Below are 57671 nucleotides of genomic sequence, written 5' to 3'. Positions count from 1 at the left end.
CTCGGCGCGACGCCGCTGGGCTTCGCCCTGCAGGCCCTCGGTTCCGAAGGGCGCCTTCGCGGCCTCCACGTCCGGATCGGCGGTGCTCACGCCTTCCGGGAGCAGGTCGCTGTCGACGATGGCATAGATCGGGCCCAGCTTCGGGTCGGCCCGCTTCGCTGCGGCGTCGAGATAGTGCGCGTCGGAGCGGATTTCTCCGATGCGCTCGACCGCGCCCATGAGGCTGACCACGTCGGAGCCGTCGTCGGTGCCGACCTCGGCTAGCCCCTGGAAGATCGCGATGCAGCGTTCGGCATGCGGGAAGAACCACACGGTGGTCAGCCGCAGCGGCACCTCCCGCACCTTGGGCTCGCCCACGGCCATCCTGTAGCCGACGAACACGCGCGCCCGCATGCCCGGCAGGCGGCCTTCGATCAGGCGCTTGTGCGGGTGCATGTTCTCGAATGAGAACGGCTCGTCGCCGGTGAGCGCCGCACCCATCCACTGGTCGGGCGGCGCCAGGTTGAAGTAGCGCCAGTCGGTGTCGGGCGCGAACCCCGCCGCATGCTGCTTCAGGTAGTCGGCGTCGTAGGTGCCGCGGTATTGCACGCGCTGCGGGTGCATCACGTCCAGCGCCCCCATGCCGGCCGGCGCGATGGCCTGGTCGGGGCGCAGCAGGCGGTCATGAGGCAGTTCGATGTTCGGCAGCCATGCCACGCCATCGATCTTCTGCCTGCCCCGCCCGCCTGGGTTGAGGGGAAAGTCCGCGCCGCCGTAGGCCCTGGACCAGTCCAGTGGCATCTCCGGGAAAGGCCGGGCCTTGCTCGGGTTAGAGCCATCCCAGTAGCGGTCCCCGAGCACCAGCAGGGTTTTCTCCTGCGTGCCGAACCGGGCCCGCACGGCGCAACCGTCAGTGCGGTCCGGCGGCGGGAAGGCCTTGCCATGCACCAGGAACTCCGGCGTGAGCTTGGCCACGCCCTCGTCGATAAGGGGTTGCGCCATTTCCTTCCCGAGGAAGGACCACATCGACTGCTCCGCCCACAGCGTTCCGCGCTCGCCCTGTGCGAACGGCAGGTGCAGGCAAGCGCTGATGCTGAGCCCGAAGCGCTTGCGGAATTCGATGGGGCGCGTCGACAGGCCGAGCGCCTGGGGTTTGAGGACTTGCATGGTCGCTTGGCGCCGATCCCTATTCCCAGTCGTCGTTCGGCGGCACCCCTCCGTCCAGCGGATCGGATGACGGCGGCGGCGGCGGCGGCGGCGGCGGCGGCGGTGGCGGCGGCGGCGGCGGCGGCGGTGGCGGCGGCGGTGGCGGCGGTGGTGGCGGCGGCCGCGGCGCAGGGGGCGGCGCCGGGGGCGTCGGGCTCCACTCCTGTGTCGGCTCCGCGGGCGCGCCCACCCCGGGCGCAGGCGGCGGCGCGGGTGGAGCCGGCGGAGGCGGGGGCGGTGCGGCGGAACCGTCCGCATTGACCGATTCGTCAGCCGCCAGGCGTTCGCCGCCTGTGCCGACACCGGCGGCGCCCAAGGCGCCGACGATCAGTTCGCCGCCAGCGATGGCGACAGCACCGACCACCGGAATGCTGCCGATCACACCTTCCATGCGACGGTTGCGCGTGATCGCACCGAGAGAGCGCAAGCGGCCAGCAAGCCCGGGCAGGTGCGCGGCATCGGCTTCATTGGCGGCGTTGTCCAGCGCATTGGCGGCGTCCGCGTACTGCTTCAGCGTCGCGGCAATATCCGCGTCCGCGCTGGCCAGGCCCGCGACTGCTCCCAGCGCACCGGCGATAGCCGCGCCGCCCGCGCCACCGGCACCCGCGCCCGGCGTGAAGGTATGCAGCGCAGCCTGCTCCACGTCGATCGGAAACGCCTGGATCTCCGGCGCAACACCAGACGACAGCTTGACACCCAGCGCGGTATCGATCGCCACGCCCCCGAAGTTGGAGATGGCAATGGCCAGCGCGTTGTCGATGCTCATGCCCATGAAGGTCGAGCGCGCTATGCCCAGGTTGGCTTCGCTGTTGGTGCCGATGTAGCCGCTGGTGTTCGGCCCCAGGATGGTCGTGTTGGAGCCGACCGAGGTCGCGTCGATGCTGCCCACCGCCATCATCTCGATGCCGGTGTTGCTCATCAGCTTGATCTTGTTGGCCATCAGGTGCAGCGGCCCGGTAGGCACCGTGATGTACTTCGAACTCGACCCCGTCACCATCCAGTCGATGTGCCCGGCCTCGAAGCTCATCTTCGCGGCCTTGTAGGTGACGTTGCCGCTGACGGTGATGGTCTGGTTGCCGATCACGTTGCGGGTCTCGCCCGCGCGCGAGGTGTCGGTGCGCGCACCGGTCACGTCGCTCAGGCTGGTGCCGGTCACCATGGTCTTGTCGTTGCTGTCGACAAAAGTGGTGCGGTCGCCCACCACCTGGTTGTTCTGCTTCCCCTTGACCGTGTTCTTCTGGTCGACCACCACCATGTTGGTGTCGTTGCGCGTCACCGTGCTCTTGCGGTCGCGGTCCACGTGGTTGGTCTGGTCGCGCTTGACGGTCACGCTCTGGTCGCGGTCGATGGTGGTGGAGTCGTCGCGCTCCACGCTGCGGCTCATGTCGAGTTCGGCGTGGATGTTGATCTTTTCCTCGCCCTTCTTGTCCTCGAACATGATCTCGTTGTAGTTCGAAGAGCCGCCGCCGGGCGTGGAGCGGGTCTTGAAGCCGCTCTGCGTCGGCGACTTGTAGGGAATGGGCTGGTCGTCGTTGTAGACGCGGCCCATGATGATGGGCCGGTCGGGGTCGCCGTTGAGGAAGTCGACGATCACCTCCTGGCCGATGCGCGGAATGAAGTAGCCGCCCCAGCCCTTGCCGCCCCAGGGCTGCGACACGCGGATCCAGCAGGTCGACTTCTCGTTGCTCTCGTCGTAGCGGTCCCAGTGGAAGTGCACCTTCACGCGGCCGTGGTCGTCCACGTGCAGCTCGTCGCCCTTGGGGCCGACGACGATGGCGGTCTGCGGGCCCGGCATGGTCACGCGTGGCGTGAGGCGGGGCGTGCGGAACAGGCGCTCGACCGGCATCACGGTGAGCAGGAAGATGCTGCTGCCGGTCTGCGCGGCCGAGAGCGCGGGCGTGGCCGCGATGATCTCTTCGAGCACCGGCAGCGTGTCGGCGTTCACCGCGTCGTCGCGCAGCACGTCGGCCAGCGCGGCATGCACGGGCTGCGCCAGGGTGTTGCCGCTGACGCCCTCGTAGCCGCGATGGCTCGCGACGAAGGTGCAGGCCGCGATCACGTAGTCGCCGTTGCGCGTGCCGTCGGTGTCGCCTTCGTACTTGAAGCCGCGCCCGGCCGTGACGTCGGGCCACGGCGTCACTGCCCAGTGGCGGTCGCGGCGCGCGTTGAGCTCGTCGCCGCGCAGCTTGGCGCGGGTCTCGGCGTCGTCGCCGCTGAAGTAGCCGCCAGGAAACTCGAAGAGCTCCAGGCTCGCGAGCTCGTGGTCGTCCGACGCATCGATGTCGGCGCCCAGTTTCTTCTTGATGGCCTTGAAGTCGCTGTCGCGCGAGGCGTGCTTGCCGGTGTCGAACTGGCGTCCGCTCACCCAGCGCGAGATCTCGTTGAAGCGCGGTTCGGCGGCGTTGACGGCCATGTGGCGCAGGGTGTCGGCCGCCGGCAGCTTCTCGTGCGCCATGTCGCTGGCGTCCGAAAGATGCATGGTGCCGGGCGCGTCGTGCGCGTCGAACCAGTAGTAGATGCCCTCGTCCTCCAGCAGGCGCGAGAGAAAGCTGTAGTCGCTTTCCTGGTGCTGCACGCAGTAGCGGCGCGGGTTGTGCGTGCCGACCACGTTGTCGGCCTTGGTCTTCTTGAAGCGCTTGATGGGGCTGTCCTCGAACACCGCGTCGAGCACTTCGAGCACCTTCTTCTCCTGCAGGATGCGGGAGTTGGCGCGCTTGGTGAGCAGCCAGAACCACGAGCGCAGGGTGATGCGGTATTCGTAGTGCCGCCCCATGTGGCCCGCGCGCACGAAGCGCACCGCATGGCCCTGGCAGTGGCGCTCGTGCGTTGCGCCATCGGCGTCCTTGAATCCGATCACCACGTCGAAGGCATGCCCGAGGATGTCCTTGGCGTCGATGGCCTTGTTCGTCGAGATCACCGTGAGCTCGTAGGCCGACGGGCGCGCCAGCGCCTCGTGCCCCACGATGCGCCAGAACATCAGGTCGTCCTTGGCGGGTGAATCGCTCTCGATGCGGAACTCGTTGTCGGCCATTTCTTGGTCTCTTGCGTCAATGCGGCGTCAGTCGTCGCGGCCCGTTCGCGAAACGCCGCGGAACCGGCTTTGCCGGGCCGCAGGCGTTGCCCCCTGCAAGGGGGTTGGCGAAGCGACACGAAGTGCGCGAAGACTGGGGGTGTGTGTCATGTCAATCGAAGGCGTAGGTGAAGTCCGCGTCCTTCACGTCGAGCGCGACCCGGCGGATCTCACCGCCCGAGGCCAGCCGCTGCAGGTACTCGACCGAGATCGTCGGCAGCACGGTGTTGGTCAGGATCGCGTCGATCACGCGCCCGCCCGACTCCGGGTCTTGGCAGCGCGCGACCACCTGGTCGACCACCGCGTCGCTGTACTCGAAAGGCACGCCGTGGTTGGTTTCCACGCGCTTCTTGATGCGGCCCAGCTGCAGCCGCACGATCTTCTTCATCATCTCGGGCGACAGCGGGTAGTAGGGAATGGTGACGATGCGGCCCAGCAGCGCGGGCGGGAACACCTTCATCAGCGGCGCCTTCAGCGCATCGGCCAGCGCGTTGGGGTCGGGCAGCAGCTCGGGGTCGCGGCACATGCTCATCACCAGCTCGCTGCCGGCGTTGGTGGTCAGCAGGATGATGGTGTTCTTGAAGTCGATCATCCGGCCCTCGCCGTCTTCCATCCAGCCCTTGTCGAAGACCTGGAAGAAGATCTCGTGCACGTCGGGGTGGGCCTTCTCCACCTCGTCGAGCAGCACCACGCTGTACGGGCGGCGACGCACCGCCTCGGTCAGGATGCCGCCCTCGCCGTAGCCCACGTAGCCCGGAGGCGCGCCCTTGAGCGTGGAGACGGTGTGCGCCTCCTGGAACTCGCTCATGTTGATGGTGATGATGTTCTGCTCGCCGCCGTACAGCGCCTCGGCCAGCGCGAGCGCGGTCTCGGTCTTGCCCACGCCGGAGGTGCCGCACAGCATGAACACGCCGATGGGCTTCTGCGGGTTGTCCAGACGCGCGCGCGAGGTCTGGATGCGCCGCGCGATCATCTCCAGGCCGTGCTTCTGTCCGATCACGCGCTGGTTGAGCGTGTCGGCGAGCTTGAGCACCGCCTCCACCTCGTTCTTGACCATGCGGCCGACGGGAATGCCGGTCCAGTCGGCGACCACCGAGGCCACGGCCTGCTCGTCGACCGAAGGCAGGATCAGCGGCGACTCGCCCTGCACCGCATGGATCTTCGCCTGCAGCTCGTGCAGTTCGGCCAGCAGCGCGGCACGGTCGGGTGCGGCTTCGGCGGCGGCAGCGGGTGCGGTCGCATCGGCATTGGCGGCAGCGGGCGTATCCACCGGCTTGTTGCCCGCGCGCAGCTTGCTTCGCAGCTCCAGCAGCCGGTCGACCAGCCCCTTCTCTTCCTGCCAGCGCGCGTTGAGCGCATCGAGCTGCACCTTCGATTCGGCCAGCAGCGCGGCCACCTGCGCGGCGCGCCTGGTCACGTCGATGCCGATGGCCTCTTCGCGCCCGATGATCTCCTGCTCCACCGTCAGCCCCTCGATGCGGCGCATGCAGTCTTCCACCTCGGGCGGCGTCGCGTGCTGCGACACGGCCACGCGCGCGCAGGCGGTGTCGAGCAGGCTCACGGCCTTGTCGGGCAGCTGACGCGCGGGAATGTAGCGATGGCTCAGCTTCACGGCCGCCTCGATGGCCTCGTCGAGCAACTGCACGCGGTGGTGCTTCTCGAGCACGCTGGCCACGCCGCGCAGCATGAGGATGGCCTTGGTCTCGTCGGGCTCCGGCACCTGCACCACCTGGAAGCGGCGGGTGAGCGCCGGGTCCTTCTCGATGTACTTCTTGTACTCGGCCCAGGTGGTGGCGCCGATGGTGCGCAGGTTGCCGCGCGCGAGTGCGGGCTTCAGCAGGTTGGCCGCGTCGCCGGTGCCGGCCGCGCCGCCCGCCCCCACCAGCGTGTGGATCTCGTCGATGAAAAGGATGATGGGCGTGGGCGAGCTCTGCACCTCGTCGATCACCTGGCGCAGGCGCTGCTCGAACTCGCCCTTCATGCTCGCGCCGGCCTGCAGCAGGCCGATGTCCAGCGTGAGCAGCTTCACGTCCTTCAGCTGCGGCGGCACGTCGCCGCGCGCCAGGCGCTGCGCGAAGCCCTCGACCACGGCCGTCTTGCCGACGCCCGCCTCCCCGGTGAGCAGCGGGTTGTTCTGGCGGCGGCGCATGAGGATGTCGACGATCTGGCGGATCTCCTCGTCGCGGCCCGTCACCGGGTCCATCTCGCCCTTCTTCGCCTTCTCGGTGAGGTCGACCGCGAACTTCTTGAGAGCGTCGCCCTTGCCCATGGCGGCCGGCGCCATCGCGCCGGAGTCCTCGCCGGGCGCGCCTTGCCCCAAGCCGGTGCCGTCCTGCGCGCGCATCTGCGCCTCGGGCGAGGCATCGCAGATCTTCGCGAAGTTGTCGGCCAGGTCCTCGACCTTCACTTTCTCGAACTGCTTCGACAGGCCGAACAGCGGGTTGCGCAGGCTCTGCGTCTTCAGCATGCCCACCAGCAGGTAGCCGGTACGCACCTGCGCCTCGCCGAACTGCAACGTGGCGTAGGTCCATGCGCGCTCGATGGCGTTCTCGATGTGCGGCGAGAAGTCGCTGATGGCGGTGGCGCCGCGCGGCAGGCGGTCGAGCGCGGCGGTCATGTCCTTGGCGATGACCGACACGTCGAGACCGTAGTGCTGGATCACGCGGTGCAGGTCGGAGTCCTGCGCCTGCAGCAGCTGCGCGAACCAGTGCTCCAGCTCCACGTACGGATTGCCCCGCATCTTGCAGAACACGGTGGCGCCTTCGATGGCCTTGTAGGCCAGCGAGTTGAGCTTGCCGAAAAGGGCGGTGCGGCTGATTTCACTCATGAGGGACTCCGTATCTCAGAACGAATGAAGGTGGGCTTGTTGAAAGACTGGCTGCCGATGCGCACGTCGGCCGCGTCGCGCGAGCGCGGGCGCTGGCCGAGCCACGACACCCAGCCGAGGCGGGGCGCGCTGCCCTTCGCGTCGCCAAGTCGCGTGAGCGGCACCTGCGCCTTCTCGAGCACGAGTTCTGCGTCCCACTCGAGCTCGTCGCCGAGCAGTTGCTGCATCCAGCGCTGCAGCACGGGGCGCGCATCGCCGATGGGCAGGAACATGCGGTACTGCTCGAGCGTGAGCGGGCCTAGATGCAGGCGCACGCGGTGCTGGCGGTCCCACGCCCGGGTGCCGAGCATGGCGCCCATGCCCATGGAACGCGAGCTCTCGCCCTGCCCCAGCCGCGTGACTTCGCCGGCGGGCAGGCTCATCCAGTGGCCGACCCAGCGCTCCAGCCTCACCGGCACGCCGAAGTAGCAGCACAGCACCGACTCCACGCTCTCCACGTTGTGCACGCGGCGCGCGAGCCAGCCCGAGAAGTGCAGCCGCGCGTCGTCATGGATCTCGTCGCGCTCCACGCGGCCCGGCGCGCCGATGCCCACCAGCGCGCCGATCTGCAGGCGGAAGCGGTCCTCGCCCGGCCGGTCCAGCGCCACGGCCGGACGCGACTGCGCCCACGCGCGGTAGAAGTGCAGCGAGAAGCGGTGCGAAAAACTGTCGAGAAAGGCCAGCCAGGTCGGGTCGCCGTGGTTCAGGCTGCGCTCGCGGATGAAGTCGCTCAGGTGCACCGGCAGCGGCCCGTTGGGTCCGATGTAGCCGAAGAACTGCTGGCGCAGGCGCGGCGGCGAATGCACGGTGGCGGGCTCGAAGCGGCTGAAGCTCGCGGGCGCGAACGAGAGCGAAGGCTCCTGCCCCACGCGCACCGGCTCGGCACCGGGCAGCAGCGCGCGGCCCCAGCGCGGCGTGGTCTTCGCGACCGACTCCAGCCGGCGCATCACCGCGAAGTAGTCGAAGGCCCAGGGCTGGGCCGACCAGCCGCGCAGCGCGGCATCGACGCGGGCCTGCGCGGTGCCCGCGCCCTGCTCGGGCGCGCGGGCAGCGCTGGCCAGGTTGCCGGTCACAGGATCTGCCGCGTCCCGCACAGCGGCCTCCAGCGCATGGTCTCGCCCTTGCCCGCGATGCGCAGCACGGTCTCGACGAAATGGTTCACCTCCACGTGGCGCGAGAGAAAGCGCGCCAGCACGGCACCGAAGAGGAAGCTGCTGTGGCCGTGGAAAGCATCCTTGTCGACTTCCAGCGTCACCTCCAGCCCGCGGCCGAAGGCGATGGGCCCCTTCAGCGGCAGGCGGCGCGCCACCGGCTTGCACTTCACCGAAAGCAGCCCGCGCACCTGGCCCTGGCGCATCTCGTCGGCATGCACCGCGTAGAGCATCAGCGTCTCGCGCAGCGCGGCCGCGCCCTGCTCCGGCGTGCTGTCGGACAACGACAGGTAGTTGAGCGCGAGATGGTCGACCACGCGCCAGCCCAGCCCCTGGCTCACCACCGGCGACACCGGCCGCGAAGGACCGCGCACCATGCGCACGCGCTGCACGGGGAATGAATCGACGCAGTCGAAGTCGTTCTCGCGGCCCAGCGGCATCAAGAGGGGCAGGTCGCGGTTGGTGCACAGCGCGGTCACCGCCAGCTGCCGCAGCGTGGCCGCGTACGGCGCCTGCTGCGGATCGACGATCTGCATGTAGACCTCGGAGCCGATGTGGCTGCTGCGGTTGCCCTCGGTGCGCTGGCGCACCGACAGCATGCGCGGCTCGCGCGTGACCGTGAAGTAGGCCGGATGGCTCATCCGGCTGCCGTGGAAGGCCGAGTAGAAGGGCCGGAACGGCTGCTCGGCCGCCGCCGCGTCGGCGCCCGGCGTGCCGTGGCCGATGACCTCGGTGACGGTGTGCACCTCGAAGTCCTGCGGCCGCGTGCGGTCGGGCACCAGGTGGAACTGGCTCACGCCCTCATTCAGCGGCACGCGGTCGAGCCGCTTGCTGAAGAGGTTCACCGCGGGCACGCAGTGCAGCAGCACGTTGTCGGCGCTCACGAGCTTTTCGAGGGCCGCGTCGCCGCGCGAGAACAGCAGCACGATCTCGACCTCGCCCACCGGCATCTGGGCCAGCAGCGCCTTCAGCCCGCCGATGCGCACGAACTGGAAGCGCTGGGGAAAGGCGAAGTACTCCTGCAGCAGCCTGAAGCCCGAGAAGCCGGTGGCGGTGACGGGCAGCAGCGCCTCGTCGTCCTCGAAGCCGACCGCACCGATGGCGCTCGGCGGCAGGCTGCGCGGCGAGCCCTGCAGGGCGCCGCCCGGCCCCAGCGGCCGCACCAGCACGCCGATGGGCTGGCCCAGCGCGCATTCGTGCAGCTGCCAGGCCACGTCTTCCGCGCCGCCGAAGTGCAGCACGAGGTCGTCGAGCGCGATCTGGCTGAAGTCCAGCCCGGCCGTGGTGCGCAGCACGATGCGCAGGCCGCCGCGGATCGCGCGCGACTGCGGATGCGTGTTCAGCGGGAGGTCGGGCGCGTAGGTGAAGTACTGCGCGCGTTGCACCTCGATGGGCCAGATGCGCAATGCGCTGGCTGTGCGGAACTCGCAGTGCGTGTTCTGCCCCACCGCCTGCCGCGCGCGCAGGCCGCTGCCGCGCGGCAGGCTCGGGCCGGTGGCGAGGTTGGCGTCGTCAGGATCCGGCGCGAACGAGACCACCACCATCGCCGGCGTCGGCGCGAGGAAGTGCGGGTAGACGATGTCCAGCAGGTGGCCGGTGAAGCGCGGGTATTCGGCGTCGAGCTTCAGGCCCACGCGCGCCGAGAGGAATGCGGTGGCCTCGATGAGCCGCTCCACGTACGGATCGGCGACCTCCTGGCCTTCGATGCCAAGTCGATGCGCAATCTTTGGAAATGCGCGCGCGAACTCTGAAGAGCTTTCGCGGAAGTAGCGCAGTTCCTGTTCGTACAGACTCAGCAGCCTGGGGTCCATGGCGGACTCATCTCGGGTTTTGCGCCATGTCCACTATCTCGATGCGGCCCTCTTCCAGGTCTACGCGGCTTCGCATCAGGAACTCCAGCGGCACGGGCTGCGCCCACAGCATGCCGCGGATCTGCAGGCCGATGCTGTTGTGCGAGTCAAGTGCCGGGCCCTCCATGATGAGTTCGACTTCGAGTGTTCGGGACAGGATGCGTGGCTCGAACTGCAGGATTGCGTTCTTCAAAGCCTGTTCCATGCTGACACGCTGCACCGACGAGGTGAACTGGCCAGACAGCATAGGCAATCCGTAGTTGATGACCGAACGCGCCGCGTTGGGGTACTGCCTGTCGTCCATCGAGAGGCCGTAGCCGGTGGCGTTGAAGAGCCAGCCCAGGTCGCGCAGCACGGCCTGGCGCAGCGCCTGCTTGGTCAGCGTGCGCTTGTCGTCGCTCTCGCGCTTCTCGTCGGGCGCGTTGTCGACGAGGCGGTCGAGCAGTGAGGGCTGCAGCCGCTCCTGCGCGGTGAGCTCAGCCATCGACGGCACCTTCGGCCGGCGCCTGCGCCTCGGCTTCGGCCTGCGTGAACAGGATCTCGCGCACGTCCATCAGCGCGTACTCATTGCCGTCGCTGCTGCTGAGCACGCGCTGGCCGAAGCCCGCCCAGACCTCCGGGCGCAGCTCGCGCCACTCGGTCTTGCGCGCCAGGCGCAGCTCGCCGTCTTCCTGCTTCTCGGTGCCTTCGTAGCGCGTGGGAATGAGCGCGAGCGTCTCGCCGCCGTTCTCGAACTGCAGGTGCGCGGGCATCCATACGCAGTCGCGCAGGTCCTCGGGCGGCTCGATCTTGATGTGCGCGAGGCGCGCGTACGGAATCCAGTAGTACTTGCCGTTGACGAAAGCCTCGAGCACAGGGCCCAGCCGCATGTCGGCGTCGGAGAGCCATTCGAAGGGCTTGCCGTCGACGGTGCCGCCCATGGCGGGGGCGCCGTCGAAGGCGCGCTGGCGCAGGTCTTCCGCCAGCTCGCTCTCGCCGCGGCCCTGGCGCAGCAGCGACTCGATGAGCAGCGCCAGCCATTCGTCGGGCTGGCCGAAGATCATCGGCGTGCGCGTGCCGGCGAACACTTCGGCGCGCAGGCCCTCGCAGCGCACGGCCTCGCCGTAGACCTGCTTCATGGGCACGGCCAGCGCGTCGAGCTCGGCGGCCACGGTGAGCTGGTTGAGCGCGCGCTCCCACTGCCCCAGCACGCACAGCAGCTGCGCCATGAACACGCGGTGCTTGCTGTCGGAAGGCCTGGCGCGCACGTCGTCGCTCAGGGCCTTGAGGGCTGCAGCGGGGTCGGCGGCCTTGAGGAATTCGGCGGCGGTGGTCATGGTGTGCGGCTCCTTGTGGCTGGACTGAGTGCGCGGCTCATGCGCGCGTGAACTGGCATTCGCGCACCGCGCCGCGCAGGCCGGTGGTCTTCTGCGGCGCCGAGCGCACCTTCACCGTGCGGTAGCTGATGGAGATCAGCTCCGAGGGCACGCCCCAGTGGCCGCCCGAGCTCAGCACCAGCCGGCAGATGCGCGCGTTCTCCAGCACCAGCTCGAAGGTCGACTGCGCATCGGGCGAGCGCTCGTCGCCGCCGGACTTGAAGGCGCTGATCATCACCTTCAGGTCTTTCTCCTGCGCGCGCAGCAGGCTGGCGATGGTGGCGGTGGCGGCGTCGCTGCGGCGCGCGACGATCAGGTTGTTGGGCACCACCTGGTTCTGGCTGGAAGACTCGGGCACCTGCACCGACCAGTAGTAGCCGCCGATGTTCAGCCGCGCCTTGCCGTCGTCGAAGCTGCGCTCCAGCTCGCCTTCGACCGGGGCGCCCTTGTTCTCGATCAGCATGACCAGGTCGGTCTCGGACGAGCCGGTGCCGATCAGTTCGTAGAACTGGCGGGCGTCTTCAGGGCTCCAGGAGCCGTCGTCTAGGAATGCCATTTCTCACCTCCGGAAATCGATGGAACAGGAACAAAAAAAAGAAAAAGGGAAACTGGAACCGTCATGGCCTGGCCCCCGCGTCCGCCGTGGCGCTCCTGCGCAGCAGAGCCGTGAACACCTGGCGCTCGGCGCTCTCGGCCGGCGGCTGTCCGCCGCGCACGCGCACTTCCGACACGTCGGCCTGCGCATAGCCCACGCCGAAGAGGCGCGGCGCGCTGTAGGGCGTGGCGGGCACGGCCATGACCAGCAGGCGCGCGTCGCCCGCCGCATCGAGCCAGGGCAGGTCGAAGCGCTTCACCGAGGGCTGCTCGGGCGTGCCCCGCTTGAAGCGGTTGGTTTCGCCGGACTCGTCGGGATAGACCGGCTGCAGGTTGCCTCGAGCATCGATGCCCGCGATGACGAGGTCGAGCGAACGGCCGCTGGTGTTGCGCACGTTCAGGCGCAGCCGCTCGCCGGCGCGCGTCGCGGGCAGCCCGCTGGCGGCCTGGGAAACGGGCACGCTGCGCAGCATGCGCTCGCCGCTCCACACCTCCAGCGCGGCGTCGAAGCCGTCGAGCTGGCCGTCCTTGCCGTAGCCCTGCAGTTGAGAGAGCCACTTCAGCTGCGCCAATGCCTGCAGGCGGCGGCGCAGCGCGGCGGTGTCGGGCAGCACCACGGTGGAGACGTTCGCGCCGAAGAGCGGCGCGAGCAGTTCGAGGCGCTGGCCCGAGGCGCCGAGGTCGGTCCAGCGCACGTCGGCCGTGGCCGTGTCGTCCGCCGCGCGGATCGCGGCCGGGTAGTCGAGGCTCAGGCCAATTGGCAGCGGCTTGTCGGCGCGCACGCGCAAGGCGGTGGCGGCCGGCTCGGCCATCGGCGTGACGCTCCAGAAGGCGCTGCCCGGCACGTCCTTCAGCGCTGCCGGCACGGCCAGCCATGCGTTGCCGAGCTTGATCTGCGACACGGCGGCCGGCGCGCCGCGCACGGTGCCGTCGTCCAGCGTGGCGAGCACGCGCAGCTCCTGCTGCTGCGCGAGTCCGTCGAGCAGGCCCGCCTTGATGGCCAGGCTGTCGCCACTGCGCTGCGCGCGCCACACGGGGCGCGTGGATGCGGGAGCGCCGCTGTTGGCGAACAGCGGCGCATCGAGGTTGCCTTCGGCCACCGGGGACGGCAGCTCGCGTGTCGGAAAACGCTGGGCAAGTTCGTCGATGACGGGCGGGTACAGCGCGAGCACGCCATCGAACAATTCCCGCCAGGTGGCGGGTTTTCGCGAAAGGGCTTCGACCATCGCCCATGTCAGCAGGCCCTGCGGCCTCGCGTTTCGCGCCTTGCGCGGCAGCCGCAGCTCGGGCGTGATCTGGTGGCTTTCCGATGCGAAGAAGGCGACGTAGCGGGCACGCGGAACGGCCTCGGCCGGCGCGGGTGGCGCCGGCTGCCGGGCGGGCGGCGCGCCGCCCGTGAGCTGCGCGGCGCGCAGTCCGCGCCAGCGCACCTCGTCGTCGGGCGGGCCCTCGGCGGTGGCGGGTGCGTCCGCCGTGCCGCGCGTCATGGAGTTGGCGGAGCAGGTGTCGAACACCGAGGCCACGAACACGTTCTTCGCGAGGAAGGACTGGATCCACGCATCGAAATCCACGTCGCGCAGGTCGCCCGCGAGCGCGTTGTCGCTGCCCAGCATGCCGCGCACGTCGCGCGCGAGGAAGTTCTCCGAGAGCCCGTCGGGCTCCTGGTAGCGCTTGGCGATGTCGCGCAGCCGCGTGCCGTGGCCCGAGAAATACAGCAGCACGAAGTCGCCGCTCCTCGACTGCGCGAGCAGCTTCGCCAGCGCCTCGTGGATGGCCTGCGACTCGGGCAGCGCCGCGCCGCTCACGCCGTCGGCGAGCACGGCGATGTCGGGCGCGGCAAAGCCCTGCCTGAGCAGCGCATCGCGCATCAGCATCACGTCGTTGCGCGGCGCCTGCAGCCACAGCGCCTGCGGCTGGTTGACGAGTTCGGATACGCCAACAAGCAGCGCGCGCTGCGTGGCGAGGGCGAGGCTGCAGCAGGCCAGCAGCCACAGCACCAGCAGCACCTGAAGAAAGCGCAGCTGCGTGAGGCCCCTGCCCTTGGGCCGCAGGTGCGGATACAGGCGGGCGGCATGCGCGGTCATGGCCGCCGCTCGCTGGCCGGCCCGGCCGATTCCACCAGCGGCGAGGCCGCGAGCACTGCCAGCGCCTCGACGGGCTCCGGCACGCGCAGGCGCCATGCGCCATCGCCGCCCGGCCCGCCCACCACGTCGGCCGAGATCGACTGCAGCAGCCTGTCGGCCTCCTCCATGCGCACGCCGGGCTTCCAGCGCACGACGAGGTCTGCGCGCGTGGGCGCCGGTGCGGTGGGCACGGCGCGGAAGCGCACTTCGTCGTCCTCCGGCGCGCCACGGCCGCCGATGAGCCCGACGTTCTGGACCACCACGACCAGCGCCAGCACGGCAAAGGCCGGGCGCGCCCAGCCTTCGGCGCCGAACCAGCGGCGGATGCTGCCCCACCAGCCGCCCTCGGGGCCGGGCTGCGGCCGCGCGCGCGATGGAGATGAAGAAAGAGAAGAAGAAGAAGAAGGGGCGGCCTCGTCGCTCTGCGGCCGCGTCAGCGCGGCGCCAAGTTCCAGGCCCACGTCGCGGTACAGATCCTGGTAGTCGGTGCGCGGGTCTTCCGGCCCGAGCGGCGTGCCCGACAGCACCGAGAAGACGCCGCCGCCCACGCCGCGCAGCGCGATGCGCCCGGGCTGCGGCGCGATGGCCAACGCGGTGCGCGCGGCCCACTCGTCGTGCACCGCGCGGATGGCCGCGAGCCGCGTGGCGGAGACTTCGCCCAGCACGCGCGCGCAGAGCTGCGGGCTGGGTTCGAGCGTGAGCACGTTCCACGTCTGGACGACACCGAACATCGGCTCGAAGGGCTCGTCCTCGGGTTCGAGCAGCACGTCGAATGCACCGGCCCAGTCGGCCTCGCCGACGGCCATCCACCCCTGCCAGAGGTCGTCGTGGATGCAGCGGTCGAGCAGCACGCCAAGCAGCCGCCCGCTGTAGACCACGCTGACGAGGCGGCCCGGCGCCCAGCGGGCCGGGAAGGCTCGCTGGGCGACAGCCTCGCGGCGCCGGGCCAATTCGGTGAGAGGCATCAACAGGTCGGACGCGGCAACGACGGGCGTGGCCGGCGTTCCTGGCGGTGATCCGGGCATGGCCACGGTGGCCGTGCCGGGCTCGCCTTCGGGCCCGGTGTCCGGCATCGCGGCCGCGCCGGTCGTTTCCAGCGCGTGGCGTATCACGCTGAGCGGGGGCCAGAGGTCGTGGGTCATGGCGTCTGTTCCTGAATGGCTATGTCTTCAGGCGTAAGACGCTTCAGCACCGAGGATTTTGAAAACCTGCAGGATCGCCGCCATGTTGTCGGGCTCGATGGCGATGCCCAGCGTCTGCTGGAGCCAGCCGCCGAGCCGGGTCCTGGCGTAGTCCGCCGTGAGCCCTTCGCGCTTGTGCACCAGGCCCAGCCGGCCCGCGCGGTAGTGATAGGAAGCGATGGCGTGGCGCGAGGCGATGCCCGAGAGCCCGCCTTCGGCCTCCTTGCCGAAGCCCTCGCACAGCAGCAGGCGCTCGGGCTCGGGCAGCCCCGCGATGAACTCGCGCGCGGCCTGCTGCACCGCCTGCATGCTCAGGCCGTGCTCGGCCAGGCAGCCTTCGAGGTCCTCGTCGGCGCCGATCTCGTCTTCCAGTTGGGCCTCGGTGATCTGGTCGCCGATGGAGAGCTTGCGGCGGAAGGAACTGGCGCGCGTGCAGTCGATGAGATAGCGGCGGAAATACGCGCACAGCGCGAAGGCGGTGGACGGTGCGCTGTGGCCCGCGCGTTCGTCGGCCTCGTCGGGGTCGGCGTCGAGCCGCAGCACCTTCACGTAGATGAACTGCGCCACCAGCTCCTGCCGGCCCTCGCCCAGCACCTGCAGCTCGGGCGGATTGCAGGCCACCAGCGCGTCGCCGACGATGCGGTACATGGCGCCCATCTCGCCCGGGGACAGCGTCTGGCGCCGCCGCCAAAGGCGAACGAGTTCACTGCTTTCCGCGGACGACAGCGTTTCGATCATTGGCTCACCCCCAGGCTGCGCGCACTTCGTGTCGCTTCGCCCACCCCCTTGCAGGGGGCAACACCTGCGGCCCGGCAAAGCCGGTTCCGCGGTGTTTCCCGAACGGGCCCCGCTTCGCGGGCCGGCGGGATGGCCATGGGCCCGGGGTCTCGCATCTCTCGATCCTTCAGTCGTCGACGCAGGTGCCCTCCGAAGGCACCAGGCACTGCGGCAGGTTCGCGCCCACCGGCCCGCCGCGCGTGCGGATGGCCGAGGACGTGGCCGCCTGCGCCACGGCGAGGCCGCGCGGCAGCAAGATCCAGAGCTGGCCGCGCTCCTTCATGCGGCGCGCGTTGGTCGCGGCCTGCTGGCCGTTGCCGAAGAAGTAGTCGGCCCGCACCGCGCCACGGATGGCGCCGCCGGTGTCCTGCGCGATGGTCAGGCGCTGCATCGGCGCGCCGCTGCCGGGCGTGCGCGTGGAAACGAACACCGGGTAGCCCAGCGGCGTGCTGCGCGGATCGACCGCAATGGAGCGCCCCGCCGACAGCGGCACGCCGAAGGCGCCCACCGGTCCGCCCACCGGCGATGGCGACTCCTTGAAGAACACGTAGCTCGGGTCCTTGATGCCCGAGCCCGTCACCGCGCCACCCGTCGGCCGCCGACCCGGCACCACCACCGGGCCGCTGGCCACCGGTCGTGCCAGCGTGAAGCCACGCGTGCGGATGGTGCCGTTGGCCACGGCCCCGGTGTCGCTGTCGTCGTCGTCGCCGTCGTCCAGCTGCAGTTCGATGGACGAGCCGCGCACCTTCACCGGACTGCGCGGCTTGCCGTTGGCGGCCTGCGCCAGCGTCGGACGGAAGGGCTGGCCGTTCTGCTCGGCGTAGGCCACGCGCACGATGTCGCCGTTGGCCATGCGGATGCGGCCCGAGCCCTGGATCTGCATCTCGTACAGCGCGGTGGCGCTGCTCACGAACGCAAGCACCTTGGCGTTGGGCGCACCCTTGGTCTCGATCTCTTCGCGCGTGTAGTACGGCAGCAGCTGCTTGCCCTCGACGCGCAGGCGCACCTTGCGGTCCAGCGTGTCGCGCGAGATGCCCGAAAGGTCCAGCGCATAGAGGCCCGGCGCGCCCATGTCGCGCGTGCTCAGGCCCGTCTGCACCACCACGTTGCGGCCTTCCACGCGGGCCGCCACCGTGCCGTTGCCCGGCGGCAGCTTGCGCGCGTCGGCAAAGAGCATGTCTTCTGGCTGGCCGTACACCGGATAGATGAAGGGCGCGCCGTACTGGCGCGCGCCCGCGATCTCGGGTTCGAAGTAGCCGGTGACCACGCCGTCGGGGCGGCGGTCGTCGTCGCGGATCTGGTAGGCCGAGAACTCGCCCTCGAAGAAGCCCCGGATCGCGTTGTTGTTCTTGCTGTCGACCTTCAGCGCGCGGTCGCACACCGATTTCCATTCGGCGCCGCGGCCGTTGAGCACCTTGCAGCTGCCGAGAAAGGCAGGCCAGCTCTCCGAGAAATCGTCGCGCGACCAGCCCGGCACCGAGTCGAAGCTCACCGATGTGTAGGTGGCCAGCTGCGTCGAGAAAGTGCGGGCCTGGCCGGCCACGCTGGCGCCGGTGGGCGCCGGGCGCGAGGCGGCGGTGCTGCTCGCGCTGGTGTCGGCCGTGGCTGCGCCGGTGTCCGTGGCGGCCGGCGGCGGCGTGGTGCAGCCTGCCAGCACGGCGATGGCGGCGCCGGTTGCGAGAGCGCTCCAGCCGGTCTCCGGCCTTCTGCGTGCCTGGAGTTGCTGCTTCTGCTGCGGTTGCGATGCGGTCATCATGAAAGCCTCCTTGTCCTGAGAGTCACGGCCCGTAGGCCGACGCTCTGCAGACGATTACTTCTCGACGATTTTGAAATTGCCGACGCCGTAGACGTCGTTGCACGGGGTGTTGGGCGCGCACACCGGCTTGCCCAGGAGAGGCGACGGACCGGTGCCGCGCGTGGCCTCCAGCGCGGCCAGCACGGGCAGCGGGAACACCGGGAACACGCCGTCGTTCTGCACGCCGGCGGCGCTGAAGTCGCGCTCGTGCTCGCTCACCAGCACCGCGAACTGGTCGGTGCCGGCCGGCCCGCCCGCGTCCATCGGCCACGAGGCGCGCGGCAGCGAGAGCGTGCCGCCCGCGGTGATCTTGTTGTACTTGTCCAGCAGGTTCGGGAAGAGCAGGAACATCTCGCCACCGCTGGACAGCAGGAACACGTAGACGAACCCCTCCCGCTTGCTGCGGACCTCGAAGGCGAGCCGGTCCTTGCCGATGGCGACCTCGGCTTTCTTCGGCGTGGCCGTCACGTCGAAGCCGGGTGTTGCGCCGGTGGCGAGCGACTGCAGCGACTCGGCCGGCGTGCGCGGCGCCGGAGGGGGAGGCGGTGGTGGTGGAGGCGGGGGCGGTGGGGCCTCGGCGACCTTGGTGTCGGGCGGCGGAGCCGGCGTGGTGCTGACGACCTGCTTGTCGTCTGCACCGCCGCGCCCCTGGAACCACCACCAGCCACCACCGGCTGCTGCCGCGAGCACGGCGATGGAAGCGAGGGCGACGGCGGTCCTGTTGCTGCCGCCACTTCCTCCCCCCTTGTTGCCCGTCGGAGCGGGTGCGGGCGCAGGCGCCTTCGCACCGCCGCCTGCCTTGTCTGCGATGACCGTGGCGGCGTCCGCATTCGTGCCCATCGACGTGCGCGCGCCGGACGACGAAGGCGGCTGCGTGCGCGGCACCGGCGCGATGCTGTGCCCCACCTCCAGGTCGAGCGCCGAGCGCAGTTCCGCCATCGACTGCGGCCGCTGCTCGGGCCGCACGCCCAGCCCCGCGTCGATCGCCTCCAGCAGCCGCGGGCTGTAGCGCTTGCGCAGGATCTCGTTGCCCGCGAGCGGCACATAGCTGTCGGACAGCAGCCGCGCCACCGAAGGCGGCGGCGCGCGGCCGCACACCGCCACGTGCATCACCGCCGCGAGCGCGTACACGTCGGTCCACGCGCCCTGCGACATGTCGGGCATCTCGGCGTACTGCTCGATCGGCGCGTAGCCGGGCTTCAGGATGACCGTGATCGCCTGCGTCTTGTCGGTGATCACGCGGCGCGCGGCGCCGAAGTCCAGCACCACCGGGCGGCCCGAACCTTCGAGCAGGATGATGTTGTCGGGGGCGATGTCGCGGTGATAGCAGTTGGCGTTGTGCATCACCGCCAGCGCCTGGGTCACGCCGTCCATGATGCGGATCAGCCAGGACTCGTCCACGCCGGCGGGGATCGACACCAGGGCCTCACGCAGCGTCTCGCCCCGGTAGAAGGGCATGACCATGTAGGTGGTGCCTTTTTCCTGCCAGAAGCGGTAGACCTTGAGGAGCGACGGGTGGTCGAACTGGGCGAGCAGGCGGGCTTCGTTGATGAAGCTGCGCATGCCGAGGTCGAAGGTTTCGCGGTGCTTCTCCGACAGCGGGATGACCGTGCCGTCCTGCTGCCTCGCCGAGAGCGATGTCGGCAGGTACTCCTTGATCGCCACCACGCGCTCCAGCGTGTGGTCCCAGGCTTCGTAGACGACTCCGAAGCCTCCCTGGCCTATGACTCTTGTAATCTCGAATTCTGCGAGGCGGCTGCCTACGGGGAGGAGGCCGGCTTCCGTTGCGCCGGTGGCGGGGCTTGTTACGGGGTTTGTGCCGGACATGCTCGTGGGGGCACCTGCCGTGATTACCGTGGCGGAGGTGTCGCCTGTCGTCGTGGGCTGCGACGGCGGAGTTGGCTTGGGGACTACGCGGGTGCGGTCGTCTTCGTTGGAGTCGGTCATTGACTGGCTCCTTTTTGGGTTGTGCTTGGGGTTTGTTTCCCGGGGCCGGGTCTCGGCCCGGCGGCCGACTCACTTTCTTTTGCTTCGCCAAAAGAAAGTAAGCAAAGAAAAGGCGACCCCACTGTCTGCGACCCCTTCGCTGCGCTACGGGGCAACCTGCGGTGCTCGCGTTTCGCGGGGTCTCGCCCAAACTCGCTTCGCTCAGACAAGGGCGAGCCCTGATCCGCGAAACGCTGCGCTCCTCGGCGCAGCCAGAGGGGATTGGGGACACGCGGGCCATCGCTGCGCTCGGCCGCGGGTGCCCAGCAGGCGCTTTGCGCCTGCTGGGCTTGGAATGAAGGCGCGTGGTTGTCGAAGCCACCAGAACTGGATACGCCGCCGAGCGAAGCGAAGGCCAGAGTAGGCTGTTCAAGAGCCGAGCGAAGCGATGGCGCGGATCGCTCCCTTCTGGCTGTGCCGAGGAGCGCAGACGTAGGAGGGATAAGGGCCGCAGCTGTTTGAGCGAAGCGAGTTCTGCGGACCCCCTCCGGAGTCGAGCACCGCAGGTTGCCCGCAGCGAAGCGGAGGGACGCAGACAGTAGGGTCGCCTTTTCTTTGCCTACTTTCTTTTGGCGAAGCAAAAGAAAGTAGGTCGCCCGCCGGGGCGAGACCCGGCCTCGGGAAGCAACACGGCAAGAGGCATTCATCTCACCCCTCCTCCGCAAACCCAAGAAACAGCGCATCAAACTGCTCATCCCGAGGCAACCCGGTACTCAACATCCGAATCCCCGCCTCTGTAGAAGGATCACTCAACCAAAGCGAAGCCCCCGCCAGCGGCAGATCAAGCGACTCGACAGCAATAACCCGCTCATCGGACAAAGAAGCCTCTTCGACAAAAAGCCTCTGCAGCACAGCATCGAACCGCACCGCATCCAGATCCCCATCCAGCCCCTCCAACGCAGCCTGCGTCGCATGAGCCCACCACCGCAACGCAGCAGCCAGCGCTTCGCCTCGCAGAGTCCCGGGCGAATCCGCCTCCAGCTCCACCGCGATGGCAAACGGAAAGTACCGCCCCACCCCATCCACGGAAGGCATCAGCACCCCGATCCAGGCTCGGTCGCCAGCCACCTGCCGTCCCAGCGCAAAGCACCAGATAGGCGCCTCCAGATACCGCTCGGTCCAATCCGCCCGGTCCCGCAGCCGCGACATGCCCCGCTGCAGCCACTGGTCCCACACCGCACGGAACGGCTCAGGCAGCCGCCGATGCGCGAAGTCCCCCATGCCCGGCAATTTCCCGAACCACCCGGGCAGCACGGCGGTGGCGGCAAGAAGCGGGGAAGGCTCGATGCTCACAGCCCCTCCGGACATGAGAACTCGCGCAGCTCGCGCAAGCGAATGGGATGCTGCACGCTGTTGGTCGTCACCTCGAAGCGCGTCTTGCGCGCCCCGATCTGGAAGGTGATGAAGAACTTCTCCGGCGCGTCGCCCGCTTCGAGCTGCCCGTCGTCGAGCGCGCGGAACAGGGCCCACGGCCCGTCCACGGCTGCGCCGGAACTGCCGGTGGTCGATGGCGGGCTGACCTGGATGCGCACCTGGTTGCTGCCCTTGGGGCCGGGCCACTGCACGGCCATGGGCACGACGGGGCCGTGCGCGTATTTCACGAGCTGGCCGTCGACGTCGAGGATGAACTGGGTGATGCCCGCGTCCATTTCCACCGGCTTGAAGTCCAGCCGCATCGACGGGCCCCTGCCGCCGCCGCGGAAGAAGATTTCCTTGATGCGCGCGGCGCGCTCGAACTGGGCAATCGCCTGGGTGGTGATGGCGCCGCGCTCGGCCACGGGCTTGTAGCGCCACGGCCGCGTGCTGGTGTCGACGATGGCGGCCAGGCGCTTCTGGAAGAAGTCGTCCATCAGGCCGCCGGGGCCGAACATCTGGCCGAAGTCCTCGGGCAGCACATCGCGCTTGCTGCTCTGCACGAAGGGGTAGCGGCCGGCGATGGCGCGCGCGCAGAACTCGGTGACGGGGCGCAGGTCCTGGCTCAGGTTGCCGCGTTCGGCCACCTGGGCCTGCGCGGCGCCGGCCTGGCTCAGGTTCTCGACCATGGAGCGCACGGGCTCCGGCAGGCGGCCGGCGTCGGACTTGAGCTTGCCGGCCACGTCGCCGGGCGGCGGCGAGGTGCGGCCCTTCACGGCCGTGTCGACGGCGTTGAGGTACACGTACACCTCGTTGAAGAGCTTCAGCGCGTCGTCGATGGGCGCGGGCTGGTTGGGGCCGCCCGCGGTGACGAGGCGGCGCAGCGCCTCGAAGCGGTCGTCCACGATGCTCTCGATGCGCTTGCCCGGAGCCACCTGCCGGCCGGGATCGCCGCCGAACAGGTCTTCCAGGCCCTTGCGGGTGTTGCGCACGGTCTCGGTGGCCTTGCTGACGACGTCCTTGTTGGCGTCGGCGGCGGGGATGAGCGTGGTCTGCTTGACGACGGCGCGCAGGAAGTTGGCGAGCGGCGAATCGACGCCCGAGAGGATGCGCGCGGTCTCGATGTTCTTCTCGAGGCCATTCACTCGGATCAGGCGCACGTCGGCGAGCAGCGCTTCCCACTGCTTGACGTATTCCTCCAGGTAGAGGCGGCGCACGCGGTCGGTCAGCGCGCCGAGCGCGGCGGCGTCGCGCAGGCGGTCGGCGGCGTTGCGGTCCTGTCCGAGCACCCACGGATCTTCGTTGGCGAGCAGGCCGGTGAGCACCACCACCTCGTTCTGGAAGCGCTTGTGGTAGCCGTCGTAGGTGAACATGCCCGGCACGCCCTCGGACAGCGGCTTGCCGCTGATGCGCTCGAACACCAGCGGGCCCGAGGGGCCCGTAGCCGTGGCCACGCTGAAGGCCGGGATGTCCTTGCTGGCGCGCTGGCGCTTGAGGCGGCTGAACACGCGCTGCTCCAGCGGATAGCTCGCGAGCACGGCGCGCACGCTGCGCACCAGGTTCTCGTCCATCTTCAGCGGCGAGCGTGGCGGGCCCTGGGCGATGAGCACGTCGAGCTGGTCTTCGAGCTGCTTGCGCTGGTCTTCCGGAATGCCGCGGTCGAGGTTGCGCGACCAGTCGAGGGTGATCCAGGCCTTCAGCGCCTCGGCGTCGAAGTGCTCGGGCTGGTAGAGCATCAGGTAGCTCTTGAGCGCTTCATACGTGAATTCGAGGTTGTCCTTCTGCGCGGTGCGCAGCTGGTCCTCGATGCGCTTGGCGATCTGCGGCAGGAAGGCGTCGTTCAACGCGCGCTGGTGCGTGAGCATGGCGGCCGCGTCGAGCTTGTCGCCCTGGTAGAGGCCCAGCGTCATCGACAGCGGCTCGTCGCCCTGGCGGTTGTCGGGCGTCTTCCAGATGTCGCGCAGGCTCTGCAGCACGGGCGCCACTTCCACCAGGTTCTGCACGCGCGCGGGCAGCGCCGCGAGGTTCTGCCGGGCGGGCTCCACGCGGGCCTCGACCGACTTCAGGTAGTTCATGTTCTGCAGCGTGCTGTAGCCCCAGGCCGCGAGCAGGCCGACGGTGACGAGCGTCATGGCCGTCACGCCGATCACGCGCAGCGTGTGGCGGCGGCGCTCCAGCTTCACGTCGGCGCCGGCCAGGCGCTGCTCGGGGAACACCACTTCGCGCAGCAGCGAGGTTAAGAAGTAACTGCGCCCGCTGGACTTCTGCGGCGCGAGCATGGCGCGCTCGATGCCGAAGCTGCGCGCCAGGCTGCCCATCACGCGGTCGATGGGGCTGCCCTCCTGCGTGCCGCTGGTGAAGTACACGCCGCGCACCCACGGCGGCTGCGCGAAGCGCGAGCCGGTGAACACCTGCTCCAGCAGGTCCGACAGCAGCGGCCCGATGGAGCCGAACTGCGCCGGAAAGCCGAAGATCGCCGCGCGGCGGTTGCCGTCGGTCTCGCGCTGCATGCGCGCGATGAGGCCGTCGTTCACGCGGTTGTGCAGCAGCGCGAACTCGCGGTTGAAGGCAGCGGAAAGCCCCTTCTCCTCCACCTGCAGGTTCTCGTCGGCTGGCAGCGTGAAGCCGAAGACCTGCGCGCGCTGTTCCTTGCCGAGGTCGTCGAAGTAGTCGGTGAAGCCGTAGAGCAGGTCGCTCTTGGTGACGAGCACGTACACCGGCAGCCGCGTGGTGAGCTTGCCGTCGAGCTCCAGCAGGCGCGCGCGGATCGATGCCGCGAGCTGGGTACGCGCCTCGGGGCCCTGGCTCAGCAGGTCGGCCACGCTGACGGTGAGGAACACGCCGTTGAGCGGCCTGCGCGGGCGCACCTTCTTCAGCAGCCCCAGGAAGCCTTCCCACGCGCTCTTGTCTTCCGACTGGTGGCTGTCCTGCGTGGTGTAGCGCCCGGCGGTGTCGATGAGCACCGCCTCGTCGGTGAACCACCAGTCGCAGTTGCGCGTGCCACCCACGCCGCGGATCGCACCGGGGCCGAACTTCTCGGCCAGCGGGAAGCTCAGGCCAGAGTTGACCAGCGCGGTGGTCTTGCCCGCGCCCGGCGCGCCGATGAACACGTACCAGGGCAGGTCGTAGAGATAGCTGCCGCCCGAGATGGAAAGCCAGTCGCGCCAGCCCGGCTTCTTGCCGGCGGCGTGCATGCGCATCTGCTTGAGAGTGGCGACGGCTTCGCTGAAGCGGGTGTCGAGGATCTTCTGCTCGCCGTTGACCGGCGCATCGGCCTTGGCGGCGGGCGCCTTCATCAAGCCGTCGGTCAGGTGCTGGCTCGCACGGCGGGCGCGCCAGCGGCGGTACAGCGCGCGCAGCACCACGACGAGCACGATGACGCCGATGACGATGGCACGCGTGGTCTCGCTTTCGAGCGGCGCGAGCGAGCCGATCTTCACCAGCGGGCCGATCCACCAGATCAGCAGCGCGACGACGATCAGCGCCAGCAGCGTGAGCAGCAGCGGGCTGAAGAGGAAGCCGAAGATTTTCTTGATCATTTCGTCGCTCCCGTGGCTGGAGCAGCGGCCGGCGCGGCTGCGGGAGCGGTGGCGACGACGCCTTCGGGCCCGGTCAGCAGCACCACTTCCACGCGGCGGTTGCGCGCGCGGTTGGCCGGCGTGTCGTTGGGCGCCACCGGCTCGGCGTCGGCCTTGCCGTCGGCGCGCATGCGCGCGGGGTCGACCAGCGTGGAGAGCGCGCCCTTCACCGCGTCGGCGCGCGCGGCCGACAGGTGCCAGTTCGAGGGATAGCGCAGCGAGCGGATCGGCTGGTTGTCGGAATGGCCGGTGATCAGCACCTCGCCCTTCACCTCGGCCAGCGCCTGGCCGATGCGGCGCAGCACTGGCAGCGACTGCGGCATCGGCTCGGCGCTGCCGGAGCCGAAGAAGGAGTCGCCGCGCAGGCGCACCACGCTGCGGTCGGCCTCGTCGGTCACGGTGACGAGACCCTGCTTCACCTCGGGCTCCAGGAAGCGCGCGAGGCGCGGCGTCTTCGCAGGCAGCGCGGGCGGCGCGATCTGGATGTTGGGCGCGCGCAGGCTGGACACCGCGGCGTACGTGGTGTCGGAGCGGTAGTTGAGCGTGAGCCGCAGCCCGAACCACGCGAGCGCCAGCAGCAGCGCGAAGCCGGCCGCGAACACCCACAGCGGCAGCGACTCGCGCAGCCGCACCGTGCCCGCGCCCTGCCCGCGCCAGTGCGGCGAGAGCTCGGCTTCCACGGGCGGACGGTCCTTCGCGATCAGGTCGGCCAGGCGCTGGCGCACAGAGTCGAGCTGCGCGCGGCCGTTGTCGATCACGCGGTAGCGGCCCTCGAAGCCGAGCGCGAGCACGCTGTAGATCAGCTCCAGCAGCTGGCGGTGCGTGGGCACGTCCTGCGCGAGCTTGGCGAGAAGCTGGAAGACCTTTTCGCCGCCCCATGTCTCGTTGTGGAACTGCACCAGCAGGCTCTGCTTGTTCCATCCGGCCTGCACGCCCCAGGGCGTGTTGGCCACGGCCTCGTCGAGCGCGGTGCACAGCACGTAGCGCGCGGCGAGCACGGATTCATTGCCCACGCCCGCGCGCCTCGCGCTGGCATCGAACTGGTTCACCGCATCGGCGGTCGATGCGCGCAGCGCCGGCACGTTGGGCGGCTGCGCGAGGTTGCGCAGCTTTCCGATCAGCACCAGCAGCTTGCCGGCGGCCGACACCAGCGGGTTGAGCAAGCCGAGTTCGCCGACATCGGCGACCGGCGTCGGATCGGCCCCGCCGAAGAAAGACGCCGCAGCGGGCGCGGCAGGTGTGCCGGCCGGCGTGCGCGGCTTGGGCTTGATGACCGTGCGCTCCGACTCGAAGGCAGCAAAAGGATCGGGAGGTGTGCTCATGATGGCTCCACGCTGACGGTGCCACTGGGGGTCATGCTCGTATCGCCCAGAACTGGAGATCGAGGCCGGGGAAGTCCCCCGCGATGTGCATCGCGATGCCGCCCGACTGCTCGAGCTGCCGCCACAGGTCGCTGTTGCGCGTCTCCAGTTCGAAGTAGCTGGCGCCCGTGTGGAAGGGAATCTGCCTCGGCGCCACCGGCATCGGCGTGAGCGTGACGCCCGGCAGCGCGAGATTCACGAGATCGCGGATGCGCTCGACCGGGCCGATCTTGACCTGCGTGGGAAAGCGCGCGCGCAGCGCCTCGCTGGGCATGCTGGCGCTCACCGCGAGCACGAAGGTGGCCTTGCGCTGCAGCTCCACGTCCGTGACCACCGCCACGCGCACGCCGTGCTTGCGGTCGTGCAGGTCGATGCGGATGGCCGACTGCTCGAACACCATCGACAGGCTGCGGCGCAGATCGTCCATGAGCGGGCGGAAGCTCATGGCGAGGTCGTCGTGGATGTAGGGGCCGAAGCGCGACACGCGGCGCGAGTCGCGAAAGCTCGCGAGGTCGCCCGCCAGCCCCAGCGCATGCTCGAAGAAGTGCTGCGGGTGCAGCATCGCGCTCTTCGCGAGGTGCGCGAAGATGGCCTCGTTGCGATTGACGGCCTGCAGCAGCATGAAGTCGGCGATCTCGGCCACGCCGCCGGTGCCGCCCTGCGTGAGCCGGCCGGCCAGCGCCTCGCCGCGCTGGCGCAGCAGGCCCAGCAGCTCGTCGAGCCAGGCGCGGATGACGGCATGGCCGGCCACGTCGAGCAGCGGCGGCAGCATGGCGCGGTCGAGCTGCACCTGGTTGTCGACGCGGCGCTCCACCACGCGGGCCACGCCGATGGTGGTCCAGGCGTCGGTGGCCTCGCTCGCACGCATCAGGCGCGTGTGGAGCTGGCCCAGCTGCAGCATCGCGGTGCGCTCGCCGGCGGTGTTGGAGTCGGGCACTTCCGACTCGAGCACGCGGTGGCGTACCAGCTCTTCATATTCTTCCGCGTCGGCCTCGCGCGCCCCCGCGCGGCGCAGCGGCAGCGCGAGCACCACGGCCTCGTCGCGCATGGCGGCGGGAATGTCGATGGGCTCGGGCAGCGGGTCGACCGCCGGCATGTCGAAGACGGTGCCGTCGCCGAACACGCCGACCGCGCGCACCAGCGCCAGCTTGCCCAGCGTGAGCGCGGCGGGGTCGATCTCCAGTTCGGCGAAGCCCCATGCGTAGGGCGTCGTGGAACGCAGCAGCACGTGCCGCGCGTGATCGGCATGACGCTCGCTCTGCTGCAGGTGCTGAGGCTGCAACAGCATCCCCTCGCTCCAGACCACTTTTGTTCGCCAACTCATCCGCACTCCGTCAACGGCAAGGGTTGCCTGAAAGAAACACGAAGTTTCCGGCTCGGGGGGCTGGTGGCAAATCCGCCTTAAGGCCTAGCTAATGGCCTAGGCGGGGGTTCTGGAGCTACGGCGAAGGGAGTAGAGATTCGCCCGGCGCGCGGGGCCTGTCCGCTCAGCGCGCGGCGGAACGCAGCGTCTCGACCTGCTCGGCGTAGGTCTTCTCGATGCGCTGCAGCCGCTGCTCGCGCGCGGCCTCGTTGACCCACGACGCCGCCATGGCGTGCTGCCTGCCGAGCTGGCGCTCCAGTAGCGCCTGCGGCAGCAGCGCGCTGTCGTCGGCCGCGACATAGCCGTAGGCCGCGCGCAGGCTCTTGAGCACTTCGCGCTCGGCGTCGCCGCGCGCACCCTTGGCCTTGCCGTAGCCGGTCAGGAAGTTCTGCAGCCGCGCCTGGAACTCTGGCGGGAAGTCGCGCCGCACCACCATCTGCGCGCCGGGTGGCGGCTGCGACTCCCACACCACCTGCAGCCGCTCGGCCTCGATGGGGAACTGCTGGCGGAAGCGCTCGAAGTCGGTGGTGTTGTTGGTGGCCACGTCGGCATCGCCATTCGCCACGGCCAGCGCGGTGGCCTGGTGGGTACCGACGAACTCGCTGCGAAAGCGCGTCTCCATCTCGATGTGGTTCGGCAGGAAGAGCTGGCTCTGCGGCACGATGAAGCCGGTGACGGAGCGGCTGTCGCCGCGCGCGAGCCGCCACTTCTCGGGCTGCGCGAGCAGGCCCTCGAGCGTGTTGAGCGGACCGGCCTTGCGCACCAGCAGTACCGCGCGGTGTTCGGGCAGCCCCGGGTGCCGCGCGATCTGCGCCACCACCTTCATGCGCCGCTGCATCACGGCGTCGAGCGCCATCTTGCCGGAGAGAAAAGCCATGTCGATCTCGTCGCGGCCGATGGCGCGGTCGAGTTCTTCATAAGTCGGCACCGAATACATGCTGACCGGCATGCCGAGCGAACGGCCCATGTCGTTCATGAGCGGAGTCCACAGCGCACGCGACTCGACGGTGCCGCCCAGCGGCAGCACGCCGAAGCGGATCATCCGGATGGCCGGCGAAGAGGCGCCCTTCTCGGCAGGCGAAACGGCGGCCGCGGGCGCCTGCTGGGCCACGGCAGGCAGGACTATGAAGAAGGCCAGCAGCATGGCGGCCGCTCGCCTGAACCTGGCTCCCACGCTCATGGCGACACGTCCTTGAGCACGCTGACCTGGTCGGCGTAGCTGCTCTCGATGCGCTGCAGGCGGGCTTCGCGCGCGGCGTCGTTCACCCATTGCGCGGTCATGGCGTTCTGCTTCGCCAGCTGGTAGGCCAGCCTGGCGGCCGGCTGCAGCGAGCTGTTGTCGGCGGCCACGAAGCCGGCCAGGTCGTGCAGCGACTTCAGCACCACGCGCTCGGCGTCCCCGCGCGGGCCCTTGGCACGGCCGTAGGCGACCAGGAAGGCCTGCACGCGCTTGCGCAGCTCGGGCGTGTATTCGCGCCGCACCACGATCTGCGCGTGCGGGATCAGCTCGGACTCCCACAGCACCTGCAGCCGCTCGGTCTCGGCCGGAAAGCGCGTCTTGAAGCGCTCGAAGTCGGCCGTGTTGTTGGTGGCCACGTCGGCCTCGTTGTTGGCCACGGCCAGCGCGTTGGCCTGGTGGGTGCCCACGATCTCGCTGCGAAAGCGCGTCTCCATCGCGATGTGGTTCGGCAGGAAGAGCTGCAGCTGCGGCACGATGAAGCCCGACACCGACTGCTTCTCGCCGCGCGCGAGCCGCCAGCGATCGGGCTGGTCGAGCAGGTTCTTCAGCGAATTGAAGGGCGGCGCCTTGCGCGACAGCAGCAGTGCCCGGTAGCCGGGCAGGCCGTCGTGGCGCACCACCTGCGCCACCACCTTCATGCGGCGCTGGGTGACGGCGTCGAGCGCCATCTTTCCCGAGAGGAAGGCCATGTCGACCTCGTCGCGCTGGATGGCCTGCTCCAGCGCTTCATATGAATTGACCGACAGCACGCTCACCGGCCGGTTGATGGCGCGGCTGAGCTCGGCCAGCAGGGGGTCCCAGTCGCTGCGCGACTCGAAGGCGCCCCCCAGCGGCAGGATGCCGAAGCGCACCGGGCCGTCCAGCGGATGGCCCTGCGCCGGCGCCGCCAGGGGCAGCACCGCCAGCAGCGCCAAGGCGGCCGCGCGGAGCCAGGCGGCTGGAAACTCGGCGAATCGGCGCATGGAAGCCAGCATTTCTGGAGCGAAAGACATAGGGCCGGCGCGCATCGGCGGGTCTAACATGGCAGCGCGGACGTCATTAAATATCAATTACAAGCATTTTTTGTGATGTTTTACCTAGCTTTCCCGCTCCGGACGGCCCCAATAAGCTCGGCCCCCATGCGTCCGATGCGCCCATGAACTGGAATTTCCGCGTCATCCGAGGCCTGGCCCGCCTGACCTTCGCCCAGCAGCTGATCCTGCTGGCGATGGTGCCAGCGGCCCTGGCCACGCTGGCGGCGATCGCCGTGCTGACGCGCCAGCACCTGGGCAACCTCACCGAGCTGATGCGGGCCAACGCGCAGACCGTGGCACTGCAGGTGGCCACCGTGGCGCAGGCGCCGCTGGCGCGCATGGACCGCCGCGCGCTGGCGCGCACCGCCCAGTCGGGCACCTACCAGCCCAACGTGCAGCAGGTGCAGATCTGGACGGAGGACGGCGAGATCGTCGCCAACTCCGAGACCATCGACCGCGCCCGCGCCGAGGGCCTGCAGGTGGTGGTGCCCATCGTGAGCGACGACGGCCGCCACAACGGCAAGGTGATGGTCGAGATGAGCCTGGCGGCCGTGCAGAGCGCGCGGCGCTCGGTGTGGTTCAACGTGGGGCTGGTGCTGGCGATCAGCCTCTTCGGGGTGGGCCTGGCGGGCTGGTGGGCGGCGCGGCGCATCAGCGAGCCCATCCGCGCGCTGGGCAAGGCGGTCGACCGGCTGGGCGCGGGCGAGGACGCGAGCGTGGCCATCGAGGGCACGGCCGAGGTGCGGCACCTGCAGCAGGGCTTCAACGAGGCCGCGCGCGCGCTCGCCGAGAGCCACCGGCTGCTGCAGAGCCGCATCAACGAGGCCACGGCCGAGCTGGCGCGCAAGAACCAGCTGCTCGAAGTGGCCAGCCAGGCCAAGACCCGGCTGCTGGCAGCCGCCAGCCACGACCTGCGCCAGCCGCTGCATGCGCTCACGCTCTTCTCCGACGGGCTGGCCAACGGCGAGAGCGACCCGGTGAAGCTGCAGCGCATCGGCCACATCCGCGAGTGCGTGGATTCGCTGGACCGCCTCTTCTCCGAGCTGCTGAACCTGTCGCAGCTCGACGCGGGCGTGCTGCAGCCGCAGTGGATCGACTTTCCGCTCGACCGGCTGTTCGAGGAGATCAGCCGCAACTTCCGCCCGGTGGCCGAGCAGCAGGGCCTGCGGCTGGTGGTGCGCAAGACCGACGTGTGGGTGCGCTGCGACTACGTGATGCTCTCGCGCATCCTGAACAACCTGGTGTCGAACTCGCTGCGCCACACCATCGAGGGCGGCGTGCTCATCGGCGCCAGGCGGCGCGGCCGGGGCGTGCGCATCGACGTGGTCGACACCGGCGTGGGCATCGCCGCGCACCACCAGGCGCGGGTGTTCGAGGAGTTCTACCAGGTCGAGCCCGCGAGCCGGCAGGCATCACGCGGCACGCGCGGCATGGGGCTGGGCCTGGCCACGGTGCAGCGGCTGGCCGAGCTGCTCAACACGCGCGTGGAGCTGAGTTCGAAGCTGCACAAGGGCACCTGCGTGCGGGTGCTGGTGCGCTCGGCGCCGGCCGCGCTGCCGGCGCCCGCGGCGTCGCCCGCCGTCGCCGCCATCGAGGAGGAGGAAAGCCTGGCCGGCGTGCGCATCATGGTGATCGACGACGAGCGCACCATCCTCGAGGGCCTGACGGTGGTGCTCTCCAACTGGGGCGCCGAGGTGCTGCCCGCGCAGACCCGCGCCGAGGCGCTGACCATGGCCGACGGCTGGGCGCAGCCGCCCGACGTGGTCATCAGCGACCTGCTGCTGCAGGGCGGCGACAACGGCCTGGACGTGATCGCCGCGCTGGAGCGCCATCCGCGCGGCATCGGCGCGGGCACCGCGCGCCTGCTGGTGACCGGCGAGACCAAGCCCGACCGCCTGCGCGAGGTGGCGAGCGCCGGCATCACGGTGCTCTACAAGCCGGTGTCGCCGCGCGTGCTGCGCCAGGCGATACAGGCGCAGCGTGCGGCGGCGGCGCAGGCGGTGGGGGCATAGGGCCTGCGGTAAGCGCCTGGGTACTCCATCGGGCATAGGCCGTGCGGCCATCGCCGCGTGGAATTCGTCACGCGGGCAGGCCACCGTCGATGCTGACATAAGCCCTCCGCCTTATCGCGCGAAGAGGGGGTCGTCCTTACATTGGATCATCGCTCCTCGCTGCGGAAGCAGTCCATGTTTGTTGCCGTGATCTCCGTTCTCCCGCCCTCCTCGAGAAGGCTGTGGCGCGCCGCCCGCAGCGCGCTGGTGGCGGCGCTCGCGTGGGCCGCGGCTGGCGGCAGTGTCGCGGCTGCCAGCCTCACGGTACTGATGGGCGACGACATGGCTGCGTCTTCGGAGTTCGTGCAGCAGCTGCGCGCGGACCAGGAGCCGGGCGGCAGGTTCGAGCTGGTGCGCGTCTCGCCCGGCGCACCCGGCGCGGCGCAACCCGAGGCGGCCGCGGCTCCCGACACCGAACGCGCCGCCAACGCGGGTGTGCGCACGCGCGGCCTGCGCCCCAGCGCCGCCGACACGCCGCTCACCATGGCCGTGGGCCCCGCCGCCGCGCGCGCCGCGGTCGAGCGCCCGGGCCAGGAGCCGCTGGTGCTGGCGATGCTCAGCCGCCTCGAATACGAAACCCTGAAGGCCTCCAGCCCGGCGCTGCGGCGCGGCGACCGCCGCGTGGGCGTGCTGCTGCGCGACCCGGCCATGGCCGACCAGCTCGCGCTGGTCAACGCGGTGCTGCCGCAGAAGCACCGCGTTGGCGTGGTCGCCACGCCCGAGTCGGAGCCGCTGGTGCGCGAGCTTCAGCGCGCAGCGCAGGGCGCGAACCCGGCGTGGGACCTGCGCGTGGAATACGCGCCCGACGCGCGGTCGATCGCCTCGGCCCTGCGCCAGGTGGTGCCGCAGAGCGACGCGCTGATGGTGCTGCCCGACCTGATCGGCGACAACCAGGCGGCCACGCTCTCGGTGCTGCGCGCCGCCGCGACCGCCGGCCTGCCGGTGTTCGGCGCCAGCGAGGGGCTGGTGCGCTCGGGCGGCCTGGCGGCGGCGGTCTCCACGCCCTCGCAGCTCGCCCAGCAGGCGCGGCAGCTCGGCCAGAAGGTCGCGAGCGCCGGCACGGGCAGCGGCAACAGCAACAACGCACCGCTGGTGGAAGCTGCGACGCCCGCCACCGTGCGCGTCAACGCGACCGTGGCACGCGGACTCGGCCTGCGCCTGCCGGAGGAACGGGAACTGACCGACCGGCTCGCGGCCCCGCGATGAGCAGCGTTCCGCCCTCCCACGACCCGGCTGGGCCCTCGGGGACGGAGGGCGCGGGCACGCCATCGCAGTCCCCGCCATCGCCATCCCCGCCGCCCGCATCCTTCCAGTCGCCCCACACGCTGGTCGTGCGCGGCAACCTGCAGCGCGACCTGTTTCGCCTTGGCGTGGTGCCGTGCGCGGCGGTGGCGCTGGCGCTCACCGGCTGGTTCACGCACAACCGGCTGCAGACCCTCGAAGCCGCCTTCGACGCCGAGGGCCAGGCCGTGGCGCGGCAGGTCGCGGCCATGTCCGACCTGAGCCTCTACGCGGGCGACGTGCCGGCGCTGCAGAACGTGGCCAATGCCGCGCTGCGCGGCGGTCAGGTCACTCGTGTGGAAATCAGCAACAGCGCGGGCATCTACGTGACGGCTGGGCCGAAGACTGCGTCGCTCGCGCAGTTGCGCATGTTCACCTCGCCGGTCACGCTGCGCGAGGCCTCGCGCGCCAGCGCCTTCGCGCCGGCCGGCTCCACCGCGGCGGGCGACACGCCCATCGGCCTGGTGCAGACCTTCCGCGACACCACCGCCTACACGCGCGAGCGCAGCCGCTCGCTCATCGCCGGCATCGGCATCGCGCTGGTGGCGCTGATGGCGGCATGGGCCTCGGTACGCCACATGGCGCGCACGGTGGCGCGGCCGCTGCGGCGCGTGTCGCGCACGGTCGCGGCGCTGGAGGCCGGTCATTTCGAGGTGCGCTGCGACGTGGTGGAAGGCGGCACGCGCGGCACGCACGAGCTCGCGGTGCTCGCGCACGACATCGACCGCCTGGCCGAGCGCCTGCAGCGCAACCGCCAGATCAGCGAAGAGCGCGTGCGCGAGGCCACCGCCGTCGCGCTGCAGCGCATGGCCGAGGCGGAGCAGGCAGCTCTTTCGCGCGCGCGCTTCCTCGCGGCCGCGAGCCACGACCTGCGCCAGCCGTTGCATGCCATGGGCCTCTTCATCGACGGCCTGCTGCCCGGCGCCACGCCCGCGCAGCGCCCGGCCGTGCTGCGGCTGCAGGAAAGCACCGAGTTCATGGGCGTGCTGCTCGACGACCTGCTCGAAATCTCGCGGCTCGACGCGCAGGTGCTCACGCCGGCGATCGCGAAGGTGCCGCTCGCGGAACTCTTCGACCAGCTCGACGCGCAACACGCCGCGGCCGCCGTCGAGGCCCGCGTGCGGCTGCGCTGGAGCGACCGGGGCCTGGCGGTGCGCACCGACGCGGCGATGCTGCGGCGCATCGTCGGCAATCTCGTCACCAACGCGCTGCGCCACGCGCCCGAGGGCGGCACGGTGCTGGTGGCGGCGCGGCGCAGCGCGGGCGGCGTGCGCATCGAGGTACGCGACAACGGCGTGGGCATCGCGCCCATCCACCAGGGCCGCATCTTCGAGGAGTTCTACCAGGTGGCCAACACCGAGCGCGACCGGCGCCGCGGCTTCGGGCTGGGGCTGGCGATCTGCGCGCGCATCGCCGCACTGCTGGGCACGCGCATCACGGTGCGCTCGGCGCTGCAGGCGGGCAGCACATTCGCCTTTACGCTGCCGGCCGCGCGGCTGGCCGACGTGGCGCCACCGCAGCCGGCGCCGATGGCGCCCGCGCCGCTGGTGGGCCTGCGCTGCCTGGTGGTGGACGACGACCCCGCCATCCTCGACGGCAGCCGCGCGCTGCTGGAGCAATGGGGCTGCCAGGTGGAGTGCGTGAGCACCGGCGCCGAGGCCATCGCGCGGCTGGGCACCGGCGACATCCACTACGACGCGGTGCTGTGCGACCTGCAGCTCGCGGGCGACGGCGACGGCGTGGACGTGATCGACGCCGCCAGGCGGCTGCAGCCCGAGGCGCTGGCGGTGCTGGTCTCGGGCGCCACCGGGCCCGAGGTGCTGCAGCGGCTGCGCCACGGCGGCGTGATGCTGCTGACCAAGCCGGTCGCGCCGGCCAAGCTGCGCGCGCTGCTCACCACGCGGCGACAGGTGCCGGCGCACTGAGCGCAGGCGCCGGTCAGTCGATACCGGCCCGCGAGAACTGCTGCCGGTACGCCGTCGGCGACACCTTGAAGGCCGAGAGGAAATGCTTGCGCAGCGACACCGCCGAGCCGAAGCCGGCGCCGGTGGCCACGCGCTCCACCGGATGGTCGGTGGTTTCGAGCAGGCGCTGCGCGAGCGCCAGGCGCTGGTTCTGCATCCACTGGCCGACGGTGGTGCCGGTGGATTCGCGGAAGCGTCGCGTGAAGTTGCGCCGGCTCATGAGCGCGCGCCGCGCGAGGTCGTCGAGCTCGTGCGGCCTGTCGAGGTGCCGGCCCAGCCATTCGAGCAGCGGCGCGAGCCGGTCGCGCTCGGCGGTGGCGGGCACCGGCTGCTCGATGTACTGCGCCTGCCCGCCCTGCCGGTGCGGCGCCACCACCATGCGCCGCGCGGCGCGGTTGGCGGTCTCGGCGCCGTAGCGCACGCGCAGCAGGTGCAGGCAGCAGTCGATGCCGGCCGCGGTGCCGGCGGAGGTGAGCACGTTGCCGTCTTCCACGTAGAGCACCTCGGGCTGCAGCTTCACCTTCGGGTACTGCCTGGCGAAGGCGGGCGCCAGCTTCCAGTGCGTGGTGGCCGGGCGGCCGTCGAGCAGGCCGGCCTCGGCCAGCACGAAGGCGCCCAGGCACAGGCCCATCACGGTGGCGCCGCGCCGGTGCGCGGCCTGCAGCGCGCGAACGAGCTCGGGCGGCGCCGCGCTGCAGTCGTCGCGCCATGAGGGCACCACCACGATGCGCGCGCGGCGTATCGCCTCCAGCCCGTGCGGCACCACCAGCGAGAAGCCCGCGTTGGTGCGCAGCTCGCCGGGCTCGGGCGCGCACACCTGCACGCGGAAGCGCGGCGCGCCAGCCTCGGTGCGGTCCTCGCCGAAGACCATGCAGGGCACGGACAGGTGGAAGGGGCTGATGCCGTCGAAGGCGACGACCGCGACGGTTTCGGTGGCAGCGGTGCTCATGGCCCGATCTTATCGATGAATGGCTTTCGGGCCACTTTCGGGGAATGGGGCCCACGGGAAGAATCCAGTCATCCGAACCACACAAGAGAAGGAGCCCATCATGAGCAGCAACACAACCAGGCCGCGCCGCGCCCTCGTCGTGATCGACGTGCAGAACGAATACTTCGAAGGCGGCGGCCTGCCGATCGAGTACCCGCCCATCCTGGACACGCTGCCGAACGTGACGAAGGCCATGGACGCCGCGCGCGCCGCCGGCACGCCGGTGGTAGTGGTGCGCCACCATGCGCCCAAGGGCGCGCCGGTGTTCCAGGCCGACACGCACAACGGCCAGCTGCACCCCGAGATCGCGAAGCGGCCGCACGACCACCTGGTCACCAAAAGCTTTCCGAGCGTGTTCACCGGCACCGACTTCGCCGACTGGCTCGCGCGCAACGAGATCGACACGCTGAGCGTGGCCGGCTACATGACGCAGAACTGCGACGCCTCCACCGTGTACGAGGCCATGCACCGCGGCCTGGCCGTGGAGTTCCTGTCCGACGCCAGCGGCGCGCTGCCCTACGAGAACGCGGCGGGCAAGGTGACGGCCGAGGAGATCCACCGCGTCTTCAGCGTAGTGTTCCACAGCAACTTCGCGGCCGTGACTTCCACCGATGCATGGATCACGGCGATGCGCGAAGGCCAGGTCATCCCGAAGGACAACGTCGTGATGTCCAACCGCCGCGCACGAGGCGTCGCCTGAGGCCGGCGCGCTGCGTCAGAAATCGGCGCAGCCGTTGCGCTTCTCGGTATCGACGCAGCTCGACAGGTTGGGCCGCGAGCGCACGCGCGACCATTCGCGCGCCAGCACGTCGCCGCCCTGCGTCGCGCGGTCGCCGTCGAGCGGGCCGGTGGCGAAGCAGATCGGCGGCGGGCCGATGTTGCGGTCGTACACCCAGGTCGCGGGCAGGTCGCGCAGCGCGTCGGGGCGCGGCAGGTCGGGCATCTGGTTGACGAACAGGTTGCCCGGCACCACGTTGACCGCATAGCCCTCGGCCGAGGTGAAGGCGCCATTGATCGGATACACGCCCGGCGGGCTCGCCTGCAGCGCGGGCGAGAACATGAAGCCCGAGAAGCCTGCGCCCGTGTCGCCCAGGATCAACCCCGTGACGAGGTAGCTGAAGAGCGGGTTCGGATAGCCGAAGGGCCTGCTCGCATTGCCGATGAGCACCGTGGCCACCGGCTGCTGCGCGTAGATGAAGTGGTTGGCGCCCGCCGGGATGCTCACCGCGCACAGGCCCGAGTAGGAGCAGTGGTACAGGTTGGGGTACAGCCCCGAGCCCGCGAGGCCTCCACGCGTTTCTCCCACCCAGGTGTCGGCCCACACGCGCCACGGCGCGCCGGCGATGGTGTAGCCGCCGGTGTTCTGGAAGCGCGATCCCGCCACCAGGTCGACCCCGCCGGTGCTGCTCACGTTGGTGCCCAGCAGCAGGTCGCCGCTGAGCGTGCGCACCGCCACGGTATCGGCCGCCATCGAGCTGGCCGACACGATCTGCGGCAGGTTGCCCGCTGCGTCGTAGCCGGTGACGCTCACCGAGCCGAGCTTGACGGTGTCGACGTCCACGTAGCGGAAGGCGCCGGCCGCGCTGCCGCCGAGCGTGTCGGCGCTGACGTTGTTCGCGGCCTGGTCCAGCAGCACGCTGCCGCCGGTGGAACGCGCCAGCAGCGTGCCGGCGGTAATTGGTGCTGCAGCCGTCTGGGTGATGTTCCCGCCCGAGATCAGCCCCACGGTCGCGGCCGTGAGCGCGCCGCCGAGCTGGATGCCGCCTCCACCGCCGGTGTTCTGCAGCGTCAGCGCGCCGGGCACGGTGAGCGGGCCCACCACGTTGATGCTGCCCGCATGCGCATTGCTGCCGGCCACGATGGCGGGCGCGTCCAGCCGCGTGAACTCGTCGGCCGACACCGCGAAGCCGTTGGCCGCGGTGCCGCCCAGCGTGATGGGGTTGGCTGTACGGTCGACTGCGTTGCCTGCGGCGTCGACACCGCCGGGGCGCAGGTTCAGCACGCTGCCGGCGCGGACCGTGCCGGTCAGCACCACCGCGTCCGTGCTGCCGTCGTTGCTCGCGCGCAGCACCACGTTGCGGTTGCCGTCGATGCGGCCTCCGGTGCCGAGCGTGATGCCCGTGCCGTTGGCCTGCGACTCGCCCGCCACGTCGATGTCGCCGGTGCCCAGCGTGGTGACCAACGCGTTGTTGGCTATCAGCACGCCGCCCGACTTGTCGCTGGAAACGCCCGGCGTCACCAGGCCCTTGATGCCGATGTTGCCGTCAACGCTGCGCACAGTGACGTTGCTCAGGTCGACCGCCTGCACGGCCAGCGGCCCAGTGCTCGGGTCCGTCACGCCGCTGCCGATGCCCACGATGGAGATGTCGCCGCTGGTGGTGAGGATCTGGCCCGGCCCGGTGCTCGCGCCGATGCGCACCCCGGTGCCTCCGGGCGCCGTGCCCGAGATGGTCACGTCGCCAGTACTGCTCTGGATGGTGGCGCCGCTCAGCTGCACCGTGGCGGTGAAGCCCGAGAAAGTGGGCGTGCCGCGCTTGCCCGTGATCTGCACCGCGCCGCCGGGGCCCGCGTCACCCAGCGCGGTGGTGCGCGTATCGATCGTGGTGTTGGTGATGCCGATCGCCTGGTTGCCCGTGGGGCTGGTATCGGCCGTCATCACGACGTCGCCGCCGTTGGTGGCGATCTTCGCGCCGCTCAGGAAGATCGCTCCGTTCTGCCCGCCCACGCCCGCGTTGAGCACCACGTTGAGCGCACCCGAGTTGGACTGGATCGAGTTGTTGTTGAAGGCGCTGATGTTGTGCGCCGCGTCGAGCTCGAAGGTGAGCGGCGCCGAGCCCTTGCTGCGCACGATGGCCGCATCGGTGGCGAAGGTGATGTTGCCGTCGGTCGCGAGGCCGCCGGTGCCCGTCGTGATCGTGACGCTGGTGCCGCCGTCCAGTGCGTTGTTGATGTCGCCGTCCTGGATGGTCGAGTTGGCGAGCGGGTCGAAGGGGTTGCCCGTGAGGCTGCCCGATGCGGTGCCGTGCGCGATGTTGACGTTGTACGGGTCGATGGTCCAGGTACCCGCCGTACCCACCGGCGCCGACGCATCCACGCGCAGCCCCGTCAGGTCGAAGTGCGGTGCCGAGGTCTCGATGCTGCCGCCATTGCCTCCGCTCGCGCCGCCGCGCGCCGAGATGCTGCCGTAGCCGCGCAGCGTGTCGCCGGCGATCACGTTGATCGTGCCGCCATTGCCGGAGGCCGATTTCGCGTCGGCGCGCAGGCTGGCCTGGTCGCTGATGGCGATGCTGTTGGTGGCTCGCACGTCGATGGTGCCGGACTGGCCCGCGCCGCCGGCGTCGATGGTGGTCACGTCGTCGAACGCATCGATCACGAGCACGTTGCGCCCGGCGAGACTGACGGTGCCGCCCGCGCCGGTGCTGCTCGACACGTCGAGCACCGGCACGAAGACGGTGCCCGACGGTACGTCGCGAACGTTCACGCGCCCCACCAGCACGTCGCCGCCGCGACCGTCGATGGCGATGCGCCCGCCCTCGGCGCGCACGGTGCCGCCGGCCTCCATCGCGAGCGCCACCGCCGATGCGTCTGCGCCGAGGGTCGCGACTGCGCCATCCACCGTGAAGCTCTTGCCCCCAGCCGTGCCGGAGATCGTTATGTCGCGCCCCGCGCCGGCCGTGATGCTGCCGCCGAAGATGGTCACGCCGTTGCCCGCGGCGTAGGACACGCCGCCACCGCCGTTGGCGGCCGATGCCGAGGTCAGGAAGGCGCTGTTCGCGGTCAGGCCCTGCATGTCGCCGCCGGTGCCGTCGATGGCCACGCGCCCGCCGGAGTCGATGGTCGCGCTGCGCATCGAGATGCCGCCGATGTTGCTCGTCGTCACGTCGGGGAAGGAGCTGTCGACGAAGTCCACCGTACCGCCGTACACGGCGACCGGATCGGTGGCGGTCCAGCTGCGCGAGCTGCCGGTGATGCTCACGTCGCCGGTGCCGGTGCGCAGCACCGTGCCGTTGCCTTCGGTGTTGTCGAGCAGGACGCCGCCCGCGCCGATGCCGCCCACGCCGGTGATGGCGATGTTGCCGCCGCCGGTGGTCAGGCTGGTGCCCGAGACCTGCACGCCGTCCGAACTCACGTAGTAGTTCGGGTCGCCGGCCGAACTGCTGGTGCCTTGCCCGCGCAGCACGATAGAGCCGCTGCCGCCGCAGTTGCCGGAGGCCATCGCGCAGGTGTTCAGCGAGCTGTCGAACAGCGAGACGCCCGCGCGTCCGACATTCGGTCCGCCGTCCGTGGGCGCGATGCCGCCGACCGCGTAGCCGTTGGCCGCGTCGCCCTGGCCGTAGAAGCGGATGTTGCCGCCGTTGGTGGCGATGCTCGCGTTGTTGAGTTCGATCACGCCGCCGTCGGAGCCGCCGGTCGCGTTGGCGTTGAAGTCGACGTGCAGCGCACCGCTTTCCGAGCGGATCGACGAGCCGCTGAACATCTGGATGTCGCGCAGCGAATCGACCGTGAGCCGCGCGTCGCGCCCCTCGGTCTTGACGATGCCCGCGCCGTCCTGGAACACCACGTCGTTCGACTCGCCGTCGTTGGAGCCGGTGCGCAGTGTCACGTCGGTCGCGCGGCCCAGCGCGTTGCCGATGGCGACGGAACTCAGGCGCGTGTCGGCGGTGTTCAGTCCGTAGTCCGCGGGTTCGTAGGCCGGCACGGTGTTGTCGACATTGAGCGTGCCCTTCGACTCGACCACCCACTTGCCGTTGGCGCCGCTCGCGCCGCCGGCCGCATCGATCTGCGCGAGCTCCGTCACCTCCACCTGCCGCGCGGTGGTGGTGATGGTGCCGCCCGCGCCGCTGCCGGCGCCGCGCGCCTGGATCTGGCCGGAAACGTGGACATAGCCGGCGCTCAGGTCCACCGTGCCGCCCTGCCCGTTCGCGCCGGTGGCGTTGCTGCGCAGCACCGAGTCGGCAGACATGCTCACCGCGGCGTTTCCCGTCACCTGGATGCTGCCGCCGTTGCTGCCGCTGGCGTCCGCCGCCAGGCCCGACAGCCGCACGTAGTCCGCGCTCGCGGTGATCGATCCGCCTGCCACGCCGGCCTCGGTGCCGCTCGCGTCGATGGTTCCGCCCAGCAGCATCTCGTTGCTGCGCGCGCCCGACTGGCCGCCGTCGAGCACGATCTCGCCGTTGCGGGAACTCAGCGAGCGGGCACGGATCACGCCGGTCTGGCTCACCACCAGCTGCCGCGCATCCACGTCGGCCGCGGCGGCCATCAGCACCACGCGGCCGCCGTCGGCCGCGACGTTGCCGGTGTTCATCAGTTGCGCGGTGGTGGTCTTGTCGGTGGCCTGCAGGTCGGCGAGCTTGAAGGTGGTCTGCCCGTCCAGCGGCACCTTGAAGGTGGTGAGGCCGTCGCCGTCGAAGTCCAGGTTCATGGTGAGCTTGCTGGCCGAAACCAGGGCCACCGAACCGCGCGCGACGTTGATCTCGCCGTCGTTGCGCACCGAACCGCCCACCAGCGCCACGGTGCCGCCCGGGCCCGCGGTGATCGACGCGCCCTGCTCCAGCCGCACCTGCGCCAGGCTGTTGGCCGGGCCGGCGAAGACCAGCTGCTCGCTCTTGTCGAAGGCCTTGTTCTCCGAACCGGCGGGCATGAAGTTGTCGTTGGCGATGTCCAGCGTGGAAGCCACCAGCCCACCCACGTTGACCGAAGCGCCCTTGCCGAACACGATGCCGCTCGGGTTGATGAGGAATACGCTGCCGCCCGGCAGGTTCGGGTTGCCGATCAGCGAGGTCCGCAGCGTTCCGTCGATGCGCGAGGCCTGGATGCTCATGCCATCGCCCACCACGCGGTTGAGCAGCACAGCGCGCGTGCTCGGCTGTGCGATGTTGACCGTGCCGCCCGCGCCGATGGAGAAGGTCTGCCAGCTGGCGATGCCGCGCAGCGACGGCTGGTTGATGTTCATCACGCTGCCGCTCTGCGTCATGGTGACGCCGCCGGCAATGGAGTTGAAGCCGGTAGGCAGCACCTGCGCCATGGCCGGCGCGGCGCCCGCGCAGATCAGCGACAGCGCGATGGGCCGCAGTTGCAGGCGCCGGAATTGCGCGCGCGAGGATGGGTTGCGTTGCTTCATTTCAGTGTTCCACCACGCTTTCGCGTGACCCGCAATGCTTGAAACCGGCCCGGACGATTCGCGGGACACCGCGGAACCGGCTCTGCCGGGCCGCCGGTGTCGCCCCCGGCGAGGGGGTTGGCGAAGCGACACGAAGTGCGCGGGGCCTGGGGGAGTGCCATTTCAGAACGCCTTGATGAGCTGCACGAAAAGGCGCGGGTTGCGGCCCCCGCCGTCGGTCTGCGCCGGCGGCGTGCCGGCGCGCCAGGCCAGCGTGGCATTGATCGAGAAATTGCCCGGGCGCGACCAGCTCAGGCCCACGCCGTAGCCGCGCAGGCTGTGGCGGTTGACGCCGTCATAGGGCGTCGGGTTGCGCACGATCTTTCCGTGCGCGGCGTCGTAGAACAGGAAGGGCGTGAGCTCCTCGTTGAGCGACCAGCGCCACTCGACGGTGCCGATCACGCCCTGGTCCACCAGCAGTTCGCCGGAAGGGTAGGCACGCACAGCGCGCGCGCCGCCGAGCGCGAGCTTCTCGGACGCGTCGAGGTTCTTGCTGGCCCACTGGCCTCCGACCGACAGGTACAGCGAATGGCGCGGCACGATCGACTGCAGGCGCGAGAACTGGAAGCTCAGCTTGGTGAAGCCGCCTTCGGTGCGGTGGCCGGTGATGCCGCGGTCGAAGTCGCGGCTCTCCGGGTCGCGAATGGAGAGGTTGCCGTGGTACAGGGTGCCGGAGCTGGCCCAGTAGCCGCCGCCGAGGAGCTCGTCGCGGCGTTCCCAGGTCCAGCCCAGGCTCAGGCCGTTGACGCGCTTCTTGGAGTTGAAGTCGGCCGCGCGCAACTCGTCGGTGAGGTCCTTCACGTCCACGCCCAGGCGCAGGAACAGGTTCTGCTGGCGCTGGCGGATCAGCGGGTAGCTCAGCGAGAAGTCGAGCACGTTGGCGCGCCCGCGCGCGTCGAGGTCGGCGAACTGCCCGCCCAGCTCGTAGCTCACGCGCGAAAGGCCCACGCCCGCGCGCAGCCCGCTGGTGCCGATGGGCGCCTCGTAGGCGATGCGGCCGAACTGCAGCGCGTTGCTGTTGGAAACCATCAGCCGCATGTCGAGGTTGTCGCCGATGCCGAAGGGGCTGAGCCAGCGCGCCGTGCCGCCCACGCGGTAGCGGCCCGACTCCCTGGTGCCGTGGTTGTCGCCCTCGGCCGTGAAGGCCCATCGCGGCGCGGCGGCCACCTCGACCGAGAGGTCGGTGGTGCCGGGCTGCGTGCCCTCCTGCAGGCCCGAGGACACCTTGATGCCCGGCTGGTCCGACAGCAGCAGCATCGCGCGTTCATAGTCCGGCGCGCTCACCGCCGCGCCGGGCTGCAGCGGCGCGAGGAAGCCGCGCACGCGCGACTCGGCAATGGGCGCATCGGGAGCGACGGTCACGTCGACCTTGCCCAGGCGGCCCTCGATCACGCTGATCTCGACGATCCCGTCGCGCACGGTCTGCACCGGCACCACGGCCTGCGCGAGGAAGTAGCCGCGCTCCTTGTAGCGCGCGGTGATCGCCTTGGCGAGCTCCTCCAGGTCGGAGAGCGTGACGTCGCGGCCGATGTAGGGGCCGGTGATGGCCTGCAGCTCCTCGTTGCTCAGCGCCTTCACGCCGTTGAGGCGCAGGTCGTTGAGCTTGAAGGTCGCGCCGGCGGCGCCGCCCGTGTTGCGCGGCGGCGCGGGCAGGCTCTGCGGGGCGACGGCCCCCGTGGGCGCCTGCGCGATGGGGCGGTCACAGCTTCCGCAAGGGTCCTTGGTCGGCAGCAGCTGTGTGCCGTTGCCGTCGGCTTCGGCGGCATGCGTGCGCTGGGCCGCGACGAGCAGCGTCGCGCTGACCAGGGCCGTGACCGCGAAGGCGATCGGCGTGATCGGCGTGGGGCGTTGGCAGGATTTCATTTCAGCCTCCCACCGTCAAACGCCAGTTGCCGATCAGGTTGAACGGCGCCCAGAAGAAGGGATGGGACATCTTGGGATCCTTCAGCACCGCGAGCTGCCCCGCCTGCATGGCCTTCTGGATGTCGCGGCCCTTGGAGAGTTCGCCGTAGAGCGTGCTCATGAGCACGGCGGTGGCGTCGTCCGACACCGGCCACAGCGATGCGATCAGGCTGGAACTGCCGGCCGAGAGGAACGAGCGCGTGAAGCCCAGCACCTCGTCGCCCTGCGCGATGCGCCCGAGGCCCGACTCGCAGGCCGAGAGCGTGACCAGCGCGGTGCCGTCCATCGGCAGCCCGAGGATCTCGTGCGCCTCCAGGAAGTTCTGCTTGCCGCCCTCGTTGGCCAGCAGGATGCGCGAATACAGCGGATCGACCGCGTCGGCCTCGGCGTGCGCCGCCACGTGCATCAGCGGCGAGCGCGCGGCCACGTCGCGGAACTGGGTCTTGGTGGCGGCCGCGCCCATGTACACCGTGTTGCGCGGGAAGAGCCGCGCGAGCTGCTTCACCTCGGTCTCGGCGCCGGGCAGGTCGTACTTGTCCTCGATGCGAGGATTGCCGAAGGCGGTGAGCGATGCGTTCACGCGCGGCGTGCGCTGCGCCAGCTGCACCGCGATGCTCATCGACGGCGCCACGGCCACCGGATGCGTCTCGATGATGTAGCGCCCGTCCAGCCGCAGCGCCTGGAACGGCAGGTAGTGCAGCGGCCCGTGCGGCACCACCACCAGCCGCTGCCCCGGCGCAAGGCCCAGCGGCCCGAGCAGCGCGGCGCCCAGTTTGTCAGCGTTGGTGATGGCGGCGCGGCGGCCGCGCACGATGGAATTGCGGAAGGTCTCGACCAGTTCGTTGAGCTCGTCGCGCTTCACCGCCACCGTCTTCTCCGCGATGCTGCCCGGTCCAACCACCCACACCACGAGGCGGTCGGGCAGCGAGTGGAACTGCACCACGCGCTCGTCGGCCGCCAGCGTGCGCTGCAGCGTGGCGAGGTCGACGGTGTTGGCGGCCTGCTCGTTGATCTTCGCGCGCCCGCGCACCGCGTCGAGCAGCGCGCGCGAGCGGCTGTGCTCGCTCACCTCGAAGGCCTGGCGCGCATCGCCCGCGTCGCTGTAGATGGACACGCCGCGCTCGAACACCGTCTGCAGGTCCGAGAACAGGCCCATCTTGAATTCCTCGCTGCGAAAGCGCGCGCGGACCTTGTCCACGTCGCCCAGCGCGCGGCCCACGGCCTCTGCGGCCGCCTGCTTCTGGCCCAGCGCGAGTTCGCTGCGCGCCACGCCGTCCCAGGCCCATAGGCGGTAATACTCGGTGTCGGCACCCACCTGCCGCGCGGTGAGCGCGCGGTAGGCATCGCGCGCCTCGGCCGGCTTGTTCTCGGCCAGCAGCAGCCGGGCGCGGGTGCGGTCGAGCTGCGCGGTCAGCGGTGCATCCTTGGGCGGCGCCATGCTGCCGAGCACCTCGCGCGCCCGGGCGGGGTCGCCCGATTCGATGAGCGCATTGACCAGCGATGCCTGCACCAGCGGCGCATAGCGCTGCGAGCTGTTGGCCAGCGCCTCGTCATAGCTGAGCACGGCACCCGAATAGTCGCCGCGGCGCGAGCGCACATCGCCGATCACCTTCTGCACCGGACCGACCACCAGCTTGGGATCGCGCGCCTGATGCTTGAGAGCCTCGCGTGCGAACTCCTCGGCCTTCTCGAGCTGGCCCGAGTAGCTGTAGACGATGGCCAGGTCGCGGTTGGCCATGGCCATCAGGTTCGGATCGTTGGTGGCGTTGGCCAGGTGCAGCGCCTTGCTCGCGGCGCGCACGCTCTGGCGGAACTCGCCCGCCTCGGCCAGCGCGACGGCCTGGCTGCAGTACTGATAGCCCGAGAGCTTGACCGAGTCCTGCCCGTAGAGCACCGCGCCTTCGCTGGTCAGCGCCAGCAGAGTGTCGGTGTCCGCAAGGCGGGCCTGCTCCGCCTTGCTGGCGGCGGCTTCGGCGCTCGTCGCCTGCTGCGCCGGTGCCGGAAGGCTCCAGCCCATCAGAAGAACGCCAGCCAGACCGAGCGCACCTGCGATGCCAGCACGATGACGTGCAGGGCGCTCCCTTCCCCATCTCGAAAACCACGCCATTGGACCCCCGCGTCTGGCCCTGTGGGCCCGCCGCGGCGGACCATCGACGTCGCGGGAGTGCGCGCCGTTCAGGCCTCGGGGAGAAAGTCTAGGAGCGGCCCCCAGGCGCGCCTATTCGCAATACGGTCTAGGGCTAAAGAACTAACAGGCAGCCGAAGGGCCTGCCCTGCGCATTCGGTCACGGCGCGCCGCAAAGGGTGCGGGGGGCATCGCGGCGAATACACATCGGCTTACATAATGCGCGCCTCAGAGCCCGCGCATGAACGCAGCGGGCCGCATCAGGGAGGTTCCATGTCACATCACAGCCGGGCCGGTCGGGCGCTTGCGCGCGCCCGCGCATACGCATGAAGCGGCGCAACGAGGCCGAGCCCCCGCCCACCGATGCACGCAAGCTTCGCCGCAGGTCGAGCCTGTGCATGGCGGGGTGCGGCCAGGCTGTCGAATGCGGACCGCTCGGCTGGTGGCCGTGCTGCTCGAAGTCCTGCCTGAAGATCTGGAAGAACCGGCCGCCGGCGATGCCTGCCGAGCGCATCGAATGGCCGCCGCGGCAGCAGGCCGCGGGCGGCGGCTAGCCGAGATTGCGGTCAGGCGGGCACGGCGTCGATGTTCGCGCGGTCCCAGTGCCGGTGCTTCGCGATGGCGGCGGCGAAGCGCTGCGCGATGCCCGAGGCGGCCGTGCTGTCGCCCAGGTTGGTGACCGGCGTTTCGGCCACCACCACGCCGGCGGGCGCGTCATCGGGCGAGGTCTGCTCGTCGATGCCCAGCGTGGCCAGCAGCCGTGCGCCCTCGCCCACCGTGCAGATCGCCTTGCAGTGCTTGTAGGCCTCAAGCACGAAGTGCACCGCATCGCCCATGCCCGCGAGCGCCGCGGCGCCCTCGGCACCGGCGGGCACCAGCACCGCGTCGAACATCACCGAGGGCGTGTTGACGAAGGTCGCGTCCACCTCGATCTGCCGCCTGGATGCGCTGGCGACGGTGCCCAGGCGCGGCCCCACCACCTTGCACTGCGCGCCGGCCTGCTCGAGCGCGTCGCGGATCGGCTTGAGCGAGGCCGAGTCGACGCCGTCGGCAACCAGGATCGCGATCTTGCGCGTGCGGATGGAGCCGTCGCCGGTGTCGGCCATGCTCAGCGCGGGCGACTCGTCGATGGGCAGCGACATGCGGTGGTCGCGGAAGCCCGCCCGCCCCGCGGCCGCCCTGGCATCGGGCTCGCCGATGCCCAGAGGCTCGGCGACGCGGCGCGCGAGCTTCTCGTCCACGTGCGCAAGGTTGTCGACCATGCGCTGGCGGATGGCGGGCACATCCAGCTTCGACAACTCGAAGCGGAAGGCCGCGATGATGTGCTCCTTCTCGGCCGCGCTCTGGCTCTCGAAGAACAGGCGCGCCTGCGTGAAGTGGTCGTCGAAGGAGGCGCTGCGCCGCCGCACCTTGGGCGGGTCGATCTCCTCGGGGAAGGACTGGAAGCCGTGGCTGCCGCCGTCCACCCGGAACTCGGTGCCGCTGCCCAGAGTGTTCGGCTCGTAGGCCACCTGGCCGCGCGCGATGGTCTGGCGGTGCATGCCGTCGCGCTGGAAATTGTGGAAGGGGCACACGCCCCTGTTGATGGGCAGCTCGTGGAAGTTGGCGCCGCCCAGGCGCGATATCTGCGTGTCGGTGTACGAGAACAGGCGCCCCTGCAGCAGCGGGTCGTTGGTGAAGTCGATGCCCGGCACGAGGTGGCCGGGATGGAAGGCCACCTGCTCGGTCTCGGCGAAGAAGTTGTCGGGGTTGCGGTTGAGCACCAGCCGGCCGATCTTCTGCACCGGCACCATCTCTTCGGGAATCAGCTTGGTGGGGTCGAGCAGGTCGAAGCCCAGCGAGTGTTCCTTGTCCTGCGGTATGAGCTGGACGCCGAGCTCCCACTCGGGGAAGTCGCCGTTCTCGATGGCTTCCCACAGGTCGCGGCGATGGAAGTCGGGGTCCTTGCCGGCGATCTTCTGCGCCTCGTCCCACGCCAGCCCGTGCACGCCGAGCTTGGGCTTCCAGTGGAACTTCACGAAGTGGCTCTCGCCGCGGCTGTTGATGAAGCGGAAGGTGTGCACGCCGAAGCCTTCCATCATGCGAAGGCTGCGCGGGATGGCACGGTCGCTCATGGCCCACATCAGCATGTGGGTGCTCTCGGGCATCAGCGAGACGAAGTCCCAGAAGGTGTCGTGCGCGCTCGCGGCCTGCGGCATCTCGTGGTGCGGCTCGGGCTTGACGGCGTGGATGAGGTCGGGGAACTTGATCGCGTCCTGGATGAAGAACACCGGGATGTTGTTGCCCACCAGGTCGTAGTTGCCCTCGCGGGTATAGAACTTGACGGCGAAGCCGCGCACGTCGCGCACGGTGTCGGCCGAGCCGCGCGAGCCCGCCACGGTGGAGAAGCGCACGAACACCGGCGTCTTCGCGTCCGGGTCCTGCAGGAAGTCGGCGCAGGTGAACTGCGACATCGACTTGTAGACCTGGAAGAAGCCGTGCGCCGCGGAGCCGCGCGCATGCACGGCGCGTTCGGGAATGCGCTCGTGGTCGAAGTGAGTGATCTTCTCGCGCAGGATGAAGTCTTCGAGCAGCGTGGGACCGCGCACGCCCGCCTTCAGCGAGTTGTGGTTGTCCGGGAGCTGCAGCCCCTGATTGGTGGTGAGAGTCGTGGGGTGCTCGACGGTGAAGCCTTCGAGCTGCTGCTGCTTGGGGTTGGCGGCATCGGCGGCGCCCGCCTTCACGGCGCTGGCGCGGCGGCCCGCGGCGGCCTTGTTCTGAGGTGACATCGTGGACTTGCTCGGATCTTTCATCGCTGATGGTTCATGCAAAGGAAGGCGGGTTTCATCAGCCCGCTTCGCCGTTGTCCAGGAACATGTCGAGCACGTTGACCAGGGCGATCAGGCAGATGCAGCCTGCGACCGCGGCCACGCCCCATACGAGGATCTCGTCGCCCCAGGTGCTGGTGAACGAGTCGAAAAGTGTCGAAAACTCCATGGTTCCCCTCCGTATTTCGCCCCTCTGTTGGCGAACTCACTTGCAAGAATCCGAAGGTTATGTTTCAGGCGGTGCGCGCACCGTAGTGGCGCCCCTTTCCCCGCTGTGGGAGAAAACGCGTGGGCGCGGTAGGAGCCCGCCGACAGCGTATCGCGCCCGCCTACGAAGCTTCGCGGGTCCCGCCCGTGGGAGCCGCGCGTGCGGCTGCCTACCATGGCCTGACCATGTTGATCAGAATCGGCTTCGACATCGAACTGGAGGTGACGGCCCCCACGGCTCTGATCCACATGCTGCAGGTGCACCCCTCGCGCGAAGGCGATCTGCAGGGCGGCGAGAACCTCGTGCTCAGCCCCTCGTTGTCCACCGACAACTACCTCGACGGCTTCGGCAACCGCTGCGCCCGCGTGCACGTTCCGCAGGGCGTGACCAGCGTGCGGCTGCGCAACCATGCACTCATCTACGACACCGGCCAGCCCGACCCGGTGGACTTCGACGCGCCCCAGCACATGGCGGCCGACCTGCCGGTGGAAACGCTTCCCTTCGTGCTGCCCAGCCGCTACTGCGAGGTCGACAGCGACCTGCTGGCGTTCGCGTGGGCCAGTTTCACGCACGCGGCGCCGGGCTGGCCGCGCGTGCAGGCGATCTGCGACTTCGTGCACCGGCACCTGCGCTTCGACTACGGAAACGCCCGGCCCACGCGCACCGCGCTCGAAGGCTTGCGCGAAGGCACGGGCGTGTGCCGCGACTTCGCACACCTGGCGATCACGCTGTGCCGCGCGATGAACATTCCGGCGCGCTACGTGACGGGCTACCTCGGCGACATCGGCGTTCCGCCCGCGCCCTACCCGATGGACTTCAGCGCATGGTTCGAGGTCTACCTGGGCGACCGCTGGTACACCTTCGACGCGCGGCACAACACGCCGCGCATCGGCCGCGTGGTGATCGCGCGCGGACGCGACGCGGCGGACGTGCCGATCACCATGGTGTTCGGCGCGAACACGCTGAAGCGCTTCGAGGTGACTACGGAGGAAGTGCTGCAGTAGGCGTTGCCTTCCCCGGAAGGGGGAGGGAGAAATACCTTACTTGCCGCCGTAGCCGAGCAGCTTCATCGCGGCAGCGAGGCTCTTGCGGCTGCGCTCCATGCCGGCCCATGGCTTGTTGCCGGTTTCGAAGCGCTCGGCGGCGTTGGCGACGGTCCACTGCGCAGGGCCGGTGAGCGAGGGCAGTTCGTCCCACGCGAGCGGCACCGATATGCCGAGCCCCGGGCGCGAGCGCGCCGACCATGCGCTCACTGTCGTCGCGCCGAAGCCGTTGCGCAGGTAGTCGACGAAGACCTTGCCCACGCGGTTGCGCGGCCCGCTCTTGGCGACGAAGCGCGCCGGAATGGTCTGCGCGAGATGCGCCACCACGGCCTGCGAGAAGCCCTTGACGGTATCCCAGTCGTACTGCCGGCGCACCGGCACCACCACGTGCAGCCCCTTGCCGCCGCTGGTCTTCAGGAAGGACGGCAGGCCCAGTTCGTCGAGCAGCGTGCGCACCAGCATCGCGGCCTCCTGCACCTGCGGCCATTCCACGCCCTCGCCGGGGTCGAGGTCGAAGGTCATGCGGTCGGGCCTGCCGATGTCGTCGGAGGTGGCGTTCCAGGTGTGCAGCTCGATGACGTTCATCTGCGAAGCACCGAGCAGGCCTTCCTTGGTGTCGATCTGCAGCAGCGGCTCGTGGCCCGGGTCCAGCGCGGGGTCGAGCTGGTTCACGCCGGGAATCTCGCGGGCCTGCAGATGCTTCTGGAAGAACAGCTCGCCGCCCACACCGTCGGGCGCGCGCACCAGCGACACCGGGCGGCCGCGCAGGTGCGGCAGCATGAGCTTGGCCACGCTGTCGTAATAGGCAGCGAGCTCGCCCTTGGTGATGCCGCTGTGCTTGTCGATCACGCGGTCGGCGTGGGTGATCTTCAGGGACATGGACTTGCTCTTTCCTTCACTGCGGCTCTTCGCGGGCTGCGACCTGGCAGCCTCGGCCTCGATCACGCGCGCCCGCTGCGGCCGCTCGCGCCGTATCTCGCGCGCGGGCTTGTCGCTGCGCAGGCCCTGGAACACGGCCTGGCGCACGCGGTGTTCGCGCGTCCATTCGCCGAACGATATCTCGGCCACCAGCGAAGGCCTGACCCATTGCGCCTTCACGCCGCGCGGCACGGGTTCGAAGGGGCAGTCGTCGGTGGCCAGTTTGTCCAGCTTCGCCTTGATGTCGGCGAGGCGGTTCGCGTCGAAGCCGGTGCCCACGTTGCCGCAGTAGCGCAGCCGGCCGCCCGCCTCGTCGTACACGCCCAGCAGCAGCGAGCCGAAGCCGGCGCGCGTGCCCTTGGGCGCGGTGTAGCCGCCGATCACGAATTCCTGGCGCTGCTGGTTCTTGAGCTTGATCCAGTCCGGCGAGCGCCGCGACACGTATGGCGAGCCCTTGCGCTTGGCGACGATGCCCTCGAAGCCGATGCGCGCGGACGACGCGAGCAGGTCGCGGGGCGAGGCGTCGAAGGCATCGCTCAGGCGCAGCGGCGCGGGCGGCTTTGCGCCGAGCAGCGCGGCCAGCCTCGCGCGGCGCTCCTCGACCGGCAGGTCGCGCAGGTCCTCGCCGTCGATGAAGGGCGCGTCGAAGAGCCAGTAGACGATGGACGAGGTGGCGCCGCGGTCGAAGGCGTTCTGCAGCGCCTGGAAGTCGGGCGCGCCATTGGGACCGTCGACGGTGATCTCGCCGTCGAGCCAGGCCGAACCGGTGGGCAGCCTGGAAAGCGCCTCGACGAGCGCGGGCAGCTTCGCGCTCCAGTCGTGGCCGTTGCGGGTGAAGCAGCGCACTCTTCCCTTGCCCTCGATGCGCGCCAGCAGGCGGTAGCCGTCGAACTTGAGCTCGTAGAGCCATTCGCCGGGCGACGAAGGCGGGGAGGACGCGAGGGTGGCGAGCTGGGGTTCGAGGGTGGCGGGCAGCGCCGCCTTCTTCCTTTTGGGCTCCGCGTTCTTCGCCGGCGCGCTGCTTCCTGTCTTCGCCTTGGCTTTCTTCCTCGGCGCCTGCCCCACTTCGTCCACGCCGAGGCCGGTGATCACGCTCGCGGGCTCTGCCTCCACCACGTCGTAGTCGTCGAGCGCGCGCGCCTCGCCGTCGCGCTCCTTGATGAGCAGCCAGGGCTCGTGCGATTCGTCGCCCTTGCCATGCATGCGCACCAGCGTCCAGTGGCCATGCAGCTTCTCGCCGCGCAGCTCGAACTTGAGCTTGCCGGCCGCCAGCGCCTTGCGCGCGTCGCCGTCGGGCAGCCAGTCGCCGCGGTCCCAGACGATGACGGTGCCCGCGCCGTACTGCTTGGGCGGAATGGTGCCCTCGAAGTCGGCATACGAGATGGGATGGTCCTCGACATGCACCGCCATGCGCTTCACGCCGGGATCGAGACACGGCCCCTTGGGCACCGCCCAACTCTTGAGCGTGCCGTCGAGTTCCAGCCTGAAGTCGTAGTGCAGGTGGCTCGCGTGGTGCTTCTGGATGACGAAGCCCAGCGCGTCCTTGCCGCGCCGGCCACCGGACCTGGGCTCCGGCGTGCGGGAGAAATCGCGCTTGCCGTGGTAGCGCGCGAGCGCCTTGCGAGCGGTGGACGAAGACGAAGACGAGGAGGATGGGGTGCGTGCCATGGCGTGCGGTCCTCGGCGGGCTCAGGCGGCGCGGCGGTGGCGCGCCGGCGCCCTGCTGCGCGTGGTGCCGCCGGTGCTTCTCGCGGCGGTCTTGCCGGTCTTGGGTTTCTTCGCGGCGGGGCGCCTGGGTCGCGGCTCCTCCTCTTCTTCTTCGGCATCCTCGCTCCTGGACCTGGCACCTCCGCCCTTGCGCAGGCTGCGCTTGAGCAGCTCGGTCAGGTCGATGACCTTGGCGCCGCGGCCTTCGGCCTGTTCGCCTTCTTCCGGCTCAGGCTGCGTCACGGTCTCGGTCTGGCCGGCCTTCACCTTCTTTTCGACCAGCCGCAGGATCTCGTCCTTGAATTCGTCGCGGAATTCCTCCGGGTCCCACTCGGCGCTCATGTCCTCGACCAGCTCCTTCGCCATCTCGAGTTCGCGCGGGCGCAGGCCGGCCTTCTTCGCGTCTTCGGAGGGCAGCGGCAGGTCGGTCCACGGGCGGATGTCGGCGCCCCAGCGCAGCAGGTTCAGCACGAGGCCGGGGCCCACGGGCACCAGCGCGGCCAGATGCTGCTTGGTCTGGATGACGACGCGGGCCACGCCCACGCGTCCGCTGCGCTGCAGGGTCTCGCGCAACAGTGCATACACCTTTGCGCCTCGGTTGATGGGCGCCACGTAGTAGGGGCGCTCCAGGTACACGAAGGGAATGCCGTTGGCCGGCACGAAGCTCTCGATCTCGATGGTCTGCGTGGTCTTCGGGTAGGCGGCGGCGATTTCCTTGTCGCTGAGCACCACGTACTCGCCGCTCTCGTACTCGATGCCCTTCACGATCTGCTCGCGCGCGATCTCGCGGCCGGTCTTCTTGTTGATGCGCTTGTAGCCGACCGGGTCCATGGTCCTCTTGTCGAGCCAGTCGAAGTCGATGCCGTGGTCGACGGTGGCCGAATACAGCGCCACCGGTATGTGGACGAGGCCGAAGCTGATGGCGCCCTTCCACAGGACGCGCGGCGCGGGTGCTTTTTTCGAGACGGGCATGTGCTGCACACTCCTTCCCCCTCGAATGTGCGCCGCCCCGGCGCGCGCGATGTAGGAGCGCGGCCCCAGGCGCCGTCAGGCCGCGCCGGTGGCTCCGGCGGCCCTGGCGACAGGTCCGAGCTGGCGCTCGCTGGGGCGCGCGAAGTAGAACCACTCCGCCCCCGGCAGCGCCATCGCGTTGGGGAACACGATGAAGCCGTCGTCCGGCGCGCTCAACAGCGTGCCGTCATGGCGCATGCCGATGGGCTCGCCGCGCTGCACTTCGTCGAAGGTGGCCCAGTCGCGCACGAAGCTGTCTTCCTCGTGCAGCCGGTCGGTCACGCTGGCAAGGCGCAGCAGCTTCGGCGGCTGCGCGGGGCCGCCCGACAGGCCCTCGGGCAGCGCGGCCATGCCCAGCAGTGCCAGGGTGCGGCGGATGGCGCGCCACGCCACCTCGGGCGCCTGCGGGTCGAGGTGCTGGCCGCATTCGAGCGTCACGCCATAGCCGCCGCGGCTGCGGATGTATTCGTTGGTGCCGCGGCCGAAGTCGAGCTCGGCCTCGCTGGCCGGTGTGCCGCCCGCGCGCTGCGCGAGGCCGGCGGCGTAGATGTCGAGCCAGCCCTCCACCACGATGGGCGTGCCGATGTGCAGCGCGAGCTGGCCTTCCTCGTAGGAGCGGGCGAAAGGTTCCAGCGTGCCGGCGTTGTCGCGCGGGCCGATCATCGCGAAGGCCTCGCCCTCGCTCTGGAAGGAATGCAGGTCGAGCAACACCTCGTGGCGCTCGATGATCGGGGCCAGCACGTTGGTCACGCGGGCTTCGTAGTCGGCCGGCGACCCGGTCGGCCGGAACATGCGGTTGAGGTTGCGCTCGCCCTCGCGCTGCAGGCGGCGCCGCGCGAGCGGGTTGGCCACCGGCACCATGGTGAGTTCGCCGCGCAAGAGCCGCAACGAGCCCGACTCGAACTCGCCCAGCACGCGCTCGATGCCCAGGGTGCCGGAGATTTCGTCGCCATGCACGCCGCCCATCACGAGCAGCCGGGGACCGGGGTTCAGCGAGGCGAACGAATGGATGCGCAGGCTGTCGGTTGCCGCGTCGGCGAAAGGATCGGAAGACATCCGGGGATTATTGCGGAGCCCCTCGCCCGCAGGCAAAAGCGCTATGCGTTCGATAGCAGCAGGCCGCGGCCCCGCCAAGGCCGAGGCCGAGGCAAGGCCTACAGGGAGTGCCTCGGCCGTCCTACCGGGCAGGCCGAAGTGCCGGCGCAGGCTCTGTGGCTGTCGAAAGGAGTCCATGCATGAACAGCAAGAGCAACCCCGGCAAGGCGCAGCCCACCGATCCGCTGAAGGATGCCGGCGGCGGCAACACCAAGGTGGAGCAGGGTGGCGAGTCGTCGCCGCGCCTGCCGCACGAGCGCGACCAGTCGTCGGACAGCCAGCAGGCCAGGGAGGGCAGCCAGCCCGAGATGGGCCGCAAGGCCCATGACGACGTGGAGCGCGGCGTGGTCGACACCGACCGCGGCCCGCCCAGCGACCGCGTCTACAACGAGAAGCTCAAGCGCTGACGACGCCCGCGAGCTGCTTGCGCATCTCGGAGATGACGGCGCCGTAGTGCTTGGCGTTGAAGATCGCGCTGCCGGCCACGAAGGTGTCGGCGCCGGCGGAGGCCACGCGCGCGATGTTGTCGGCCTTGATGCCACCGTCCACCTCCAGGCGGATGTCGCGCCCGCTCTGCTCGATGCGCTTGCGGGCTTGTTCGATCTTGCGCAGGGCCGAGTCGATGAAGCTCTGGCCGCCGAAACCGGGGTTGACGCTCATGATCAGGATGAGGTCGATGTCGTCGATGGCCCAGTCCAGCGCCTCCAGGCCCAGCCCCGGGTTGAACACCAGCCCGGCCTTGCAGCCGGCCGCCTTGATGGCCTGGATGCTGCGGTGCGTGTGGGGCGAGGCGTCGGGGTGGAAGCTGATGTAGTCGGCGCCCGCTTGCGCGAAGGAGGCCGCCAGGGCGTCGACCGGCTGGATCATGAGGTGCACGTCGATCGGCACCGGGGTACCGTCGGCGGTCTTGGCGTAGGGCTTGAGCGCCTGGCAGATCATCGGGCCGAAGGTCAGGTTCGGCACGTAATGGTTGTCCATCACGTCGAAATGGATCCAGTCGGCGCCGGCCGCGATCACGTCGGTCAGTTCTTGGCCGAGGTGCGCGAAGTCGGCGGACAGGATGGAAGGCGCGATGCGGAACGGGGTGCTCATGGCCCCCATTCTCGCAGCCGGCGCAAGCCCGACAAAAGGCCTGCGTTAGCCTCCGTTACCATCCGCCCCATGTCACACAGCCCCTTCAGCGTACAGGTCGAACCCCGCTACCTTGCCGACCAGTCCTCGGCCAAGGACAACATCTACACTTTCTCGTACACCGTCACCATCACGAACACCGGCCCGGTGTCCGCCCAGCTGATTGCCCGCCACTGGCTGATCAACGACGCCTCGGGACATTCGCAGGAGGTGAAAGGACTGGGCGTGATCGGCCAGCAGCCGCTGCTGGCGCCCGGCGAGACCTTCCGCTACACCAGCGGATGCCGCCTGCAGGCCTCGAGCGGCACGATGCACGGCAGCTACTTCGTGGTGACCGAGGAAGGCGAACGCTTCGACGTGCCCATTCCGATGTTCGTTCTCGAAGCCGACATAGGCGGCGCTCCCGTCTCCCGCGTCCTGCACTAGGCACTCCTCCAGGCTTCGCGCACTTCGTGTCGCTTCTCCTTCCCCCTCGCCGGGGGCAACACCGGCGGCCCGGCAAAGCCGGTTCCGCGGTGTTCACCGCACAGATCCCCACTCACACCCATGGCTGCCGCATCGCGCGACTTGCAGGGGCTGCTTGCCGGCCTCGATCCCACGGCCGATGTGGCGCAGCGCCACATCTGGCTCATCGACATCTTCGACTGGGTGCGCGGCGACCGCGCCTCCCCGCAGGCGGCCATCGGCCGCGTGCAGCTGCTGCTGGACGCCGTCGAGGCGCGGCCCGAGCTGCGCGAGCGGCTGCGCGCCTGGTGGCGCGTCTTCACGCAGACGGTCGACCTCACCACGCTCCTGGCCGACTACGGCTTCGCCCCGCGCACCGCCTTCGCCAGCGAGCTGAGCGAGCGGCTGCGCCGCAAGATCCTGCCCGGCACGCCCGAGACCACCGACGCATCGGACCTGTTCCGCATGGTGCTGCCCGGCGTGTTCGACGCGGGCTGGATCGCCCTGCTCGACGAGACGCAGCTCGGCCGCATCGGCGCCCTGCTGGCCGACGCCGCACTCGATGAAGACGGCGCGCCGCGCTGGCGCCACACGGTGATGGACGCCGTCACCTACTGCAGCAGCCAGGTCGTGGCCGCCGGCTTCTCGCCCGAGCTGCGCCTGCGCATGAGCACCGACGCGATCGGCGAAACACGCCCCTTCCACGCGCTGCTGGCCGACCTCGACGAACTGCGCGAGCAGATGTTCGACCGCCCCGGCGAGCCGCGCGACGAGGAAGCGCTGCAGGCCGCCTTCGTGGCCTTCCGCGACCGGCTGGACGCCTGCCGCGCGGCCGCCGCCTCGGTCTACACGCACCTGGAAGACAACGGCATCTCCGTCGGCCTGGTGTTCCGACTGCGTCAGCTGCGCGAGCGGGTGCTGCGCATCCGCGAGCTGCTCGACTGCCTGATGACGGCCAACCCCGGGCCCAGCGTGGCGCGGCTGGTCGGCCGGCT

General features: G+C 70.0%; 38 protein-coding genes (2 of these 38 running past the window's edge). 9 read left to right on the top strand and 29 right to left on the bottom strand.

Translation table 11 applies throughout. The features are described from left to right. The 19 genes from ABL844_RS03435 to phnD (ABL844_RS03345) all read right to left on the bottom strand — a co-directional run. Positions 1 to 1146, bottom strand: the 5' end (the start) of a protein-coding gene (locus tag ABL844_RS03435) for a DUF2169 family type VI secretion system accessory protein (protein WP_418130489.1). The gene continues 1449 nt to the left of window position 1, outside the view; 1146 of the gene's 2595 nt are visible here — the first part of the coding sequence; it begins with the start codon at positions 1144 to 1146; its stop codon lies off the left edge, out of view. Between the two features lie 19 nt (positions 1147 to 1165). Then, the gene (locus tag ABL844_RS03430) at positions 1166 to 4216 is read right to left on the bottom strand and encodes a type VI secretion system Vgr family protein (RefSeq protein WP_418130488.1); all 3051 of its coding nucleotides are present in this window, start codon (positions 4214 to 4216) and stop codon (positions 1166 to 1168) included. A gap of 151 nt (positions 4217 to 4367) precedes the next feature. Next, positions 4368 to 7082 (bottom strand): type VI secretion system ATPase TssH, encoded by a 2715-nt coding sequence (tssH, locus tag ABL844_RS03425; RefSeq protein ID WP_418130487.1) that lies wholly within the window; start codon positions 7080 to 7082, stop codon positions 4368 to 4370. Beyond that, on the bottom strand, positions 7079 to 8194 hold the full coding sequence (tssG, locus tag ABL844_RS03420; RefSeq protein WP_418130486.1) for a type VI secretion system baseplate subunit TssG: 1116 nt from the start codon (positions 8192 to 8194) through the stop codon (positions 7079 to 7081). The genes tssH and tssG overlap by 4 nt, the downstream gene beginning before the upstream one ends. Then, positions 8191 to 10083, bottom strand: a complete 1893-nt coding sequence (tssF, locus tag ABL844_RS03415; RefSeq protein ID WP_418130485.1) for a type VI secretion system baseplate subunit TssF — start codon at positions 10081 to 10083, stop codon at positions 8191 to 8193. Before tssF ends, tssG begins: the two co-directional genes overlap by 4 nt. A gap of 7 nt (positions 10084 to 10090) precedes the next feature. Beyond that, positions 10091 to 10606, bottom strand: a complete 516-nt coding sequence (gene tssE, locus ABL844_RS03410) for a type VI secretion system baseplate subunit TssE (protein ID WP_126025725.1) — start codon at positions 10604 to 10606, stop codon at positions 10091 to 10093. Further along, on the bottom strand, positions 10599 to 11438 hold the full coding sequence (locus ABL844_RS03405) for a type VI secretion system accessory protein TagJ (protein WP_418130484.1): 840 nt from the start codon (positions 11436 to 11438) through the stop codon (positions 10599 to 10601). The genes tssE and ABL844_RS03405 overlap by 8 nt, the downstream gene beginning before the upstream one ends. 37 nt (positions 11439 to 11475) lie before the next feature. Then, a complete protein-coding gene (locus tag ABL844_RS03400) occupies positions 11476 to 12033 on the bottom strand; it encodes a type VI secretion system tube protein Hcp (RefSeq protein ID WP_126025723.1) in 558 nt (185 codons plus the stop codon). Positions 12034 to 12094: 61 nt separating this feature from the next. Continuing rightward, positions 12095 to 14155 carry a caspase family protein gene (locus tag ABL844_RS03395; protein WP_418130483.1) on the bottom strand — a complete coding sequence of 687 codons (2061 nt, stop codon included), beginning with the start codon at positions 14153 to 14155 and terminating at the stop codon, positions 12095 to 12097. Further along, positions 14152 to 15336 carry a hypothetical protein gene (locus ABL844_RS03390; RefSeq protein ID WP_418130482.1) on the bottom strand — a complete coding sequence of 395 codons (1185 nt, stop codon included), beginning with the start codon at positions 15334 to 15336 and terminating at the stop codon, positions 14152 to 14154. The genes ABL844_RS03395 and ABL844_RS03390 overlap by 4 nt, the downstream gene beginning before the upstream one ends. A 27-nt stretch (positions 15337 to 15363) precedes the next feature. Beyond that, positions 15364 to 16113, bottom strand: a complete 750-nt coding sequence (locus ABL844_RS03385) for a hypothetical protein (protein ID WP_126025720.1) — start codon at positions 16111 to 16113, stop codon at positions 15364 to 15366. A gap of 166 nt (positions 16114 to 16279) precedes the next feature. After that, positions 16280 to 17908, bottom strand: a complete 1629-nt coding sequence (locus ABL844_RS03380; protein ID WP_418118960.1) for a murein transglycosylase A — start codon at positions 17906 to 17908, stop codon at positions 16280 to 16282. Positions 17909 to 17962: 54 nt separating this feature from the next. Beyond that, positions 17963 to 19894, bottom strand: coding sequence for a protein kinase domain-containing protein (locus ABL844_RS03375; protein ID WP_418130481.1), 1932 nt, complete (start codon positions 19892 to 19894; stop codon positions 17963 to 17965). Positions 19895 to 20581: 687 nt separating this feature from the next. Next, positions 20582 to 21226 carry a type VI secretion system-associated protein TagF gene (gene tagF / locus ABL844_RS03370; protein WP_418130480.1) on the bottom strand — a complete coding sequence of 215 codons (645 nt, stop codon included), beginning with the start codon at positions 21224 to 21226 and terminating at the stop codon, positions 20582 to 20584. Next, complete coding sequence (gene tssM / locus ABL844_RS03365; RefSeq protein ID WP_418130479.1) at positions 21223 to 24825, bottom strand: type VI secretion system membrane subunit TssM; 3603 nt, start codon at positions 24823 to 24825, stop codon at positions 21223 to 21225. Before tssM ends, tagF begins: the two co-directional genes overlap by 4 nt. Beyond that, positions 24822 to 26186, bottom strand: coding sequence for a DotU family type VI secretion system protein (locus ABL844_RS03360; protein ID WP_418118956.1), 1365 nt, complete (start codon positions 26184 to 26186; stop codon positions 24822 to 24824). Before ABL844_RS03360 ends, tssM begins: the two co-directional genes overlap by 4 nt. Before the next feature lie 31 nt (positions 26187 to 26217). Further along, positions 26218 to 27549 (bottom strand): type VI secretion system baseplate subunit TssK, encoded by a 1332-nt coding sequence (gene tssK / locus ABL844_RS03355; RefSeq protein ID WP_184639943.1) that lies wholly within the window; start codon positions 27547 to 27549, stop codon positions 26218 to 26220. 163 nt (positions 27550 to 27712) lie between these two features. Beyond that, the gene (phnD, locus tag ABL844_RS03350) at positions 27713 to 28768 is read right to left on the bottom strand and encodes a phosphate/phosphite/phosphonate ABC transporter substrate-binding protein (protein ID WP_418130478.1); all 1056 of its coding nucleotides are present in this window, start codon (positions 28766 to 28768) and stop codon (positions 27713 to 27715) included. Continuing rightward, entirely contained in the window at positions 28765 to 29802 is a 1038-nt protein-coding gene (gene phnD / locus ABL844_RS03345) for a phosphate/phosphite/phosphonate ABC transporter substrate-binding protein (RefSeq protein ID WP_369662489.1), read from the bottom strand. The genes phnD (ABL844_RS03350) and phnD (ABL844_RS03345) overlap by 4 nt, the downstream gene beginning before the upstream one ends. Positions 29803 to 29963: 161 nt before the next feature. Here phnD (ABL844_RS03345) and ABL844_RS03340 point away from each other — a divergent pair, with 161 nt between their 5' ends. The 3 genes from ABL844_RS03340 to ABL844_RS03330 all read left to right on the top strand — a co-directional run bounded on the left by ABL844_RS03340 (position 29964) and on the right by ABL844_RS03330 (position 35098). Beyond that, entirely contained in the window at positions 29964 to 31853 is a 1890-nt protein-coding gene (locus tag ABL844_RS03340) for a hybrid sensor histidine kinase/response regulator (RefSeq protein ID WP_126025713.1), read from the top strand. A 186-nt stretch (positions 31854 to 32039) separates the two neighbouring features. Beyond that, on the top strand, positions 32040 to 33098 hold the full coding sequence (locus ABL844_RS03335) for an ABC transporter substrate binding protein (protein ID WP_418118954.1): 1059 nt from the start codon (positions 32040 to 32042) through the stop codon (positions 33096 to 33098). After that, complete coding sequence (locus ABL844_RS03330) at positions 33095 to 35098, top strand: ATP-binding protein (protein WP_418130477.1); 2004 nt, start codon at positions 33095 to 33097, stop codon at positions 35096 to 35098. The genes ABL844_RS03335 and ABL844_RS03330 overlap by 4 nt, the downstream gene beginning before the upstream one ends. Positions 35099 to 35111: 13 nt before the next feature. On the opposite strand, the gene ABL844_RS03325 is transcribed toward ABL844_RS03330, so the two are convergent. Further along, on the bottom strand, positions 35112 to 36086 hold the full coding sequence (locus tag ABL844_RS03325; protein WP_126025711.1) for a GlxA family transcriptional regulator: 975 nt from the start codon (positions 36084 to 36086) through the stop codon (positions 35112 to 35114). Between the two features lie 100 nt (positions 36087 to 36186). On the opposite strand from ABL844_RS03325, the gene ABL844_RS03320 reads away from it, so the two are divergent. Further along, positions 36187 to 36825, top strand: coding sequence for a cysteine hydrolase family protein (locus tag ABL844_RS03320; protein ID WP_418130476.1), 639 nt, complete (start codon positions 36187 to 36189; stop codon positions 36823 to 36825). 15 nt (positions 36826 to 36840) lie between these two features. Here the strand turns inward: ABL844_RS03320 and ABL844_RS03315 are convergent, their stop codons facing one another. The 3 genes from ABL844_RS03315 to ABL844_RS03305 form a co-directional block, all read right to left on the bottom strand. Continuing rightward, the gene (locus ABL844_RS03315) at positions 36841 to 42246 is read right to left on the bottom strand and encodes a filamentous hemagglutinin N-terminal domain-containing protein (protein ID WP_418130475.1); all 5406 of its coding nucleotides are present in this window, start codon (positions 42244 to 42246) and stop codon (positions 36841 to 36843) included. A gap of 162 nt (positions 42247 to 42408) precedes the next feature. Beyond that, on the bottom strand, positions 42409 to 44148 hold the full coding sequence (locus ABL844_RS03310; RefSeq protein WP_418130474.1) for a ShlB/FhaC/HecB family hemolysin secretion/activation protein: 1740 nt from the start codon (positions 44146 to 44148) through the stop codon (positions 42409 to 42411). 1 nt (position 44149) lies between these two features. Then, positions 44150 to 46204 carry a CHAT domain-containing protein gene (locus ABL844_RS03305; protein ID WP_418130473.1) on the bottom strand — a complete coding sequence of 685 codons (2055 nt, stop codon included), beginning with the start codon at positions 46202 to 46204 and terminating at the stop codon, positions 44150 to 44152. Positions 46205 to 46638: 434 nt separating this feature from the next. Between ABL844_RS03305 and ABL844_RS03300 the strand changes: the two genes are divergently transcribed. Beyond that, entirely contained in the window at positions 46639 to 46866 is a 228-nt protein-coding gene (locus ABL844_RS03300) for a hypothetical protein (protein WP_418130472.1), read from the top strand. 12 nt (positions 46867 to 46878) lie between these two features. Here the strand turns inward: ABL844_RS03300 and katE are convergent, their stop codons facing one another. Together katE and ABL844_RS03290 are read right to left on the bottom strand one after the other, a co-directional pair. Further along, the gene (gene katE, locus ABL844_RS03295; RefSeq protein WP_418130471.1) at positions 46879 to 49080 is read right to left on the bottom strand and encodes a catalase HPII; all 2202 of its coding nucleotides are present in this window, start codon (positions 49078 to 49080) and stop codon (positions 46879 to 46881) included. Between the two features lie 58 nt (positions 49081 to 49138). Next, positions 49139 to 49288 carry a hypothetical protein gene (locus ABL844_RS03290; RefSeq protein ID WP_019655668.1) on the bottom strand — a complete coding sequence of 50 codons (150 nt, stop codon included), beginning with the start codon at positions 49286 to 49288 and terminating at the stop codon, positions 49139 to 49141. A gap of 224 nt (positions 49289 to 49512) precedes the next feature. On the opposite strand from ABL844_RS03290, the gene ABL844_RS03285 reads away from it, so the two are divergent. Next, positions 49513 to 50331: a transglutaminase-like domain-containing protein gene (locus tag ABL844_RS03285; protein WP_418130470.1), complete on the top strand. Its 819-nt coding sequence runs from the start codon at positions 49513 to 49515 to the stop codon at positions 50329 to 50331. Between the two features lie 36 nt (positions 50332 to 50367). Here the strand turns inward: ABL844_RS03285 and ligD are convergent, their stop codons facing one another. The 3 genes from ligD to ABL844_RS03270 form a co-directional block, all read right to left on the bottom strand. Then, positions 50368 to 52956 (bottom strand): DNA ligase D, encoded by a 2589-nt coding sequence (gene ligD, locus ABL844_RS03280; protein WP_418130469.1) that lies wholly within the window; start codon positions 52954 to 52956, stop codon positions 50368 to 50370. 21 nt (positions 52957 to 52977) lie between these two features. Continuing rightward, entirely contained in the window at positions 52978 to 53967 is a 990-nt protein-coding gene (locus ABL844_RS03275; RefSeq protein ID WP_418130468.1) for a Ku protein, read from the bottom strand. 75 nt (positions 53968 to 54042) lie between these two features. Next, positions 54043 to 55062 carry a succinylglutamate desuccinylase/aspartoacylase family protein gene (locus tag ABL844_RS03270; RefSeq protein WP_418130467.1) on the bottom strand — a complete coding sequence of 340 codons (1020 nt, stop codon included), beginning with the start codon at positions 55060 to 55062 and terminating at the stop codon, positions 54043 to 54045. Positions 55063 to 55241: 179 nt separating this feature from the next. Between ABL844_RS03270 and ABL844_RS03265 the strand changes: the two genes are divergently transcribed. Continuing rightward, complete coding sequence (locus ABL844_RS03265) at positions 55242 to 55508, top strand: hypothetical protein (protein ID WP_126022165.1); 267 nt, start codon at positions 55242 to 55244, stop codon at positions 55506 to 55508. On the opposite strand, the gene rpe is transcribed toward ABL844_RS03265, so the two are convergent. Beyond that, positions 55498 to 56193, bottom strand: coding sequence for a ribulose-phosphate 3-epimerase (gene rpe, locus ABL844_RS03260; RefSeq protein ID WP_418130466.1), 696 nt, complete (start codon positions 56191 to 56193; stop codon positions 55498 to 55500). The genes ABL844_RS03265 and rpe overlap by 11 nt on opposite strands. Positions 56194 to 56262: 69 nt before the next feature. Between rpe and apaG the strand changes: the two genes are divergently transcribed. Both apaG and ABL844_RS03250 read left to right on the top strand, forming a co-directional pair. Beyond that, positions 56263 to 56658, top strand: a complete 396-nt coding sequence (apaG, locus tag ABL844_RS03255) for a Co2+/Mg2+ efflux protein ApaG (RefSeq protein ID WP_184639972.1) — start codon at positions 56263 to 56265, stop codon at positions 56656 to 56658. A 120-nt stretch (positions 56659 to 56778) separates the two neighbouring features. Next, on the top strand, positions 56779 to 57671 hold the beginning of the coding sequence (locus tag ABL844_RS03250) for a site-specific recombinase (protein ID WP_418130465.1). The gene runs 1093 nt beyond the window's last position; the window shows 893 of its 1986 coding nt (coding positions 1-893); its start codon is at positions 56779 to 56781; the stop codon falls past the right edge of the window.

Origin of the sequence: Variovorax sp. 278MFTsu5.1 (genome assembly GCF_048305045.1) — a bacterium.
GTDB classification, from domain to species: Bacteria; Pseudomonadota; Gammaproteobacteria; order Burkholderiales; family Burkholderiaceae_C; genus Variovorax; species Variovorax guangxiensis.
The sequence above is the reverse complement of the archived record's forward strand: the minus strand, read 5'-3'. Positions and strand labels throughout refer to the sequence as shown.

Coding starts and splice junctions, on each gene's coding strand:
- ABL844_RS03430 (WP_418130488.1), bottom strand. CDS start 4,216: ATGGCCGACAACGAGTTCCGCATCGAGAGCGATTCACCCGCCAAGGAC.
- tssH (WP_418130487.1), bottom strand. CDS start 7,082: ATGAGTGAAATCAGCCGCACCGCCCTTTTCGGCAAGCTCAACTCGCTG.
- tssF (WP_418130485.1), bottom strand. CDS start 10,083: ATGGACCCCAGGCTGCTGAGTCTGTACGAACAGGAACTGCGCTACTTC.
- tssE (WP_126025725.1), bottom strand. CDS start 10,606: ATGGCTGAGCTCACCGCGCAGGAGCGGCTGCAGCCCTCACTGCTCGAC.
- ABL844_RS03405 (WP_418130484.1), bottom strand. CDS start 11,438: ATGACCACCGCCGCCGAATTCCTCAAGGCCGCCGACCCCGCTGCAGCC.
- ABL844_RS03400 (WP_126025723.1), bottom strand. CDS start 12,033: ATGGCATTCCTAGACGACGGCTCCTGGAGCCCTGAAGACGCCCGCCAG.
- ABL844_RS03395 (WP_418130483.1), bottom strand. CDS start 14,155: ATGACCGCGCATGCCGCCCGCCTGTATCCGCACCTGCGGCCCAAGGGC.
- ABL844_RS03390 (WP_418130482.1), bottom strand. CDS start 15,336: ATGACCCACGACCTCTGGCCCCCGCTCAGCGTGATACGCCACGCGCTG.
- ABL844_RS03385 (WP_126025720.1), bottom strand. CDS start 16,113: ATGATCGAAACGCTGTCGTCCGCGGAAAGCAGTGAACTCGTTCGCCTT.
- ABL844_RS03380 (WP_418118960.1), bottom strand. CDS start 17,908: ATGATGACCGCATCGCAACCGCAGCAGAAGCAGCAACTCCAGGCACGC.
- ABL844_RS03375 (WP_418130481.1), bottom strand. CDS start 19,894: ATGACCGACTCCAACGAAGACGACCGCACCCGCGTAGTCCCCAAGCCA.
- tssM (WP_418130479.1), bottom strand. CDS start 24,825: ATGATCAAGAAAATCTTCGGCTTCCTCTTCAGCCCGCTGCTGCTCACG.
- ABL844_RS03360 (WP_418118956.1), bottom strand. CDS start 26,186: ATGAGCACACCTCCCGATCCTTTTGCTGCCTTCGAGTCGGAGCGCACG.
- tssK (WP_184639943.1), bottom strand. CDS start 27,549: ATGAGTTGGCGAACAAAAGTGGTCTGGAGCGAGGGGATGCTGTTGCAG.
- phnD (WP_418130478.1), bottom strand. CDS start 28,768: ATGAGCGTGGGAGCCAGGTTCAGGCGAGCGGCCGCCATGCTGCTGGCC.
- phnD (WP_369662489.1), bottom strand. CDS start 29,802: ATGCTGGCTTCCATGCGCCGATTCGCCGAGTTTCCAGCCGCCTGGCTC.
- ABL844_RS03340 (WP_126025713.1), top strand. CDS start 29,964: ATGAACTGGAATTTCCGCGTCATCCGAGGCCTGGCCCGCCTGACCTTC.
- ABL844_RS03330 (WP_418130477.1), top strand. CDS start 33,095: ATGAGCAGCGTTCCGCCCTCCCACGACCCGGCTGGGCCCTCGGGGACG.
- ABL844_RS03325 (WP_126025711.1), bottom strand. CDS start 36,086: ATGAGCACCGCTGCCACCGAAACCGTCGCGGTCGTCGCCTTCGACGGC.
- ABL844_RS03320 (WP_418130476.1), top strand. CDS start 36,187: ATGAGCAGCAACACAACCAGGCCGCGCCGCGCCCTCGTCGTGATCGAC.
- ABL844_RS03315 (WP_418130475.1), bottom strand. CDS start 42,246: ATGAAGCAACGCAACCCATCCTCGCGCGCGCAATTCCGGCGCCTGCAA.
- ABL844_RS03310 (WP_418130474.1), bottom strand. CDS start 44,148: ATGAAATCCTGCCAACGCCCCACGCCGATCACGCCGATCGCCTTCGCG.
- ABL844_RS03305 (WP_418130473.1), bottom strand. CDS start 46,204: ATGGGCTGGAGCCTTCCGGCACCGGCGCAGCAGGCGACGAGCGCCGAA.
- ABL844_RS03300 (WP_418130472.1), top strand. CDS start 46,639: ATGAAGCGGCGCAACGAGGCCGAGCCCCCGCCCACCGATGCACGCAAG.
- katE (WP_418130471.1), bottom strand. CDS start 49,080: ATGTCACCTCAGAACAAGGCCGCCGCGGGCCGCCGCGCCAGCGCCGTG.
- ABL844_RS03290 (WP_019655668.1), bottom strand. CDS start 49,288: ATGGAGTTTTCGACACTTTTCGACTCGTTCACCAGCACCTGGGGCGAC.
- ABL844_RS03285 (WP_418130470.1), top strand. CDS start 49,513: ATGTTGATCAGAATCGGCTTCGACATCGAACTGGAGGTGACGGCCCCC.
- ligD (WP_418130469.1), bottom strand. CDS start 52,956: ATGGCACGCACCCCATCCTCCTCGTCTTCGTCTTCGTCCACCGCTCGC.
- ABL844_RS03275 (WP_418130468.1), bottom strand. CDS start 53,967: ATGCCCGTCTCGAAAAAAGCACCCGCGCCGCGCGTCCTGTGGAAGGGC.
- ABL844_RS03270 (WP_418130467.1), bottom strand. CDS start 55,062: ATGTCTTCCGATCCTTTCGCCGACGCGGCAACCGACAGCCTGCGCATC.
- ABL844_RS03265 (WP_126022165.1), top strand. CDS start 55,242: ATGAACAGCAAGAGCAACCCCGGCAAGGCGCAGCCCACCGATCCGCTG.
- rpe (WP_418130466.1), bottom strand. CDS start 56,193: ATGAGCACCCCGTTCCGCATCGCGCCTTCCATCCTGTCCGCCGACTTC.
- apaG (WP_184639972.1), top strand. CDS start 56,263: ATGTCACACAGCCCCTTCAGCGTACAGGTCGAACCCCGCTACCTTGCC.